This window comes from Roseimaritima multifibrata (assembly GCF_007741495.1).
Classification (GTDB): Bacteria; Planctomycetota; Planctomycetia; order Pirellulales; family Pirellulaceae; genus Roseimaritima; species Roseimaritima multifibrata.
Genome location: NZ_CP036262.1, coordinates 5,363,443 through 5,421,113 on the forward strand (window position 1 = coordinate 5,363,443; position 57,671 = coordinate 5,421,113).

42 protein-coding genes and 2 rRNA genes (2 of these 44 only partly in view) are annotated in these 57,671 nt (G+C 54.6%); 21 read left to right on the forward strand and 23 right to left on the reverse strand.

Annotation, left to right across the window (positions count from 1 at the left end; all coding sequences use genetic code 11):
* Positions 1-346: the end of a 3-hydroxyacyl-CoA dehydrogenase family protein gene (locus FF011L_RS19450; protein WP_145353458.1), read on the forward strand. Its footprint begins 902 nt before the window's first position; 346 of the gene's 1,248 nt are visible here — the last part of the coding sequence; the start codon falls outside the window, past its left edge; its stop codon occupies positions 344-346.
* Here FF011L_RS19450 and FF011L_RS19455 read toward each other — a convergent pair.
* Positions 343-612: a hypothetical protein gene (locus FF011L_RS19455; protein WP_145353460.1), complete on the reverse strand. Its 270-nt coding sequence runs from the start codon at positions 610-612 to the stop codon at positions 343-345. The two genes, FF011L_RS19450 and FF011L_RS19455, sit on opposite strands and share 4 nt — an antisense overlap.
* A 154-nt stretch (positions 613-766) precedes the next feature.
* On the opposite strand from FF011L_RS19455, the gene FF011L_RS19460 reads away from it, so the two are divergent.
* Both FF011L_RS19460 and FF011L_RS19465 read left to right on the forward strand, forming a co-directional pair.
* Positions 767-2,295 (forward strand): 16S ribosomal RNA (locus tag FF011L_RS19460).
* A 2,321-nt stretch (positions 2,296-4,616) separates the two neighbouring features.
* Positions 4,617-6,145 (forward strand): 16S ribosomal RNA (locus FF011L_RS19465).
* A gap of 1,313 nt (positions 6,146-7,458) precedes the next feature.
* Here FF011L_RS19465 and FF011L_RS19470 read toward each other — a convergent pair.
* The 3 genes from FF011L_RS19470 to FF011L_RS19480 form a co-directional block, all read right to left on the reverse strand.
* Positions 7,459-8,676 carry a glycosyltransferase gene (locus tag FF011L_RS19470; protein ID WP_145353462.1) on the reverse strand — a complete coding sequence of 406 codons (1,218 nt, stop codon included), beginning with the start codon at positions 8,674-8,676 and terminating at the stop codon, positions 7,459-7,461.
* Positions 8,677-8,799: 123 nt separating this feature from the next.
* Positions 8,800-9,843 (reverse strand): NAD-dependent epimerase/dehydratase family protein, encoded by a 1,044-nt coding sequence (locus FF011L_RS19475; RefSeq protein WP_145353464.1) that lies wholly within the window; start codon positions 9,841-9,843, stop codon positions 8,800-8,802.
* Between the two features lie 35 nt (positions 9,844-9,878).
* The gene (locus tag FF011L_RS19480; protein WP_218932749.1) at positions 9,879-12,428 is read right to left on the reverse strand and encodes a S8 family peptidase; all 2,550 of its coding nucleotides are present in this window, start codon (positions 12,426-12,428) and stop codon (positions 9,879-9,881) included.
* A 267-nt stretch (positions 12,429-12,695) separates the two neighbouring features.
* Between FF011L_RS19480 and FF011L_RS19485 the strand changes: the two genes are divergently transcribed.
* Positions 12,696-13,217, forward strand: a complete 522-nt coding sequence (locus FF011L_RS19485) for a hypothetical protein (protein ID WP_145353468.1) — start codon at positions 12,696-12,698, stop codon at positions 13,215-13,217.
* Positions 13,218-13,731: 514 nt separating this feature from the next.
* Here the strand turns inward: FF011L_RS19485 and FF011L_RS19490 are convergent.
* Together FF011L_RS19490 and FF011L_RS19495 are read right to left on the reverse strand one after the other, a co-directional pair.
* Entirely contained in the window at positions 13,732-15,438 is a 1,707-nt protein-coding gene (locus tag FF011L_RS19490) for a serine/threonine-protein kinase (protein WP_145353470.1), read from the reverse strand.
* Between the two features lie 59 nt (positions 15,439-15,497).
* Complete coding sequence (locus FF011L_RS19495; protein ID WP_145353472.1) at positions 15,498-17,477, reverse strand: sigma-54 interaction domain-containing protein; 1,980 nt, start codon at positions 17,475-17,477, stop codon at positions 15,498-15,500.
* Between the two features lie 285 nt (positions 17,478-17,762).
* On the opposite strand from FF011L_RS19495, the gene FF011L_RS19500 reads away from it, so the two are divergent.
* The 5 genes from FF011L_RS19500 (at position 17,763) to FF011L_RS19520 (ending at position 22,479) form a co-directional block, all read left to right on the forward strand.
* Complete coding sequence (locus FF011L_RS19500) at positions 17,763-18,593, forward strand: enoyl-ACP reductase FabI (RefSeq protein WP_145353474.1); 831 nt, start codon at positions 17,763-17,765, stop codon at positions 18,591-18,593.
* 33 nt (positions 18,594-18,626) lie between these two features.
* Positions 18,627-19,595, forward strand: a complete 969-nt coding sequence (locus FF011L_RS19505; RefSeq protein ID WP_145353476.1) for an SDR family oxidoreductase — start codon at positions 18,627-18,629, stop codon at positions 19,593-19,595.
* 523 nt (positions 19,596-20,118) lie between these two features.
* Positions 20,119-21,123, forward strand: coding sequence for a ketoacyl-ACP synthase III (locus FF011L_RS19510; protein WP_145355632.1), 1,005 nt, complete (start codon positions 20,119-20,121; stop codon positions 21,121-21,123).
* 30 nt (positions 21,124-21,153) lie between these two features.
* Positions 21,154-21,726, forward strand: a complete 573-nt coding sequence (locus tag FF011L_RS19515) for a YqgE/AlgH family protein (protein ID WP_145353478.1) — start codon at positions 21,154-21,156, stop codon at positions 21,724-21,726.
* A gap of 12 nt (positions 21,727-21,738) precedes the next feature.
* Positions 21,739-22,479 (forward strand): metallophosphoesterase family protein, encoded by a 741-nt coding sequence (locus tag FF011L_RS19520; RefSeq protein ID WP_145353480.1) that lies wholly within the window; start codon positions 21,739-21,741, stop codon positions 22,477-22,479.
* On the opposite strand, the gene FF011L_RS19525 is transcribed toward FF011L_RS19520, so the two are convergent.
* Positions 22,412-23,389 (reverse strand): hypothetical protein, encoded by a 978-nt coding sequence (locus tag FF011L_RS19525; RefSeq protein ID WP_145353482.1) that lies wholly within the window; start codon positions 23,387-23,389, stop codon positions 22,412-22,414. The two genes, FF011L_RS19520 and FF011L_RS19525, sit on opposite strands and share 68 nt — an antisense overlap.
* A gap of 54 nt (positions 23,390-23,443) precedes the next feature.
* Between FF011L_RS19525 and FF011L_RS26500 the strand changes: the two genes are divergently transcribed.
* On the forward strand, positions 23,444-23,587 hold the full coding sequence (locus FF011L_RS26500) for a hypothetical protein (protein WP_218932750.1): 144 nt from the start codon (positions 23,444-23,446) through the stop codon (positions 23,585-23,587).
* A gap of 124 nt (positions 23,588-23,711) precedes the next feature.
* A complete protein-coding gene (locus FF011L_RS19530; RefSeq protein ID WP_145353484.1) occupies positions 23,712-24,200 on the forward strand; it encodes a hypothetical protein in 489 nt (162 codons plus the stop codon).
* 103 nt (positions 24,201-24,303) lie between these two features.
* On the opposite strand, the gene FF011L_RS19535 is transcribed toward FF011L_RS19530, so the two are convergent.
* A complete protein-coding gene (locus FF011L_RS19535) occupies positions 24,304-24,561 on the reverse strand; it encodes a hypothetical protein (RefSeq protein WP_145353486.1) in 258 nt (85 codons plus the stop codon).
* 34 nt (positions 24,562-24,595) lie between these two features.
* On the opposite strand from FF011L_RS19535, the gene FF011L_RS19540 reads away from it, so the two are divergent.
* Positions 24,596-26,494 carry a 6-phosphogluconolactonase gene (locus FF011L_RS19540; RefSeq protein ID WP_246109523.1) on the forward strand — a complete coding sequence of 633 codons (1,899 nt, stop codon included), beginning with the start codon at positions 24,596-24,598 and terminating at the stop codon, positions 26,492-26,494.
* Between the two features lie 101 nt (positions 26,495-26,595).
* On the opposite strand, the gene FF011L_RS19545 is transcribed toward FF011L_RS19540, so the two are convergent.
* Positions 26,596-26,952, reverse strand: coding sequence for a carbon storage regulator (locus FF011L_RS19545; protein ID WP_145353488.1), 357 nt, complete (start codon positions 26,950-26,952; stop codon positions 26,596-26,598).
* A 245-nt stretch (positions 26,953-27,197) separates the two neighbouring features.
* On the opposite strand from FF011L_RS19545, the gene FF011L_RS19550 reads away from it, so the two are divergent.
* A complete protein-coding gene (locus FF011L_RS19550; protein WP_145353490.1) occupies positions 27,198-28,034 on the forward strand; it encodes a hypothetical protein in 837 nt (278 codons plus the stop codon).
* 222 nt (positions 28,035-28,256) lie between these two features.
* Positions 28,257-28,697, forward strand: coding sequence for a hypothetical protein (locus tag FF011L_RS19555; protein WP_145353491.1), 441 nt, complete (start codon positions 28,257-28,259; stop codon positions 28,695-28,697).
* A 34-nt stretch (positions 28,698-28,731) separates the two neighbouring features.
* On the opposite strand, the gene FF011L_RS19560 is transcribed toward FF011L_RS19555, so the two are convergent.
* The 7 genes from FF011L_RS19560 to FF011L_RS19590 all read right to left on the reverse strand — a co-directional run bounded on the left by FF011L_RS19560 (position 28,732) and on the right by FF011L_RS19590 (position 34,041).
* Complete coding sequence (locus tag FF011L_RS19560; protein WP_145353494.1) at positions 28,732-29,637, reverse strand: alpha/beta hydrolase; 906 nt, start codon at positions 29,635-29,637, stop codon at positions 28,732-28,734.
* A 126-nt stretch (positions 29,638-29,763) separates the two neighbouring features.
* Positions 29,764-30,306 (reverse strand): DUF4198 domain-containing protein, encoded by a 543-nt coding sequence (locus FF011L_RS19565; protein WP_145353496.1) that lies wholly within the window; start codon positions 30,304-30,306, stop codon positions 29,764-29,766.
* 45 nt (positions 30,307-30,351) lie between these two features.
* On the reverse strand, positions 30,352-31,299 hold the full coding sequence (locus tag FF011L_RS19570) for a DUF1559 domain-containing protein (RefSeq protein WP_145353498.1): 948 nt from the start codon (positions 31,297-31,299) through the stop codon (positions 30,352-30,354).
* 560 nt (positions 31,300-31,859) lie between these two features.
* Positions 31,860-32,078 (reverse strand): hypothetical protein, encoded by a 219-nt coding sequence (locus FF011L_RS19575; RefSeq protein WP_145353500.1) that lies wholly within the window; start codon positions 32,076-32,078, stop codon positions 31,860-31,862.
* A 37-nt stretch (positions 32,079-32,115) separates the two neighbouring features.
* Positions 32,116-32,475, reverse strand: coding sequence for an HU family DNA-binding protein (locus FF011L_RS19580; protein WP_145353502.1), 360 nt, complete (start codon positions 32,473-32,475; stop codon positions 32,116-32,118).
* Positions 32,476-32,649: 174 nt separating this feature from the next.
* Positions 32,650-33,225 (reverse strand): CinA family protein, encoded by a 576-nt coding sequence (locus tag FF011L_RS19585; protein ID WP_145353504.1) that lies wholly within the window; start codon positions 33,223-33,225, stop codon positions 32,650-32,652.
* Between the two features lie 33 nt (positions 33,226-33,258).
* A complete protein-coding gene (locus FF011L_RS19590; RefSeq protein ID WP_145353506.1) occupies positions 33,259-34,041 on the reverse strand; it encodes a hypothetical protein in 783 nt (260 codons plus the stop codon).
* Positions 34,042-34,309: 268 nt separating this feature from the next.
* Here FF011L_RS19590 and rph point away from each other — a divergent pair, with 268 nt between their 5' ends.
* A complete protein-coding gene (rph, locus tag FF011L_RS19595) occupies positions 34,310-35,011 on the forward strand; it encodes a ribonuclease PH (RefSeq protein WP_145353508.1) in 702 nt (233 codons plus the stop codon).
* A gap of 70 nt (positions 35,012-35,081) precedes the next feature.
* Here rph and FF011L_RS19600 read toward each other — a convergent pair whose 3' ends face one another.
* Both FF011L_RS19600 and FF011L_RS19605 read right to left on the reverse strand, forming a co-directional pair.
* Positions 35,082-36,065, reverse strand: coding sequence for an NHL repeat-containing protein (locus FF011L_RS19600; RefSeq protein ID WP_145353510.1), 984 nt, complete (start codon positions 36,063-36,065; stop codon positions 35,082-35,084).
* A gap of 510 nt (positions 36,066-36,575) precedes the next feature.
* Positions 36,576-39,551 (reverse strand): dockerin type I domain-containing protein, encoded by a 2,976-nt coding sequence (locus FF011L_RS19605; RefSeq protein ID WP_145353512.1) that lies wholly within the window; start codon positions 39,549-39,551, stop codon positions 36,576-36,578.
* Positions 39,552-39,891: 340 nt separating this feature from the next.
* Between FF011L_RS19605 and FF011L_RS19610 the strand changes: the two genes are divergently transcribed.
* Positions 39,892-41,808 carry a hypothetical protein gene (locus FF011L_RS19610; protein WP_145353513.1) on the forward strand — a complete coding sequence of 639 codons (1,917 nt, stop codon included), beginning with the start codon at positions 39,892-39,894 and terminating at the stop codon, positions 41,806-41,808.
* Between the two features lie 138 nt (positions 41,809-41,946).
* Here the strand turns inward: FF011L_RS19610 and FF011L_RS19615 are convergent, their stop codons facing one another.
* Complete coding sequence (locus FF011L_RS19615) at positions 41,947-42,837, reverse strand: phosphoribosylaminoimidazolesuccinocarboxamide synthase (RefSeq protein WP_145353515.1); 891 nt, start codon at positions 42,835-42,837, stop codon at positions 41,947-41,949.
* A gap of 340 nt (positions 42,838-43,177) precedes the next feature.
* On the opposite strand from FF011L_RS19615, the gene FF011L_RS19620 reads away from it, so the two are divergent.
* Together FF011L_RS19620 and FF011L_RS19625 are read left to right on the forward strand one after the other, a co-directional pair.
* On the forward strand, positions 43,178-45,340 hold the full coding sequence (locus FF011L_RS19620) for a TolC family protein (protein ID WP_145353517.1): 2,163 nt from the start codon (positions 43,178-43,180) through the stop codon (positions 45,338-45,340).
* 134 nt (positions 45,341-45,474) lie between these two features.
* Positions 45,475-46,650 (forward strand): M20 family metallopeptidase, encoded by a 1,176-nt coding sequence (locus FF011L_RS19625; protein ID WP_145353519.1) that lies wholly within the window; start codon positions 45,475-45,477, stop codon positions 46,648-46,650.
* A gap of 148 nt (positions 46,651-46,798) precedes the next feature.
* Here FF011L_RS19625 and FF011L_RS19630 read toward each other — a convergent pair whose 3' ends face one another.
* The 3 genes from FF011L_RS19630 to FF011L_RS19635 form a co-directional block, all read right to left on the reverse strand.
* Positions 46,799-47,656, reverse strand: a complete 858-nt coding sequence (locus tag FF011L_RS19630; protein ID WP_246109931.1) for an IS3 family transposase — start codon at positions 47,654-47,656, stop codon at positions 46,799-46,801.
* A gap of 5 nt (positions 47,657-47,661) precedes the next feature.
* Positions 47,662-47,946: a transposase gene (locus tag FF011L_RS26920; protein ID WP_246109524.1), complete on the reverse strand. Its 285-nt coding sequence runs from the start codon at positions 47,944-47,946 to the stop codon at positions 47,662-47,664.
* 1,123 nt (positions 47,947-49,069) lie between these two features.
* Positions 49,070-51,922: a UDP-N-acetylglucosamine--peptide N-acetylglucosaminyltransferase SPINDLY family protein gene (locus tag FF011L_RS19635; protein ID WP_145353521.1), complete on the reverse strand. Its 2,853-nt coding sequence runs from the start codon at positions 51,920-51,922 to the stop codon at positions 49,070-49,072.
* Between the two features lie 172 nt (positions 51,923-52,094).
* On the opposite strand from FF011L_RS19635, the gene FF011L_RS19640 reads away from it, so the two are divergent.
* Positions 52,095-53,372: an outer membrane protein assembly factor BamB family protein gene (locus tag FF011L_RS19640; protein ID WP_218932751.1), complete on the forward strand. Its 1,278-nt coding sequence runs from the start codon at positions 52,095-52,097 to the stop codon at positions 53,370-53,372.
* A 646-nt stretch (positions 53,373-54,018) separates the two neighbouring features.
* The gene (locus FF011L_RS19645) at positions 54,019-54,447 is read left to right on the forward strand and encodes a Fur family transcriptional regulator (RefSeq protein ID WP_145353523.1); all 429 of its coding nucleotides are present in this window, start codon (positions 54,019-54,021) and stop codon (positions 54,445-54,447) included.
* 267 nt (positions 54,448-54,714) lie between these two features.
* Here the strand turns inward: FF011L_RS19645 and FF011L_RS19650 are convergent, their stop codons facing one another.
* Positions 54,715-56,094: a DUF1598 domain-containing protein gene (locus tag FF011L_RS19650; RefSeq protein WP_218932752.1), complete on the reverse strand. Its 1,380-nt coding sequence runs from the start codon at positions 56,092-56,094 to the stop codon at positions 54,715-54,717.
* Positions 56,095-56,309: 215 nt separating this feature from the next.
* On the opposite strand from FF011L_RS19650, the gene FF011L_RS19655 reads away from it, so the two are divergent.
* Positions 56,310-57,671, forward strand: the 5' portion of a protein-coding gene (locus tag FF011L_RS19655; protein WP_145353527.1) for a sigma 54-interacting transcriptional regulator. The gene runs 738 nt beyond the window's last position; only the first 1,362 of its 2,100 coding nucleotides appear in the window; it begins with the start codon at positions 56,310-56,312; the stop codon falls past the right edge of the window.

The following is a 57,671-nucleotide window of genomic DNA, read 5'->3' on the forward strand; positions in this document are numbered from 1 at the left end:
GGGCGAAGGGGAGCGGAGCAAGGAACTGGCGCCGGCGGCGGCAGAGCTCATCCAGCGTTATTCGCGTCACCCCAGAGCTTGGACGCATCCCGAAATCAGGGCTCAGCTATTCCTCCCGATGCTGATCGAGGCCGATCTGATCCTGGCCGACCAGGTGGTTACAACGACTGACGAAATTGAAACGGCTATGCGGGGTGGACTGGGCTTCGAGGATCCCAGCGGGTTCTTTTCGGCGTTTCGAGCGTGGGGGAAAGCGGATCTAGCCGAAGACTTATATCAGAGACGTGAGCGACGGAGTTTTTCTTCGAGCGACGGGGTCCTAAAACGGGTCTTTGGAGGAGTCTAAAAGAAAGTTTCGCCATCAAACCCTGCAAATTGCAGTGTTTGCGAGACTTTCAAAGAAATTGCTCCCGAAACCGAATCGGAGCCCTTGTCACGATCGCGAAGCGCCACTACATTTCCGCCATCTCGCAAGGGAAACCGCTTCAAGCGGCTAACAAACTGGCGAGATAAAAAACTTTTAGAAACGACTTTAAGACCGCTTGACGATCTTAAAATCAACTCTAAACTACCCGCCCACTCGCAAACGAGTGGGCAAATGATATTTGACAATTTGGTGGTAACTCTCTGTTGAGTTCAGATTGCGAGATCGCTATTAATTTAATGGCGATTGGGTGGCGGCCTACCGACTGCCACCCACAGTTTTGAATCTTTCGGTTCGCTAAAATCGTTTTGCTTCTTTCGGGAAGTGAAGCGTCAAGCATACAAATTGAAGGGTTTGATCCTGGCTCAGAATGAACGTTGGCGGCGTGGATTAGGCATGCAAGTCGTGCGAGAAGCCTCCTTCGGGAGGTGGAGAGCGGCGGAAGGGAGAGTAATGCGTGGTTACGTGCCCTGAGGACCGGGATAGTGCGGCGAAAGCTTCAGTAATACCGGATAATATCCCAGGATCAAATGGTGTGATTCCGCCTTAGGATCGGACCACGTGCTATTAGCTTGTTGGCGGGGTAACGGCCCACCAAGGCTACGATGGCTACCGGGTGTGAGAGCATGACCCGGCTCACTGGGACTGAGACACTGCCCAGACATCTACGGATGGCTGCAGTCGAGAATCTTCGGCAATGGGCGAAAGCCTGACCGAGCGACGCCGCGTGCGGGATGAAGGCCTTCGGGTTGTAAACCGCTGTCAGTTGGGAGGAAATTCTATAGGGTTCTCTCTATAGATTGACCGATCTTCAGAGGAAGGACGGGCTAAGTTCGTGCCAGCAGCCGCGGTAAGACGAACCGTCCAAACGTTATTCGGTATCACTGGGCTTAAAGCGTGCGTAGGCGGCTTGGTAGGTGAGATGTGAAAGCCCACGGCTCAACCGTGGAATTGCGTTTCAAACCACCAGGCTTGAGGATGGCAGGGGTGATGGGAACTGATGGTGGAGCGGTGAAATGCGTTGATATCATCAGGAACACCGGTGGCGAAGGCGCATCACTGGGCCATTTCTGACGCTGAGGCACGAAAGCTAGGGTAGCGAACGGGATTAGATACCCCGGTAGTCCTAGCTGTAAACGATGAGCACTGGGTTGGGGGGACTCTCACATCCTCCCGGCCGTAGCGAAAGCGTTAAGTGCTCCGCCTGGGGAGTATGGTCGCAAGGCTGAAACTCAAAGGAATTGACGGGGGCTCACACAAGCGGTGGAGGATGTGGCTTAATTCGAGGCTACGCGAAGAACCTTATCCTAGATTTGACATGCTTGAGAACACTTTGGAAACTTAGTGGTGCCCTTCGGGGAGCTCTTGCACAGGTGCTGCATGGCTGTCGTCAGCTCGTGTCGTGAGATGTCGGGTTAAGTCCCTTAACGAGCGAAACCCTTATCTTTAGTTGCCAGCGGGTAATGCCGGGGACTCTAAAGAGACTGCCGGTGTCAAACCGGAGGAAGGTGGGGATGACGTCAAGTCCTCATGGCCTTTATGTCTAGGGCTGCACACGTCCTACAATGGCGCGGACAAAGGGAAGCAAAATCGCGAGATCGAGCTAATCCCAAAAACCGTGCCTCAGTTCGGATTGCAGGCTGCAACTCGCCTGCATGAAGCCGGAATCGCTAGTAATCGTAGGTCAGCATACTACGGTGAATGTGTTCCTGAGCCTTGTACACACCGCCCGTCAAGCCACGAAAGTTGGGAGGGCCCGAAGTCACTGAGCTAACCCGCAAGGGAGGCAAGTGCCGAAGGTCAGCTCGACAATTGGGACTAAGTCGTAACAAGGTAGCCGTAGGGGAACCTGCGGCTGGATCACCTCCTTTCTAAGGATTACCAGCTTCACTTCGGGTGACTGAAGTAAGCTTATCCGTGAGAGCGATCTCGAATCCCTCAACAGAGATGTCTAGCTTCGGCTGGACGCTACCAAAAAAGTCAATACAAAAGACCCTTTCAAGCCTTCGCCAGCTTGGAAGGGTTTTTTTGTGCGCGCTACGAAACAACAACCGCGAAAAATACAAAACCAGTCGTAATACAACTCGCCCAGCAACCGCAAAACGATATCGCCACTAAACCCAACCGCATTTTTAACAACCGCGAAAAAATCGAATTACGCGAAAGGGATTCGCGGACGAAGAAATCTTGCTGGGGAAGACAACGGCCATCGAGCCAGAAAGGCCCACTCACTACACAGTCGACAGAGCACCACTTTCGGTCCTCTATACAGGCATGGGCTCTTTCGCGGTTAAAGATCCCACTCCTAAACCCAACCGCATTTTTTACAACCGCGAAAAACGCGAATTACGCGAAAGAGATGCGCGGTCGAAGAAACCTTGTCTGGGAAGACCAGCGGGCAGAGAGTCAGATGAGACTAAGCATCATCCGACCGAGATAGATCCAGCTAGAATGCTCCCCAAAACCCGATCCCTTATATCTGGGCATAGGCTCTTTCGCGTATTTCGTACCTTTCGCGGTTAAAGATCCCACTCCTAAACCCAACCGCATTTTTTACAACCGCGAAAAACGCGAATTACGCGAAAGAGATGCGCGGTCGAAGAAATCTTGCTTGGAAAACCAGCGGACAGAGAGTCAGATGAGACTAAGCATCATCCGACCGAGATAGATCCAGCTAGAATGCTCCCCAAAACCCGATTCCTTATGTCTGGGCATAGGCTCTTTCGCGTTTTTCGTGTCTTTCGCGGTTGTAAATCCCGCTTCTGAACCCAACCGCATTTTTTAACAACCGCGAAAAACGCGAATTACGCGAAAAAGATGCGCGGACAAATAAATCTTGCTTGGAAAACCAACTGGCAGAGAGCCAGATGGGACTAAGCATCATCCGACTGAGAGAGATCCACCTGCCCCAAACCCCATTCCTTTATATGGGCATAGGCTCTTTCGCGTATTTCGTATCTTTCGCGGTTAAACATCCCGCTCCTAAAGACGAGCGCATCTTTTTAACAACCGCGAAAAACGCGAATTACGCGAAAGAGATGCGCTGTCGAAGAAATCTTGCTGGGGAACCCAGCGGGCAGAGAGCCGGATGGGACTAAGCACCATCCGATCGAGAGAGATCCAGCTCCCCAACCCCCATTCCTTTATATGGGCATGGGCTCTTTCGCGTATTTCGTGTCTTTCGCGGTTGTAAATCTCGCTTCTGAACCCAACCGCATTTTTTAACAACCGCGAAAGACGCGAATTACGCGAAAGGGATGCGCGGACGAAGAAATCTTGATTTGGAAACCAACTGGCAGAGAGTCAGGTGGGACTAAACATCATCCTCTCGAGAGAGATCCACCTGGAATGCTCCCCAAAACCCGATTCCTCTATATGGGCATAGGCTCGTTCGCGTTTTTCGTGTCTTTCGCGGTTGTAAATTCGGATCCTGAAGACGAGCTCGCTTCGCCCCTCTCCCCTGGCCGATGTTTCAACCGCCTCTATATGCCGCTCACCGAGACGAACGTCTTTGGCTGGCACTCTTCGCCTTCTTGATCTTCGCGGTCCCTTTTCAACAGCTGCTCTGTGAGCATGATGAACTCTGCGGCATCCCCGTTTGATCGACGTCTTTGCCACCTCAGCCCCCGACATCCTGCTCGAAGCGATCCCTGATCAAGGACTCAGACACGATTGGCCGTTGGCCTGGAACGGCCGACTCCCCAAAGAGTTGCTGCGGGTGCCGTATAATGGAGCAGGGGATCGCGGCGAACTCGGCCGCCAACGTGAGTGAACGGCTGGAAGGTGGCTGAAAACGGGCCATTCCTCGACCAATTGTCCATCAACCAGGACATCTTGGATGCTTTCTAGAATCCTTTTCCATTCTTTTGCGGCTCACAAACACTCAAAAACGCTAGTAAAAACGCGTTTCCGAGGCTCCATGTTAGGAAGAGAAGAAAGTTTATCGTAGTTTGGACGCAAAACGGGTTGACGATATTCGTCTCAGCCCTAAACTAACCTCTCACACGCCAACGAGCGGGTGAAAATGATTTTTGACAATTTGGTGGTAACTCTCTGTTGAGTTCAGATTGCGAGATCGCTATTAATTTAATGGCGACTGGGTGGCGGCCTACCGACTGCCACCCACAGTTTTGAATCTTTCGGTTCGCTAAAATCGTTTTGCTTCTTTCGGGAAGTGAAGCGTCAAGCATACAAATTGAAGGGTTTGATCCTGGCTCAGAATGAACGTTGGCGGCGTGGATTAGGCATGCAAGTCGTGCGAGAAGCCTCCTTCGGGAGGTGGAGAGCGGCGGAAGGGAGAGTAATGCGTGGTTACGTGCCCTGAGGACCGGGATAGTGCGGCGAAAGCTTCAGTAATACCGGATAATATCCCAGGATCAAATGGTGTGATTCCGCCTTAGGATCGGACCACGTGCTATTAGCTTGTTGGCGGGGTAACGGCCCACCAAGGCTACGATGGCTACCGGGTGTGAGAGCATGACCCGGCTCACTGGGACTGAGACACTGCCCAGACATCTACGGATGGCTGCAGTCGAGAATCTTCGGCAATGGGCGAAAGCCTGACCGAGCGACGCCGCGTGCGGGATGAAGGCCTTCGGGTTGTAAACCGCTGTCAGTTGGGAGGAAATTCTATAGGGTTCTCTCTATAGATTGACCGATCTTCAGAGGAAGGACGGGCTAAGTTCGTGCCAGCAGCCGCGGTAAGACGAACCGTCCAAACGTTATTCGGTATCACTGGGCTTAAAGCGTGCGTAGGCGGCTTGGTAGGTGAGATGTGAAAGCCCACGGCTCAACCGTGGAATTGCGTTTCAAACCACCAGGCTTGAGGATGGCAGGGGTGATGGGAACTGATGGTGGAGCGGTGAAATGCGTTGATATCATCAGGAACACCGGTGGCGAAGGCGCATCACTGGGCCATTTCTGACGCTGAGGCACGAAAGCTAGGGTAGCGAACGGGATTAGATACCCCGGTAGTCCTAGCTGTAAACGATGAGCACTGGGTTGGGGGGACTCTCACATCCTCCCGGCCGTAGCGAAAGCGTTAAGTGCTCCGCCTGGGGAGTATGGTCGCAAGGCTGAAACTCAAAGGAATTGACGGGGGCTCACACAAGCGGTGGAGGATGTGGCTTAATTCGAGGCTACGCGAAGAACCTTATCCTAGATTTGACATGCTTGAGAACACTTTGGAAACTTAGTGGTGCCCTTCGGGGAGCTCTTGCACAGGTGCTGCATGGCTGTCGTCAGCTCGTGTCGTGAGATGTCGGGTTAAGTCCCTTAACGAGCGAAACCCTTATCTTTAGTTGCCAGCGGGTAATGCCGGGGACTCTAAAGAGACTGCCGGTGTCAAACCGGAGGAAGGTGGGGATGACGTCAAGTCCTCATGGCCTTTATGTCTAGGGCTGCACACGTCCTACAATGGCGCGGACAAAGGGAAGCAAAATCGCGAGATCGAGCTAATCCCAAAAACCGTGCCTCAGTTCGGATTGCAGGCTGCAACTCGCCTGCATGAAGCCGGAATCGCTAGTAATCGTAGGTCAGCATACTACGGTGAATGTGTTCCTGAGCCTTGTACACACCGCCCGTCAAGCCACGAAAGTTGGGAGGGCCCGAAGTCACTGAGCTAACCCGCAAGGGAGGCAAGTGCCGAAGGTCAGCTCGACAATTGGGACTAAGTCGTAACAAGGTAGCCGTAGGGGAACCTGCGGCTGGATCACCTCCTTTCTAAGGATTACCAGCTTCACTTCGGGTGACTGAAGTAAGCTTATCCGTGAGAGCGATCTCGAATCCCTCAACAGAGATGTCTAGCTTCGGCTGGACGCTACCAAAAAAGTCAATACAAAAGACCCTTTCAAGCCTTCGCCAGCTTGGAAGGGTTTTTTTGTGCGCGCTACGAAACAACAACCGCGAAAAACACAAAACCAGTCGTAATACAACTCGCCCAGCAACCGTAAAACGATATCGCCACTAAACCCAACCGCATTTTTAACAACCGCGAAAGAAACGAATTACGCGAAAGGGATTCGCGGACGAAGAAATCTTGCTGGGGAAGCCAACGGCCGTCGAGCGAGAAAGGCCCACTCACTACACGATCGACAGAGCACCACTTCCAGTCCTCTATACAGGCATGGGCTCTTTCGCGGTTAAAGATCCCACTCCTGAACCCAACCGCATTTTTTAACAACCGCGAAAAACGCGAATTACGCGAAAGAGATGCGCGGTCGAAGAAATCTTGCCTGGAAAGCCAACTGCCATCGATCCGGAAAGGCCCACCCACTACACGATCGACAGAGCTTCACTTCCGGTCATCTACACAGGCATGGGCTCTTTCGCGTATTTCGTGTCTTTCGCGGTTAAAGATCCCACTCCTGAACCCAACCGCATTTTTTAACAACCGCGAAAAACGCGAATTACGCGAAAGAGATGCGCGGTCGAAGAAATCTTGCTAGGGAATCCAGCGGGCAGAGAGCCGGATGGGACTAAGCATCATCCGATCGAGAGAGATCCAGCTCCCCAAACCCCATTCCTTTATATGGGCATAGGCTCTTTCGCGTTTTTCGTGTCTTTCGCGGTTGTAAATCCCGCTCCTGAACCCGACCGCATTTTTTTACAACCGCGAAAAACGCGAATTACGCGAAAGGGATGCGCGGTCGAAGAAATCTTTTCTGTGAAACCAGCGGGCAGAGAGCCTGATTGGACTAAGCACCATCCGATCGAGAGAGATCCACCTCCCCCAAACCCCATTCCTTTATATGGGCATGGGCTCTTTCGCGTTTTTCGTGTCTTTCGCGGTTGTAAATCTCGCTTATGAAGACGAGCACATCTTTTTTGCAACCGTGAAAGGGGATGCGCGGCCATGGAAAACCTGATTGCGAACCCTTCGGTGATAGATCTGGACGAGCTTACTCGTCGTCCGATCGACTGAATCCCTCCTCCCAAACCTGCCTTCTAAAACAGGAGGGGCCGCTTCTATTTTCTTCGCGGATGGGAATTCGGCTGCTTGAGCGGAGTGCGTCGAGTCTTAGAAGAGACTCCGCCTACTGCTTCGCTGTCTCTTCTAAGACTCGACGGTAGACAGCTGCGGTTCCCTCAGCCATGGCGGCATCGGAAAAGTGCTCGGCGTGTCGCTTGTATGCGGCGGCTGAAAGCTGGAGCCAAGTGTGTTCCCCTTCGACGAGCGAATGAATTTGCTCAGCAAGACTAATTGGGCAACCAGCGATCGCCAACAATCCTTCTTGCCCGTGTCGAATAGCTTCCGGAGTTCCCTCGACGTCGGTTGCGATCACAGGCAAACCTGCGGCCATCGCTTCTAAAACGACCATGGGCAAACCTTCGCCGTACAGACTTGGTAGGACCATCGCGTCTAGATTGGAAAGCGCCTGCGGCACATCGGCTGCAAAACCAACAAATTCGACTCGGTCTTCCACCTGCAGCTCAGTCACCTTTGCATGGATCATTCGTTCGTACGATTCGGTTTCGAAAGGTCCGATAAATCGCAGATGGACATCATCATCGGTATTCTTTAGATGCGAGATCGCCTCTAAGGCGACTTCCAATCCCTTTCTCTGCCGCATCAGCGCGACCATCCCCAGCTGCCATTTCCCCCCGACACGTGGAGTCGTTTTTCGAGGCGGACAAACTGCAGGAACTCCGTTATGGACCACGGTAACTTTTCCAGCGTCCCATCCGGCCGAAATCATGTGTCGTCGCAGACTGTTAGAAACGGTAATCAGATGACTAACGTTTTTCAGTGAAAGATTTTCGATCCACGCGTTCATTCGATTCGCCCATTGGCGCGACGAATCTTCAGCTGCAGGGCTATGGACGTGATAGATCCACGGGATCCCCGAAAGTCTTGAGGCAATGGACGTGGCAAGGGCAGTGCGAGGAGTATGCGCATGCATTAACGAGTAGTTTCGTTCCGTCGCCAATTTCGCGATCTGACGTGCCGCCAAAAGATCGAATCGACTTTTCATAGGAACTCGAAAACCGTTCCCGCAGGCACCTTCCTGGTGGTCCAGGTAATCCGCGAACCGTCCCGGTTTCACCGAAACAAAGTCGGCCTTAACACCGAAATTCGGCAAGCATCGGCCCAAGTGTGCTTGTACCCGTTCCGCCCCTGAAAAATGTTCGCCATTGACCACATGCAAAACGGAAAGTGTTTCTAGTACTGACGCTGCTGGATCAAAGGCCGAACTAGTCGGCATCAGGATAATATTTTCTACCGAGACAGTAGATGCATATGAAGTGGGCATGGCAAACCTCGCCAAAGAGAGCGAATCAGTTCAAGAAATCACCGTTTCCTCAAACCTAGCTCGCAGTTCTCCATCATGCTTTTCGCAATTTGTCTTTTTGCCGAACGACTGCCGGCCAACCGGCTATTTCTGCTCTTCCGCTTCGATCATTTGTGCCAAGATGGAATCAAGCGAAACCTGAATATCCCATTCGGGGAAATCTCTTCTTAATTTGCTGAGGTCCGAGATATAGCAGATGTGATCGCCTTTGCGATTTTCTTCTCCAAGAGTCCAATCGATCTTATATCCACCGATGTCCTCAATCTTTTGGATGCATTCCAACACGCTGGCGGCGTTTCCACGTCCCCCACCGATGTTATAAACTTCACCGGGGCGAGGATTGTTCGCAAACGCTTCGAAGGCTTTGACAACATCGCTGCATTCGATTTGGTCACGGACCTGTTTTCCCTTGTAGCCAAAAATGGTGTACGGTTTTCCTTGAACCGCGACATGGACCAAATAGCTTAAAAACCCGTGCAATTCGACTCCGCTGTGACTGGCTCCGGTCAAACAGCCGCCTCGAAAGATGCCGGTCTTCAGCCCAAAATACCTACCATATTCCTGAGCGATCACATCCGCCGCGGTTTTCGAAGCTCCAAACAGCGAATGCATGGTTTGGTCGATTCGACAGTCTTCCGCGATCCCATTCCAATCGGCCGCATCGGCGTACTCCCAACGCGAATCGAGTTCTTTTAAAGGAAGTTCGTTGGGGGCGTCCCCGTAGACCTTGTTGGTGCTCATGTGACAGAAGACCGCCTCGGGCGCATGTTGCCGGGTCGCTTCTAGCAGGTTCATGGTTCCCGTCGCGTTGACTTCAAAATCCAGAAAAGGGATCTCGGCCGCTTTATCGTGCGACGGCTGGGCAGCACAGTGAATCACAATATCTGGAACGTATTTCGCGAATAGGTTTAGCAGCGTTTCCCGGTCACGAATATCAATATTTTCGCTTCTAAAATTTTTGGTTTCCGATTCCAAACACTCTAGGTTCCAGCGAGTGCTTCCTTGGGGGCCAAAAAAGGTTGACCGCATGTCGTTATCGACGCCCAGCACCTGACAATCCAAAGCATCCCAATGGCGGACGGCTGCGGACCCAATTAAGCCACTCGAACCCGTTACTAAAACACGCATTTAAAAAAATCGCAAACGAAGACAATCGAATTAATTTAAGACCCGAACCGTGCAAACCAGTCGAGCAATACATTTGACTCAGAAATTTCCGAGTCCTCACTTTCCGTGATCTCTAAAACTTTTGCTGCACTCATCCCGCCACGCCGATCGGTTTGTTCGGCAACTTCTCCTAACAGGGCAGCACGTCGTTCGATTTCGGGAACAAGTACCTGCGGATCCATCGGATCAGCAAGCTCTGGCCCCTCTACCGGAGAGGGAATCGACAACCGGGCGATTGAGATCGCATCGCTGTTTAGAAAAGTTCCAACCTGATCAAATCCACGAGCTGTTCTTAGCAGAATGTTGCCCTCTTCATCCAAGTCGCTCAAACGTACCAAACCGCTCGCTTGCTGCCAGCTAACTTGATCGCTTGCGGCATACAAATTCGCAATGTCATTCCCCCCCGAATTGGAATTGGCTTCGATCGTTTCAAAGAATCGAGCACTGGCAAAATAGCCGCGTCCACTAATTCCAGCGGAAATCGCGGAGGCACTCATACGATCATCCCCTGCGCTGTCGTACAGCTGAGCCACATCCTTTCCGCCCGCCGTGGCAAATGCGTATACCCGTTCGAAGCCGTACGCCAGATTGAAGTGTTGTTCACTTCTTAAACTACTGAACTGGGGGCGTACGACCAGCGTGTCATCACCGGCTGAATCGTACAGGAAGGCGGTGTCTTCGCCCCCCGCTTGAGCATGCACGTAGATTCGTGGAACTTGCTGAATATCAAACGCATATCCCGCCCCGGTCAAACTAGCGGACTGAGGTGAAGCCGTTAACTGATCATCCCCCGGAGTGCCGTACACCGATGCCTGATCGGCACCTCCGCCACCATCAAAGGCAACCGTTTCAAAACCTGCAAACGTCGCTTCGACCATTTCACTGGTTAGCTGATTCGTATCGGTCTGAACATTCTGAGCCGGATAAAGTGCGATCCGTTCACTTCCTGTCGATCCTTGAATTGTCAGTTCGTCTCCGCCTCCTCCAGCTTCCATATGAAGTGCAAGAGGCGAATTCGTTGGATTGATCTGATACTTTGCCCCGTTGATTTCAATGCGGACCGCATCGCTTAGGTCCAAGCGGACGGTATCCCCGTCGCCGGTCCCGAAGACTTCAACCTTGCCCGAATTCAATTGAAGCAAATTATTAAAAATGACCGTCTGATCCGAACTCGCTTCCAACCGCACGAACAATCGTTGCTTGGCGTCGACCAAATAGTCCGTCTGCCCATCGACTTGACTGGCGGCAAGCTGGCTGTCGGAACCACCGGCAAGTGGCTGGAGCAAATCTCCGTTTGCATTTCGGACAACAAAATCGGATCCGGCTCCGCCCGACAAGGTGAAGATTCCTTCGTGTGTCATTTCGACTTCATACCATTCATCGACCTGCAGCGCGAAGGCTTGCGAATCGACAGCCCCGAGAAACTGTTCGGCGTCCGGGAGAAAGTTATCGGTTACCGAGTTGCCCAAATCAGGCGGTCCCGCGATATCGATTGAATCGAGCAGCGATCCTACGGCGGCTTGGAGGTCGACGGTATGGTAAACCAGACCGGTGCTTGGGTCGGTATTTGTTAGCGAAGTGTCCCGCAGATGTTGCAGGATCTGGGCCGAGGTAACCGTTTGTTCGGGATTCGCCATTTCCATTGCCTGGCGAACCAGCACACTCGCGCCGGCTACCTGAGGCGAAGCCATGCTAGTGCCTGTCGAGGCAGAAAAATCATCGACATTGCCATCCCATCCGAAGACATGGTCGGGGACCGAGCTGGTGACCTGGTTGCCGGGAGCGGTCAGCAGATCATTCTCGCGCTGCGAATAGTTACTGAGCGCACCATCGGCATCGATGGCTCCGACGGCGGTGACCCAAGAACTGGTCGCCGGGTAGGCAACTCGATCGGGGAAGTCAGGATCGTACTGATTGCCAGCCGCAGCAACGACCATCACACCACTATCGTGCAATAATCGAAATTCATCCTCCAGTTGCCCCATCACCTGCTCGGTCGTATTGTCATTCAGGATCGCGCCGAGTGACAAATTAACGGTGGTGATCGGGTTTTCGAAATCATTTTGATGGCTATAGACCCACTGCAGCGCCCCTTCAATCGCATCCAGGCTACCTTTTCCCTGATCGTTAAAAACCCTTAAAGCGACAAGATCGGCCCCCGGGGCAATGCCGGTGAATCCATCCGATTCTCCGGACAGCAAGCCAGCGACGTGCGAGCCATGGAATCCGGCCGGCCCATCATCGTACGGATTATCGTCCTGTTCGGCGAAGTCCCAGCCCCCTACCACTCGGTACCCAGGCCCGAATCCACCGCCAAGGGCAACATGATCCCAAGCGATCCCGCTATCGATCACGGCAACCGTTTGTCCAGCCCCATCGATCCCATACATTTCCCGCACTTCGGCCGCTTGGTCGAGCAACCAGTCTCCGTCGGTGGGATCATCCGCAAGCACATCGGCTGCCGAGAGGAGCAGATCAGCCGCTAGGCTAGCGGATAGAGCCAGCCGCGGCTCACAGGGAAAAACCTGGGATCCTGGCTTGCGCATGGAATCACGGAAGTGGTTCCTACCAAACACTTTAGGTACTGGCTGATCAGATGGTTCCGGACCGGAATGCGTCATGAATAAGGTTCAGAGAGGAGATGGTCGGTAAACGTCGCCTACGGAACCATAGGTCAGGCAAATCCCCTGTGAATTACCTAACCGCTACCCCAACAAATCGACTCGATTTTTCCTCCACCGCAGGACGATATAACTCAACGAATCGTCAGGATTGGAATTTCCCAACCCCACAAACTGTCGTTGACCTCCGCTATGTCATTCTCAGAAACCTGGGCTACGTTCAAACTGCTGCATCTGTCTAAGCCAGCAAGTGATCGTATCCTTTACAAAACAGTCCGAGGTCGCACGATCGCTTCGGTACTAGAAATCAATATTGCCAGCCTTGAGCGAACCGAACGTCTAATCGGTTGGTTGCGAACTCAGGGCAATGAAGGCGCGATTCGCTACGCCGCGATCGATATGTTTGAGATGGGTGAAGGGGCCCAGCAGGTGGGCTTAAAAACCTTTCACCAGAAACTTGCTTCCCTGGGTGTCAAACCGCTCCCGATCCCCGGAACACCCCAGCAAGGGCTCCCGCGGATTGCCAACACTCTTGGCGGAGTCGATTTAATTATTTTCAGCGGAGAGGCAAGCGAACTGCAATCGCCAACCCTGCAGCCGTTGTTGACTCGAGCGACCCACCAGAATTCGATCATCTTGGCACACCAAGATGGCGTCATGAGCTTGGTAGCTCCGCCGCAACAACTAGTGGCTCCATTGCAAAAAGCAGCGTAGAGGCACCCGGCAAGTGCGTCTCTCCGAGGCGAACCGTTGTGTTAAGCGGATAGTTTTCTCCGTCTCGGAGAGACGGAGCTACGGCGGTCACGTAGGTACGCCTCTCCGAGGCGGACAGCTTTAGAAAGCGACAGCTTTCTCCGTCTCGGAGAGACGGAGCTACGGCAGTCACGTAGGTCCGCCTCTCCGAGGCGGACAGCTTTTGAAAACGACAGCTTTCTCCGTCTCGGAGAGACGGAGCTACGGTAGTCACGTAGGTACGCCTCTCCGAGGCGGACAGCTTTTGAAAGCGACAGCTTTCTCCGTCTCGGAGAGACGGAGCTACGGCAGTCACGTAGGTCCGCCTCTCCGAGGCGGACAGCTTTAGAAAAGCGACAGCTTTCTCCGTCTCGGAGAGACGGAGCTACGGTAGTCACGTAGGTCCGCCTCTCCGAGGCGGACAGCTTTAGAAAAGCGGACAGCTTTCTCCGTCTCGGAGAGACGGAGCTACGGGATTTTGAAGAGACGTCGCTACTTACTCTTCTCCTCTGATATTTTCTCCGCCGGCGAAGTAGTCGACCAATCCTCGGATCCGCCGGATCATTGCTAGTAAGCAGATGGCTAACACGATCAGGCCGGAGGCATAGATGACTCCAAATTCGAGTCGTTCTTTAAAGGGGTCGTCGACGCTGGCCCACAACCCGATGAACCCGAGGATGCTGATCCCGGTAACAAAGACGACAAAACGGGAGCGATAGAACAGCCCACTGGCGGCGATCATCATCGGATATCCGATCAACAGTAAACCGCGTGGTGGCGTGGCCATAAAGATCAACGTTGTATAAATAACCACGTCGATACTCAGCCAAGCAAAATAGACCAGTTCGCGAAATCGTTTGTAAACAGACAACTTCTGAATGGGAAACGAACAAACACCCCACAAAGTCAACAATCCTAGGATCCATCGCGAGGCATAGAGGCTGGTCCCGCGTATCAAGATCGACACAATCACAACACACAACACAAAGAAGATGCCGACCAGATGACTGACCAGAACCGGCTCTCGACGCCACCACACCTCTGCGCGTTCCCACAGGCTTGAATGCGAGCGTTCGATCGGTTCCCCCAGAATGAAACGCTGCAGATCTTGTTGCAAGGCGATGGCCGATTCATAGCGTTCTTCGGGTTTCTTCTGCATCGCACGATTGATAATTCGATCGAGTGCACGCGGGACCTGTTTGTTGACGGTCCTTGCCGAAGGGGCTTCACGGTTCAGCACTTGCAGCAAAATGTCGACGGGTGTGGGCCCGATAAAAGGGGCCTCACCCGATACCAATTCGTACAGCACGCCGCCGAGCGCGTAGACATCACACGCGGGGGTCACGTCGGTGCCGCGAGCTTGCTCTGGAGCCATATACGCGGGCGTCCCGAGGATCTGTCCGGCACAGGTCAGCGAAGCATTGGCTCCTGTTTTCGCCAAACCAAAATCAATTAGATGAGGTTCGCCCATTGCATCGAGCAACAGATTGGACGGCTTTAAATCTCGATGGATGATCCCACGTTGGTGTGCGGCACCAACCGCATCGGCAACTCGAGACACGATCCGTGCGGCCTCTTTTGCCAACATCCGTTCCCTTCGAACAATCGTGCTGAGGTTTTCTCCATCGACGAAGGCCATCGTAAAAAAGACCAATCCACGGACTTCACCAACTTCGAAGATGGAAACAATATTGGGGTGTTCGATCCCAGCGGTCGCTTCCGCTTCCGCTCGAAATCGCGCCAGTTCTTCCGGATTGGAAAGTTCCCCCGAGCGTAGAACTTTTAGTGCAACGATCCGGCGCAAGGTGTTGTGCTGGGCTTTGTAGACGATCCCCATTCCTCCGCGATCGATTTCACAAAGCAAGGAATAGTCCCCAAATTCCACAGGAAAAGAGGCTGCCGTCAACTGCCCGTACGACCAACGTGATTCACTGGAGGCCCGGCTTTCATCCTGTGAATCGAGTGTAAGCAGTGGATCAATTGTCGCCATGGGATCGATCGAATGCGATCCGCTGGCTCCCTCCTCAGGCTTACTCGATTGCACTCCGGCACGCAAAAATTGATCGTTATCCACAAATTGGCAAAGCGATTCAGCGTACTGCGGATGCTCGCGGAGCAAACGTTCACGATCAATTTTTTCTCCGCGCTCGACAGCTTCAAGAAGCGTGGCAAGTAGCCCTTGAAAATCGCTGCTTGACTCCATCTTTAAATCTCGATGATTTGAGCACGACCCTATAAAAGGGAAGAAAAGACTGCGAGGGGCTACTGTATCCCCAACTGCTTCATTTTGCGATACAGATTGCTTCGATGCAAACCAAGGCTTTCGGCAGCAACGGTCATATTGCCTTGAGCCGTATCAATCGCTTGCTCGATCAGCCCAATCTGGTACCGCCTGGTCGCCTCCGTCAGGCCCAGTTCCGCGATGCTTTCGAGCGATTCGGCAGGCAAATGCGAACCGTTGGAAGCGATTCGTCCAGGATCGGCCGCGAAGGAGAGGTCCTCGGCTTCCAGCGTGTCACCGGAACAGAGGTAGCTAACGCGTTCCATCACATTTCGCAGCTCACGAATATTCCCCGACCAACGGTGCTGGCGAAGGGATCGCACAGCCGATTCAGATAATTTCAAAGGCTGACGTCCAATATGGCTGGCAAAATCTTTCAGAAAGTAATCAGCCAACCGCAAAAGGTCGTCACCGCGTTCACGCAGCGGCGGCAAATCCATCACAACAACGTTCAGGCGAAAATACAAATCCTCACGAAATTTTTTCTCTCGAACCATTTCGGCGAGAGGCTGATTGGTTGCGGCAAGGACTCGAACATCAACAGGAATCGGCGTCGATCCGCCGACTCGGACGATCACTTTCTCTTCAAGGACTCGCAGCAATTTTGCTTGGCCTCCCAAGCTCATGTCCCCGATTTCGTCAAGAAACAAAGTCCCCCCCGATGCCAATTCAAATTTCCCCGGCCGCGTTTGATGGGCGTCGGTGAAGGCTCCTTTTTCATGGCCAAACAGTTCGCTTTCCAGCAAACTTTCTACCAATGCCGCACAATTGACCGCAACAAAGGGTTCCGACCGGCGGCCGGATTGAAAGTGAACACTGCGTGCTAAGACCTCTTTTCCTGTTCCATTTTCACCTAAGATCAGCAAAGCCAAATCGGTCTTGGCAACGCGTTTGATCGTTGCCCTCAGGGCGACCATGGGAGGGGATTCGCCGATCACCTGTACTTCACCCGCGACATTTTCAACCAACCGATCACGTGACTGGATCGCGGTACAGCGGAGATGGTTGTTGTGGATCACGGCAGCCGCGTGGGTTGCCAAGCGAGTCAGCGAATCAACGTCCTCATCGTCAAATGCGCCGCTTCGCTTATTGATGACTTCAAAGACACCAATCGATTTTCCATCCTGAGCGACCAAAGGTACCGCGACCAAGGATCGCGTCACAAACTGCAAGCGAAGATCGACCGCTCGGTTGATTTCGGCTTCCTCATCCGAGGATGCCTGCCAGCGTCTTGGTCGCCCCGAGTGCAACACCGCTCCGACAATGCCGACATTGTCTTCCACTTCCAGCGGGCTGCCATCCACGCCGAGGGCAGGTTTTCCGATCAGTTTCTTCCGTGGGCGATCCCACAGAAAAATACTGGCCCGTTCCGCCTCCAGCAGTTCGGTCGCCGCTCCGGCGATCGCTTCCAAGAGGGAATCGGGATCCTCAAACTGTTGCCACTGTGCCGAAACATCCAGCATTTGCTGCAATCGTTCGACCCGGCGTCTCGCTTCACCGAAGCGTTCGGCGAATAGCCCACACGAATTCCACAGGCGAACCATCGCGGTGACCAACCGATCATCCGGATCGGTTCCGGGGGTTGGTTGTTCCAGCAGCAGCGTTTGCGGAACCAATAAGGCTTGATGGGGGCCAGCATCCGCGATTCCCGCCGTCGTGAGAATCGGGATCACGGACCAGCCCTGCTGATCGATCCGTTTTCCTTGATCCATCGATTCAGCGATTAAATCGACACAGAGGTCCCGCGGCGGCCCGACCCAGGCAACCGGGATCCAGTCGTGCCCGATTTGCCGGACCACCCCGGCCGATTTCGCCTGTAGTTCTTTGCGAAGTTCCGCCAGCAGAACTTCCAGCAGCTGTTCGGGAAGGGTTTTGGGATCGGTCAGCAATTCCAGCAGCGGTTTCAACAAACGCCAAGCGACCTGCGGATCAAGGGCATCGATATCCCGTTCCCAGTGCATACTGCATATTCCAATATTGTTTAGGTCGTCTTCCCTCGACCGAATGGCCTTGTTTAGGCGATTGCGGCTTGCAGAGGACGGTCGGCGGGGCCGCCGATTGGCTAAAAAAGTGTTCGGCTACCAGATTGGCCCGCCATTCTATAAACTTCGCATTCCGATGGCAGACATTTCGATGGCTGGCACCCAGTATTCCGCTGGCTGTTCATCCAGGGCATCAGGGACTTGTAGGACCGCATCGCCTAGACACGTCATCTTCTCGTTTCTCAAGCGACCTAGAGCATACCGATGGATTTTCAAGGGAAAAAAGGCCTGATTCTTGGAGTGGCAAACGACCATTCCATCGCATGGGCAATCGCGAAAACGATCATGGACGGCGGCGGCGAATGTGGATTCACCCACCTGCCAGACCGCCCCGACGACGAGCGACAGCGGAACCGTCGCCGGGTCTCGCAACTAACCGACAAATACGAACAGGCCAAATTCCTGGTCCCAATGGATGCTCAGGATGACGAGCAGATCCGTGGAGTCATGGAGCATACCAAAAAAGAGTTCGGCGAAATCGATTTTCTCCTCCACTCGATTGCGTTTGCAGACCGCGACGACCTGGGACGTGAAACGGTTTATACCAGTCGATCCGGTTTTAAGCTGGCGATGGATGTTAGCGTTTACACCTTGATTGCCGCGACGGCCGCAGCCAAAGACGCAGGAATCCTGAAACCTGGCGGCGCGATCGCAACGATGACCTATTTTGGGGGCGAAAAATGCGTTCCTGGCTACAACGTCATGGGAATCTGCAAAGCCGCTCTGGAAGCGACCGTCCGCTACCTCGCCTATGACATGGGTCCTGGAGGCGTTCGCGTCAATGCGTTGTCGGCTGGTCCGATGCGAACTTTGGCTGGACGCGCCGCGGGCGTCGATGAGATGCTAGAGTTGTACGAGCTTATGGCTCCGATGGCTCGTAATGTCACGCACGAAGAGGTCGGACGTACCGGCGCTTTCTTGCTAAACGAAGCCAGCGACGGTATTACAGGCGAAATCCTGCATGTCGATGGTGGATACCACGCCATGGGAAGCCCTGGCCGGTTGCTGGATAAAGTGCGAGCCCAAAAACCTTAAAGCACTCCTCACATCCATCAAGGCTGTTCTGTCATGTCGATTGGTACCGAACTTAAAAATTCCACTTGTTTGATTACCGGAGGTGCAGGCTTTATCGGCTCGCACCTGACGACACGACTGGTTGAACTTGGAGCAAACGTCCGGGTACTGGATAACTTCAGTACCGGATTCCATGCCAACCTTGAACCGCTCAAGGGGCGTTTCAGCCTGATCGAAGGGGATGCTTCAAAAGAAGCCGATGTGCGTCCTGCGGTGGATGGTTGCGATTACGTCTTTCACTTGGCGGCAATGGCCAGCGTCCCCCGCAGCATCGCGGAACCGGTACTTTGCAATGACTGGGTCGCTTCTTCGACCGTGCAGTTGCTGACCGCTTCGGCTGCCAGCGGTGTACGAAGATTTGTGCTTGCATCGACAAGTGCCGCATACGGCGATTCCAGCTTCGTTTCGAAACGAGAAACCGATCCGCTGATCCCGCTTTCTCCCTACGCGGCCGCCAAGATCGCTGCGGAACAGTATTGCCATGCGTTTTCACGATCCTGTGGAATCGAAACGGCTGCACTGCGTTATTTCAATGTGTTTGGGCCTCGACAGGACCCGCAAAGCGAATACAGCGCGGTGATTCCGCGATTCGTTTCGATGATCCTTTCGGGTGAACGGCCGATCGTGTACGGCGACGGCGGACAATCTCGAGACTTCGTGTACGTGGACAACGTCGTCGATGCAAACCTCTTAGCCGCGACCGTCCCCGAAGCCTCTGGAGGGGTGTTTAACGTTGCCTGCGGATCCAGCACCACGCTCCTGGAATTGCTCGGCTGGTTGCGTGAAATGCTTGGAAAAGAGATCACTCCTATCCATGAACCACCTCGTGCTGGCGACGTTCGCGATTCATTGGCCGACATTACCCAAGCTCGCCAAGTCCTCGGCTATGAACCTCGCGTCTCGGTCGCCGAAGGACTACGTCGCAGCGTCGAATACTACCGTTCGATCGCAACGACGGTCTAATCACTGGGGCGATTGCTGATTCGGTTCGTAGCAGAAATGCGTTAAAACAAGAACCGCTAGGCCCAGATCGCGGTTCTTGCTGCGGTTTCGCAGGACCGCAGCCTAGCGGCTTGTTGATCTAGTGATTGTCGCCTTTCGCTCGGGACGTGAAAGACGACAAACGTTCTCCGCATTCGATTAAATCAACAGGCCGCCAGCGTCGACACGGCTGCGGCCTCGCAGGAATAGTGAAGAAGAACAGCCTGCTGAGCGGACATAACCAGCTCCGCACCGAGGCTTCTTTTGGCGGATGAATCCCACGCCCGATCGGGTCCGCGGCGAACAAGCCGAAAACGGTCTACGAAAAACAAACACATTTCAAGCCGAAGCCGTAACGTGTTTGACGTTATTGCTTTAAGAAGATTGCTTTGCGGCGAATCCTTGCTTCAAGACGGCGGCGGAGGGTCGGCAAACCGGCAGTGATCTGGTAGGCTGTTCGCTCGTTGAATCGTTTCCCTATATGCCCGTAAAGCCAGTATCGCCCGTGCCTCACGCCAGCCTCGGTCCGATCGCCGTTCACTTCCCTGAACGGCTGGAAACCAATGCCGACCTACAACTAGAATTTCCCGAGTGGAATCTCCCACAGATTGCCACCAAGACGGGTATCGAGCAACGCTATATCGCAGCAGAAGGCGAAACCGCCTCCGACCTTGCTACGGCGGCGACGGAGAAACTATTTCGGGAACACAATATCGATCCAGCTTCGATCGATTTCTTGCTCTACTGCACCCAAACCCCCGACTATCCGCTCCCGACAACAGCCTGTTTGCTGCAGGACCGCCTCGGTTTACGGACCAGCTGTGGAGCATTGGATTTCAATCTTGGCTGCAGTGGCTTTGTCTATGGCCTAGCGATGGCCGAGGGTCTGATTCAAAGCCGAGCCGCCAAGCGGATTTTACTGGTCACTTCGGAAACCTATTCAAAATACATCGATCCCAGCGACCGCAGTTTGCGTACGATTTTCGGCGATGCTGCAGCGGTTACGCTAGTCGAATCAAGCGAAGAGCAGACGCTTTGGGGATTCCAGTTCGGAACCGATGGGAGCGGAGCCGACACGCTGATGGTGGCGGACGGAGGGGCTCGCCTGCCCGCAGACGCACTCTCCCCGCGGCACCGAAAACGCTGGCCCAGCCGCCTCTATATGGATGGCCCTAGCCTGATTAATTTCACCGTGGAATCGATCCCTCGCTTGGTCGAAGATATCTTGGCGGAAAACAATGTCGATCGCTCATCTATCAACCTGTTCTTGATGCATCAAGCGACCCGCAAGATGCTGGAACAACTGCAGTTGCGAATGGATGTTGACGAAACGAAAATGCCAATTGAGCTTGCCGATTGCGGAAATACGGTATCCTCCACGATCCCCATTCTGATTGAAAGAATGCGAAGAACCAAACGATTACATACCGACACCACGAACATGCTGATCGGATTTGGAGTCGGTTGGTCGTGGGCCGGATGCTTGTGGAAAGACACCTACTCAGAATAATACCCGCCCGTTTGACGCCGAGAGAATCCCATGAGTCCTTCTGAAGGCGGTTTTCTGATTGCCTCGCCCTACCTATCCGACCCCCATTTTTTCCGGACCGTCGTCTACATCCTTCGCCACGATTCCGAAGGGACTTTTGGAGTCGTTATCAATCGCCCCGGCGACCTAGACCTCGATGGCGCGTTCGCCGAGTCCCTGGGCCATTCGCCTCGTCGAACCGACTCCGTTTATTGGGGTGGGCCTGTGGAAGGGCCGCTTCTGGCAATCCACAACCTTTCGGGACTAGGCGAACCTTGCTCGGCCGATTCGGGGCCTCCCGAGGATGCTTCGGTTTGGTTTACATCCGACGAGGACCAACTTCGTTTACTTGCCGACCGCCAAGACCAACAAGTTCGATTCATTGCCGGTTGCAGTGGCTGGAGTGCAGGGCAACTGGAAGCAGAACTTCGCGTCGGAGGCTGGTTGGTTGCCAACGCCGATCAGGCCGACCTGTTTGGTGATTCGGGGCCACTATGGGAAACGCTGATTCGCAAACAGGGTCGTGAAGTCCTGGGGGATTTAGTCCCCAGCAGCCAAGCGGACTTTGATCCCTCCCTAAACTAGACAGGAGCCCGCATGCGAACGATCGCAATCGGCGACATCCATGGCTGCGCCCTGGCTCTCCGAACCCTCATGGATGCGATTGCTCCGACTCCAGAAGATACGCTGGTTTTCCTAGGCGACTACGTCGACCGTGGTCCTGAAAGCCGAGACGTCATCGATCAAATCATTGCGTTGCAGGAGCAATGCAAAGTGATCGCGCTCCGCGGTAACCACGAAATTATGTTCATGGGCGCCATCGCTGGCGAAATGGAGCCGGAAATGTGGCTGCGTTGCGGCGGGTTGGCAACGATCGGCAGTTACCAGGACGCCATCGAAAACATCCCCCCCGAACACCTACAATTCCTCACGGAATTGCTCCCCTTTCATGAAACAGAAACCACTATTTTTGTTCATGCGAACTACCTTCACGACATCGATATGACGGAACAGCCCGAGCAGTACCTTTACTGGGAACATCTCGGCACTTCCGCTCCAACGCCCCACCAATCGGGAAAACGCGTGATCGTTGGCCACTCGGCTCAGCCCTCCGGACGTGTCCTCGATGCTGGGCATTTGATCTGCATCGATACCTACTGCTTCGGAGGCCGTTGGCTGACAGCGATGGATGTTGATCAGCAAACGATTTGGCAAGCCAACCAGGAAGGGAAACTACGCGGTGAACCGGAGCCCAGCCGCCTGCAGCGGTTTAAAGCTTGGTGGGGGGAACGATTTGGGGAGCGGCGTTTGCGGTCGCCGTCGTCGGCTCCCGAATAAAGCGGCGGGGCAGGGGACGTCGAACCCCTAACAGCAGATCGTCGTCGGCGGAGTTCCCCTCTTCATCCGAAACCCCTTCGATCTCTTCCAGCAAATCATCGGCTGCCTCGCTGCTCTCTTCGCTTTCCTGCGTAGCGGGAAGCAGCGCATCCAAATCCTCCCCGTCGCTTTCCGCCGAATCGAGCAGCGCATCCGATGCAGCATCCGATGCCCCCAGCGGCTTTCCGAGGGGAACTTGCGGGGCGCCAAGCCGTGCCTTACTTCCTGGACCTTGCTCGGCAGCACGGGGCGCATCTTTCTTGGCTGGTGGCGTTGGCAAGGGCTCGCCCATCGCATCCGACGGCGATTCCGGCTCCGCTTCCAAAAGTGCTTCAAGCTGATTGTGAATCGACCGTTCGCGACCTTCGATGGCATCGTGAACAGGAGGCTTCCTTTTCACTTCTCCCTTTGCGGGCGCCGGTGCGGAACGTTCCAGCGGATCGGGTTTCTTTAAATCGTCAGCGGGCGCCGAACGATTTCCATTCGGACCAGGAGCCGTACGGTCCCAAGCCTGAGGCGAGCGAGAACGATTTTGCACAGCAGGTGCTAAGTATTGGTCTGACGCATACTGTCCGGGCGAATACCGCGGAGAAGAACCTTGTGGAGCTTGGTAGGGGTAGGGATACGGATTGACGTTCTGTCGAGCCGCATAGGATCGCGGCGGTAAATCAGCCGTCACCCCCCGAGTATCACTTGCGCAGGCGTGGTACCCATTGCCCCAGCCGAGCCCCAGAGACCGTCCCAGCCTATGCCAGGGCTCCGACGCCGAGGGCCGTTCCAGCGCCGCAGGAGATTGAGCCGCAGCATGTGGATGTATCGCAAGCGAAGAAGCTCCTCCGACCAACACCAAAACGCCTAGCAACCGTTGCATGTGACTCATCCTTGCGTACGTCCCCAGCCGCACCCATCGGCGGCGGTCCACAGAATGGCATCGACATCCGGAGCGATCGGTTGTGAACCGATTCGGTGGACTGCCGCTCAGTCCGCTATCTCGCATCGGATCGATCAGACCGGTTTTGCGAACTACACAGGAATTACCGGCAAGCGGACGACCCTTCCCCCCAAATAGCGGTACGACACCGTCCTCAGCTTTCAAAACCAACCTAGGTTTAAGTAATCAAGAGCAGCACGACCTCAACCTTAGTCCTTACTGCTCGTTCCTATTTCGAATGCATATTCAGGCAGGTTTAAAGATGGCTAAACGCAGTAAAGTTCTCGTGGATGCTTCCGTACAATGGGCTCTAGGACGTCGCATCATCATGCACTGGGCGATGTTTATCGGAGCCCTTGTTCTGGTTAACACTTTTTTACAGGTGGTCTCTTCACTTGCAGACACCTCGATTGGAACCGCAACGCTCAACGCATTGATTTCGCAAACCCCAATGCTGCTCCTGTTGTTGATCCTGATGCCAATCTTCGTTTACGACACCCTCAAACTAAGCAACCGGTTTGCCGGTCCGATCACGCGACTACGCGGAAGTATCGCTCAGCTGTCGGCGGGGGAAACGACACGTCCGCTGAAATTCCGCGATGGAGATTTCTGGCAAGAAATGGCTGACGAATTCAACGTCCTCCGAGAACGCTTGGAATCGCTGGAAGCAGAAAATCGGCGTCAATCCTCACGTTCCCACGATTCGGAGAATAGCGAATTGCAAAGCAATGAGCTGCAGGCTGCGAACTGAGAATCAGCCTCGGGAACAAGCGATTGAACATCATTTTGGCCGAAGCGTGCGCGCGTTCTCGTCGTGGAGCGGCAGCGACTTCGGCAACGTGCGCACGGTCTTCTTAGCGGCGTGGCGGAAGCCGATCCGCCCAAAAGACCGCACGTAAAATGCCAAAGCTGATGACATTAGGGTCATCCTGTTCCTCCGAGAAACAGGTGCCATGGGGCGGATAAACTTCCGTTTTCCAGCACCGAACGGCCGAGGCATTCCCGCTACGGTCGCTTTGCTTAGCTACCAGGAAATCGGTTATCATCAAGGGAATATTGCCAACCCTCAGCCCGCCTCGTACGATGCGGGCTGTTTTCTGTTTGCAAATCATTGTTTGGTACTCCCCTGGATAGGTACACGGTACGTTGGACAGCTCCCCTACGAATCTCGATCGACCGATTGCAACGCCGATCCGCGGCACCCACATCGACACGTTCATGTTTGAACGCAGCGATCAACTGGCCGCTCAAGTCGCCCAGATCATCGCTGGCGAAATCCGCCAACGGGCGGCCCTTGGTCAGCAAACGGTCATCGGTGTGGCAACGGGATCGACGCCGGCCGGTACTTATCGCGAATTGATTCGGCTGCACCGCGAAGAAGGTTTGGACCTCAGCGGCGTCGTTCTTTTTTTGCTGGGCGAGTATGTTGGCTTGCCTGCGGACAGCCCTCAAAGCCATGCCCGCTGGATCACCGAGCACCTAACGAACCACGTCAACATAGCTCCGGAAAACATCTACGTTCCCGATGTATCGGGCAGCGGTGGAGAACTGGAAGCAGCCTGCCGTCGTCACGAAGAGGCACTCGTCGCCGTTGGTGGCCTTGATTTTGCCATCTGTGGTATCGGCCGAAACGGGCACCTTGCCTTCAACGAACCGTTTAGTGTCCGCAACAGCCGAACGCGGTTGTGCACGCTCGACCCAGTCACACGCCGCGCGGCCGCGAGCGACTTCTTTGGTCTGGAGTATGTTCCGACCCACGCGGTCACCATGGGCATGGCAACCTTGATGGAAGCGCGGACCATATTGTTACTAGCCATCGGTGAACACAAAGCGAATATCGTTCAAGAAGCGTTTGAAGGGCCAGCGACCGACCGTGTCCCAGCAAGCTATTTACAGGGACACCCCGGGGCTTCGCTCTACTTGGATCTACCGGCCGCCGGATCCTTTACGGGAACCATCGCTCCATGGAGACTTGGCAACATCCACTGGACCGATGATCTGACCAAGCGAGCCGTTTTGTGGCTGTGTGAACAAACGGGAAAAGCGCTGCTCAAACTGAACGACGAAGATTTCCGGCAACATGACCTGCATCAGCTGCTGCGACATCATGGGCCCGCTCAGAAATTGGCTCATCGTGTTTTCCTGTGGATGATGGATACCATCGAATACAACCCGGCAGGTGGTCCCGAGAGAAAATGCCTCTGCTTCAGCCCCCATCCCGATGACGATGTTATCAGCATGGGTGGAACGCTTATCCGCTTGAATGAAGATGGTCACGAAACTCATATCGCGTACATGACCAGTGGCAATATTGCGGTTTTCGATCACGACGCCATGCAGATCGCCGACTTGGTGGCCGAGTACCATCGCCTGTTCGACATCGATTCGGCGGTTTCAGAACAGATCAAAAACCAGGTGGAAACGGCACTGCAGAACAAACAGCCAGGTCAGCCCGATGCACCAGAGATCCAAAAGATCAAAGGACTGATCCGTTGGTCCGAAGCACGTGCCGGAGGCAAGTATGTCGGCTGCCTAGAAGAGAACCTGCATTTCTTGGACCTTCCGTTCTACCGAACCGGGACGATCAACAAACGGCCGGTGGGAGACGAAGACATTCAAATCATCGCGGATCTTCTCCGTCGTGTTCAACCCGACGTTGCTTTTGTCGCAGGAGACCTAGCCGATCCCCACGGCACGCATCGCGTCTGTGCTCAGGCCATTTTGCGAGCGATCGATATGATGAAAGAAGCGGGGGAGAAAGTCCCTGAAGTCCTGCTCTATCGCGGTGCTTGGCAAGAGTATGCGTTACATGAAATTGAGATCGCCGTACCGCTTAGCCCCAATCACATGGACATTAAGCGGAAAGCTATCTTTATGCACGAAAGTCAAAAGGACGAAGCGCTCTTCCCGGGAAGTGACCCTCGAGAATTCTGGCAACGTGCTGAAGACCGAAATCGACAAACCGCTGACAGCTACAATCAATTGGGATTACCTGAATATTTCTCAATGGAAGCTTTCACACGTTGGGATGGTAACCCGGTTTAGTGTCCAAGCCGTTTGCTTGATGCCCGCAGGCTTCACACGGTAACCATGCCCTCGGATCAAACGCCCAACCATGCCGCGAATCCCTGCGGCGGGCGTTTTCGCTACAACGTCTGTTGCAGATTAGCCGTCGGTTTCTTGGCGGCAGCGACCAACTTTGCCAGCGGACGTGCTGTCGAAGTTTTGGATCGCTGATACGAAACCGCATCCCGCGGAGCTTCGTTGACGGCCGTCGAACGTTTTCCGGTCTTGGTAGGCTCTGCAATCTTTTTGAACAATCGGTCCTGATTCGAAGGAAGATCCTTCTCTTCAAGGGGCTCCAGTTCCCCGCGGACCACTCGGACCTCACGAGGAGCCTCGATCCCCAACCGAATTGTGTTTCCTTGGATCCGCAACACGGTCACCGTGATGTTGTCGCCCAGCTGAATTTTTTCGTTCAATTTGCGGCTTAGAACCAACATGGCAATCTCCTTCTGCCGAATAGTTTGTGGCCTTGCTATTTCCGTTTTTCGCTTGGCCGTCAGATAATAAGAGTGTAAAGCACGTGCCGTGCCAAAAAGCTCTAGCCATCGCAGAAGAGATGCCGTAAGCTGATACCAGCAAGGAACTTGCGCCCTTTTAGTTGTTGCCGCCGCAGTTTTTGCAATCCCTTGGCGTTGTACCTTTTTACAAAGCTTTGCAATCCGTTCTCTTTTCCGAGGTAGTGATGCTAGATCGGTCGGAATACGTCGAACAAGCTTACCTCTTTCAACTCCTGCGAGAACGGATCATCGAACAGATCCCACTGCAGGAATTGCTGGAGCAGGTACAGATGGAATTGCTGGTGACGACGCGTCTACCGATGGCGGTCAATTACCTGCTGACCGAATTGAAACACAGTGGTTTGCTAAGCCCCGCGGTGGAACGACTGCAGCATTACTTCACCCCTTTCCAAGCCTTTCTGATTTCAGAAGCGGAAGACGAAACGGGGCGTTTTGACATGCGAGTCGCACTGCATGTGATGCAAGCGGACGCAAAATTTCGCAGTGATGCGATCACCCCGGCAGGGCTGTTTCTTTTTCAATTCGAAGCCCTCTGCCGAAACGGGCTGAATTACGACCGAGGGCTAAAAGCGGTCGCCGCCGACCCTCAATTTGATCCCGCATGGCAATCTTGGATCGGCGAAGTTCGCAACCAAGTCGGGTTTATCGATCTGGCCGATATGATCTTCCTCCGCAGCGAAGAATACCTTCGATTGGCAACCCAGGCAGGCCAAGACGTCCGCGATAAACCGGTCGCCCTGTTCGGTGAAAAGGAAGGAAGGATTGCCCAAGCCAATCGCCGAAAAGATCCGACCTACCTCCTAAGTGCTCTGCAACGTCACCTTAATTATCCTCCGGTCCCCCGAGCCATTCCCGTCGATACCGCCAAAGAATTGCTGCCGCAAATGATGCGTCGAATGGAACGTTTGGAAGCGAGGCTAAAACTGCTAGAGGAAGAAGCACGAGGCGGAATCGACCTCAGTAAATTCTACGTCCCGCCAACCGATTTCGCCGGTTCCTGAGTTCACAGGCGGCTTGGCCTGCTGATGATAAATGGGGCAAGAAAATGGGGGCAGGAAAATGGGGACGAGGGTAACAAGTTCCAGCTCTCAGCTTAAAAACGGGGCTTGATCTTCAGGGGCAGAATCGGTTACAGGCGAACCTCGACGCCCCCTGCGCGGAAGAACGCCATGCGCGGGTGTCAGACGACCGCTTCCGTTCATCCATAATCGTGTTCAGATAATATGATCCAGCCCATTCGCATCGGCCTGTTATTGCCTCTTCTGCTCGCCAGCGGGATGGTTTTAGGAACCTGCAGCTCGGCAAGTGCCCAGATCTCACCTGGCTCCCTGAACGGAAATTCGGGCAGTGTTTACAACGCCTTTTCCCAGGGCGAGGGAGTCGCGACGCTACAGGCTCAATTAACCAACACTCTGCGAGCGACGACGATCCAACAACAGGGTTTTATCCACCGAGTCACCGAATACGTGAACGTCGATCGCCTGCCGATTGGTTTGGTTCTGGCCGTTCAGCGATACGCGATTCGCAAGAATCCTGTGTATCCATTCCCGTACTTCGAACGTGCCATGCGTTTCGAAGCGAAGAAGCGTGGAGTCTACCTTCCCCCGGTGGCGTTGGTCGCAACGACACCAGGCGAAGCTCACAGCCTCTCTCGCGGCTACTAGGCGGTCGATCACCGGCCCTGAAGACCAGGAGGGGCTAGTTGGTTTGGTCAAACCAACCCAACGAATCGAGAAACGCGATCGATTTGTCCGTCGTGTCGCGATAGTTTTCGCCCCCGCCCGGCTGTTTCTTGTAATTGAAGAAACCGTGTTTCTGCCCTTTGTATAAATGCAATTCCGAGCGTAGCCCGGCATCCTGCATCGCCTTCTGAAATCGTTCGGCCGTAGCGACCGGGATCAAACTATCATTGGTCCCCAAAAAGACGATTGCGGGAGGATCGTCCGCCGTGATGTTCTCCGACGGCGAAAAACGTTGAACTTGATCGCCAACGCGTCCGTTTCCCCACTGGCCGGGGCGATTGTCATAAACGGGATTGAAGAGCACCAAAGCGTTTGGTTTTCGCGACACCCCGTCGCGAACCTCATCGTCCAGCATGCCAAGATAGGCAGCTAGGTGCCCCCCCGCCGAACCACCACCTGCAGCGATCCGATTCGGATCGATGCCAAGCTCGTCCGCATGCCCACGGATATAGCGAAAGGCATCCGAGACATCTTCGGTGCAGGTAATGGGGGGCGTATTCTTCGGGGTTCCCTTCAGCAACCGATACTCAACGCGAAAGCAAGCCACTCCACGGGCAGCCAGTTCTTTGCTGTGTTCTAGAAACTGCCCAGGTTTACCGCCGACCCAGCCACCACCGTGAAAGAAAACGACCGCCGCTCGAGGCGAATCGCCAACGGCTTCGGCAGGCCGTGTGTAGTCGATGCGAAGCTTTCGATCACCCACTTGTTTATAGACCATCGAACCTTCAACAGGTTCCGCCAATGCAGGGGAAGCGTCGTCAGCAGCGGTCGCGCCATCCCCCTCTGCACATACCGCGGAACCGCAACACGCGGACAGCCACACGCCAAAGAAGAGGAAAACAACCGATGCAATATTACTCATGTCGCGATGTACCATGGAGAACTCAATGTTGAATGACCAGCCACGCTCCAAAACAATTCCAAACGGCTGACTTTTTAAATGTGGCGCAAACCACGAAACAGAAATCTATCCCAAAAGATTGAGCACTCACTTCGATTCGAGTGAAAAATCTGCTGAGTCCGTCCCCCCCGCATCCACAACAATTGTCAATTCAGTATCGACATTGTACTTCGCTGGAAGCGATTCTTTTCGAGTAGGCCGGACCATATCACTTAAATACTCAGAGATCTGTTCAGCTGATATTTCAGGATTCAAATTCCCGCCCGCGATCTCCTCCTTTTCGAGTATCTGCCGAGCCTTAGAAATCTGTTCTTCCGTTGGCGACGCTACCTTGGTTGTAACAACACGCACGCGGTGCGTCCCTACAACAGCCCCGTCTTCGTTAGCGATAGGACAATTCAAGCTAAAACGGCCCATTGAATCCGTGCGTCCGTACGAAGGCTTGCCACTGGCGACTCCTTTAGCATCTCCGACCGGCTCAAAGATCAGTTTTGCATCCGATAGCGGCTGACCATCGAGCGTCACGACACCCGTCACCGGAACGTAGGTTTCACCGTTACCACAACCGAGCAAAAGTGCAACCACTCCCCCAAAAGCAAGGCATTTCCAAACACAAAGAAATCTAATCATCAAATGGTTCCAAAACAGAAACAAAAACGCAAAGACAAAACGACTCTATTGCCCTGGAACCTCACCACCGGCAATGGTTGCCATATTCCCAAGTACCACAAGGTCGATGGTCTCGGAAATGAAGGTAACGCTTCCATCGGCTTTGGCAAACTGCACACCACTAGGGTGAAAACTGCCAATAAACCGTTTGCAGGCGTTCGTCGACACACCTAAATCATTCGCTGTCTGTTCGCAAATCGCGTAATCCGTGATTCCAAAAGAGGGAACGGGATAGCCAACCGTTATCGAAGAGAGCGCATAAGAGGTGTAGCTATGAGCCCAAAAAGTTCCTCGAGTGGGAGTGGTCCTGGTATGGGCTTCGCCCACCAACAAGGTATGACTTGTACCGTCCACAATATCAGCAAATCGAGTCGGGCTAACACCATTACCGATCGCTGTTAGCACCCCTTTGTCCTGACTTCGAGTTACCGAGAAATGAGCCGCATCATCATAATATGCTGCCCCGTCGGATCGTCCTGACACACCACGATAGGAACTCGTTGCAAATTTGCGGCCGCAACAAGCACCCGTGGATGGCGTAAGCAACTGCCCAGCCCCTATATCGCTAGGGCAATTGTACGCTGGGAGACTGGTAGTTCGGACCGCTTCGTTAACCGATGAAAGACTGTCATGCACGTGACTATATTTGTCGTAGAGGCTTCCTTGTTCAATGAAGGGCAAAATGCCTGTCGCCCAGCCCATGAATCCACGAGCCGAAACAAACCCTGAGTGATTGAACTGGTTCGAACCAATCGGAAACGTTTTATTCACATCATTGTAATTGTGCATGGCCAAAGCCATCTGCTTGAGGTTGTTACCACATTGCATACGACGAGCCGCCTCACGCGCTGCTTGAACAGCAGGTAACAACAAGCCAACGAGCACACCGATAATTGCTATCACGACCAACAGTTCAACCAACGTGAACCCACCGCGCAATCGAACGCGATTCATACCACTCTCCTAACTTAGATAACGTAGAAAGCCAAGCTCAGGAAACTCCGTCCTGACCTAGCATCTTACCATGAAAGAAAAATAATACGACACTAAGGTCTGACAACAAGGGGATAGCCCCCTTTGAATCCACGTCGGCCCATGTAAGCACTCGACTCGATTGCCGATAAGCTTTTGCTGGAAAAGATTCTTCAGCGCGAGGGGAACGGATGGACCTAGAGATGCCCCAAGCAGGCGTTAAGCAATCGCCAAGAGGCTATGGGTAGGGAGGGTTCAAACCGAATCGTCCCTCTATACGTTGTCGGTGGCGCGACGGAACAGCATCCATGTCGCTGATTTAACTCAGCCTGAACACCAACGACCGCCTTCAAACCGAAAGAACCGAACGGCGCATTCTCATGGCGGAAAGACAAATCGTCACACCAATTACGCAACAAAGACACAGGGTCCTATGCAGGATCTGTGCCTTGTTTGCAATCGCGATATTGTTGGCGCATTTTCCCCGTCAAAACCAGCGTTGCAGAACAGACGGCTGGTTTCATCCGCGGGCGATACATTCACTACATCGTGCCGCCGTGGGTACGGATCGGTGACATATGGCTTGGCTGATCCAAGTGCCAGAATCGCTCCCACTCTTCGACCAGCATTCGCAAGTCTTCCGAAGTGTAAAGCAACTGCTGGACCCGTCGCTCTGGACGAGGCGAGTAGATCGGCAGGAAACAGCCGGTGGTCGACGTCAAGCAGACGGCCAGTAAGCAAATTTGTAACAATCGACGCATCGTTCGTTCCTCCGTGAACGGTCGGCAGTCTCTTCGACTAAGTTGATTCGGGGGGATTGGGGAACGGGGTCGATTTCGTGATTTCGCTTTCTTTAGCGGCCAAGAGGTCCGCTGCTTCGGCTAAATCACGAACTCGTTGTTCCATTTCCTTGCCGGGTTTGAAGGTGACCACGTACTTTTCAGCGACTTCGACTTGATGGCCTGTCCGCGGGTTTCTGGCTTTGCGAGCCGCCCGCTTCTTAACCTCGAAGACTCCAAAATTACGCAGTTCAATCCTTCGCTCTCGGACCAATGTGTCGACGATTCCGTCAAAGGTCTTTTGGACAATCACCTTCGTTTGTTGTTGGGTCAGCCCAACCTCTTCGGAAATCGTACGGACGATATCTTTTTTTGTCACAGCCTACTCTCCGAGACGACGCTCGTTGCGTTGTAAACCCTTCCCGCTTCACAACTTAGTTGCTTCGAAGTCTAGGTCGCCACAACACGATCGTCAAGGTCGCCCGCGGTTCGTTCCCCGCGGTAACCCCCTTTGGAGAGTGGACCGATACAAACGATATCGTCGCTACAGTCGTCAAACTTGACCAAATTCATCGGAACCTGGAAAACAATTCCTTTTTCCTTCAATGGCAAGGAGAACTTCGCGTGCCACTTGTAAAACCTGCCGAGCGGCCGCCTGCTGGCGGGCAATTCGATCCATGGGAGCCAAGACGTGCCGGCTTACCTGATTCCTAGCCCTTGGCGGTTGCTCCGGACCTTCCTCGACGGAGGAACCAACCAAACGCTCCGACAACGCCACCCCTATATAAAGGCAGCCATCAAGTGCCTCAGGAGCTCCAGGGCCCAGGTGCCCGGTGATCGATACCGCTAGATCGGCTTCAGCGGTCTTTGCCAAGACTCCGCTAGCCATCTGCAGGGCAACCTCTGCACAGACCGCTGTTTCCAAAGCCATTTGCTTTTCAGAAACCCCCAGCCAAGCCGCTTTGGTCGCTTCGCGGTAGGTGACTGCCGACCCGCACAAATAGTTAGAAATTCCGGGTATCGCAGCCAGAGTCGCCGACACAAGCCCGGCGGTGCAGCTTTCAGCAAATACGATTTTCGCATTCCGCTGAGCGAGAATCGTCGCTAAAGCTTGAGCGGCTTCGTTCATCGTGAAGAGTCCTCATGGGTGGCTTCCGAACGACTATCGAGCCGTTGTCGGAGCACGCCAAGGGAGGTTTGCGTTCGACGCGGTCGCCGGAGCGGGATTGGTCGTCGGATAGTTCTGTACCGATCCTGGTGAAGCTTGGACCGGCACCGATTGTGGCAATGTCGACCGAGCCATCGTTGGCTGGATGTTCGCAGACGGGGAGACCCCCGAACCGACAACGTTCCAACTATCGGTCGCAGCATTCCCGGGAGGAGCTGGCAACGTCTGGTTCGCCTGAGCGTTTGCGTAAGCGCCAACGGTGTTCGGCTGCCAAGGCTGTGCATTCGCAAGGGCTGGATTAACAGGAACCAGAGGAGCCCCCGGGGTCACCGCAGGCTGAGCCGCATAGGCTTGCTGGCCGGCGGGAGTCAGATCGTTGACTGGCATTCCTCGCAACTGCGGCCCGAAGGAACTGGTCGCTACGGCGTTCGAATCCATCTGTGCATAGCCCGCCTGTTGGACGGCAAGCGGCGGACTTGCAACCTGCGGCGGCAACGCCGCATTCGCCATGGCATAATTATTTACATTCCCAAGGGGGTTTGCATTTCCCTGCATCGATGGAACAAATCCGTTCGTCGTATGGGTTTGCAGACCGGGCAGGGTCGGACTGTTTTGCAAATTTGATTGTGCGATCAAATCGCTGGTCGGCATCCCGGCAAAGGACTGCGGCGATTGCGGCGGTGCGTTTTGCACATAGGGATTCTGCCCCCCAACGCTACCGGTTTGCGGCGGAGGGACACGTGTCGAACCTACCAACGGATTGGTCGGGAGCGCCACCTGGGAACCTCCTTGCTTACAGCCGAGGGAGACCACCAAACAACCTAGCACAGCCCAATGAAGGGAATGCCAGAGGCGATGGGGGATTGCGGTTCGGATCTTAACTGGATTCATTGGAGGGCCTTACGAACTAGCGCCTTGATGCTTTCAGAAAGTTTCTTAGCATTTCACAGGCTGGGGTCGAAAGAGCAACTTTCGGTGACCTTTAATAAATCTCTAATTTTCTTCCCAGAAAATTGAACTGTCTTTTACTTAGAAACGTGAAACCATGCGTGCTGCGAATTGTTTGCGACCTGTCGAAATCAATCGTCAGAGCTGGGGCCAAGCCCCCGGCCGAGTCCTCTACCAAAGCGGCGAAACGGTGGTCCTCTGCACCGCATCGGTGCAGAGCCGCGTTCCCGATTGGATGGTCGGAAAAGGAAAAGGCTGGGTCACCGCCGAATACAACATGCTGCCGCACAGCACCGGATCGCGGAAGAATCGTGACCGCAGTGGCAAAGTCGATGGGCGGACCACCGAAATCCAACGTCTGATCGGTCGCTCCCTGCGAGCCATTGTCGATCTGGAAGCCTTGGGCGAGCACATGATCACGGTCGACTGCGATGTCCTGCAAGCCGACGGCGGGACTCGAACCGCCGCGATTACCGGCGGCTATATCGCCTTGGTCGATGCGATTCGGTCCGTTCTTCCCGAAGCCCAAATCGGGACGCCGCCGGTTATCGATTCCGTTGCCGCGGTCAGCGTTGGCGTCGTCGACAACGAAATCGTCTTAGACCTGGACTATCCACTCGATTTTGCCGCCCAGGTCGACATGAACGTCGTGATGACCGGCAGTGGACGTTTTGTGGAAATCCAAGGAACGGGCGAAGAAGCGACTTTCGACGACGACCAACTTGCCGCCATGCTGAAATTGGCTCGCAGTGGGATCGCCGAACTAACCGAACGCCAGCGAACGGCACTGGCGAACTGATTCGAGAGGCACGTCGATACGTTCATGGCGATGCCGCCGCCCCCAACCGCCTAGACTCCGCTTTGTTTCGCTACTCGGATTCGGATGTCGTCAGCTGGTATACCCCGGCGGACACGCCCCGTTCTTCGTGGTTAAAAACGGCAATAAAGAGCGCGTCGTCATGCGGCGTCAGGTAGTAGGGGACGATGCGGGGAGGGAGTCGATGACTGAGATCCTCCCAGGTTCCGTTTTTTAAGTCCTGCCACGTTTTAAAACGAATGAACTTGTTCTCGTCGCAATCGTTCCCTGCAGCGTAAGAAGGGCAGAAATACGATGTGGCGTACCAGTATCCATCAAAGAAATCCACATCGTTCAATACCAGGCCGGTCGACTTCCAACTTCCAGCCGGTGCATCTTTCTTCTTTTCGAAACTGTTGTGGACTTTGTACTCTTGCTTGCCAAAATCGACGACTTCAACCACAGCACCAGCACTTGACCCAATGACGTACAGCCTGCCGTCGACAATCGTCAGGGCGCGAGAATATCTAAAATTCGAAGGCAGATCCAGCACGCCCGCACTCTTGCCATCCTCCTTAAATCGAAACACCTGCCTACCATCTGGGTTGATCGAATAAAGCCAGCCGGTCGATTCATCAAACACGATGTCGTGCGGACGCACGAGCTTTACATCTGCCAGCGAACTCATGCTGTCTTGCACCTCGGCGACGGCAGGATCGCGAAAAGTGATTAGCCGGTGGTTTCCCGTGTCCGTCGCATAAAAAAGCTGATTGTGCGGATTGAAAACGACGGCATGGGCGTCTTTCAATCCATGGATGGCCGACTTGCGAAACGGCGACTTGGAATCGGTGCGATAAAACAGCGCATCGTTTGCGGTCACAATCTCGGTTTTGCCACTAAAGACAATATGCGTGCAAGCCGGGAACGAACCACTCGTCGGCGCATATTTCGCAATCTGAATGCCCTTCGGCATTTTTTTTTCTTCAGCAACGATCAGGCCTGCACTAAACAGCCAAACCATATTCAAAACGGCAAAAATCATTCGGTTCGTGTTCATGCGATATTGGAATCCTAGAGAGGGTGCGTTGGAAAGCTGGTATTAGACTAGTCGAAAGGTGGCCCCAGACACGGAGACACGGAGACACGGAGACACGGAGACACGGAGACACGGAGACACGGAGACACGGAGACAAGTTTATCCAACGCTGAAGCGGCTACGGATGCCCATTCGATATTTACGGATTAAGAAATCGGATGTTGGCTTTGAGGCTTGAACACCAGAATGGGCTGCGCGGAGTTGCGCCGCATGCCATCGACTTTCTTAGCGGAACGGCGCGAGCCGTCCGGCAATCGCATAGAAAACAGAATGTTTTTGCCGATCCGCTAAGAAATCCGCCCGCAGATGCCAAAGTAGATGGTCTTATTTGGGGCTCGCGGACCGCTGGAGAATCGCTGCCGTGATCCGGATCGGATGATCGATCGAACGATTCCGCATGCGCTCAATGCACTAGGTCCAGACAATACTGGCACCGCTCACTAGCGAGCGGCGCCGGCAAATGAATCGCAATTAGATGGTCGATTCTTCCAAGAAAAGCGTTTCGTCGTCGTCGCGTTTTTCGTCTTCATCGTCCAAGCCGAGGAAATAACTTTGGACGGCTTGATCATGGGTAGCAGCCCGGTCAAGCGGCACAGATCGCTGGCTTACAGGCAACTCCGCGCTCGCTTCGCCCTGCGGAGTACTGTTCATGGCGATGTCACCATCCTCTGGAGATTCTCCTTCGCCTTCCCCTTCTGAACTGCCATTAACCGTACCGGAATCACCTTGGTTGCGATTCAAGTGATTGATCACAAGAAGGGCGTCAAGCGGCGTTACAAAATCGTCCGCGTTGACATCGAAGTACAACTCGGCCCCATTGGTGATCGCTTCATCCAAGGGCCCTGGACCGTTGCGATTGAGATAGTTGATGATTTCCAGAGCATCGACCGGCTGCACACTACCATCCGCATTGACGTCCGCTGGAAGCACAGGGTTGTGGTAAGGATTTGGGTTCGATTCGACCGTCAGACTGACGTCGATCGGCATATGGTAAGCCGGCACGGAATCGTCATAGACATCGATAACCAAGTTGATTTCCTGCGGCGCTAATACGGAAATCCCATCGCGCAACTTTAGTTGTTCCCCTACGACTTCAAAACGATCGTCATTGACCGTTGCATAAGCGGTCGAAGGCTGGTCAGGGTCATCGATTTGAATGGTACCGACAACAGCCCCTGCGACGCGTTCTCGCAAGGCATATGCAAGAAACGAAACCTCTGTGGGCGCTTCATTGACATCGATGACATTCAGTTCGATCGTTTCGGACGTCTCGTATTCGCCGTCGCTGACGGTGACCTCGATCCCTTCAAGGTGATCGGTTTCATAATCCAAAAATTCGCCATCTTTCAGTCGCAGTATGTCATCGACGACCTCAAAACGTTCATCTTCAACGGTGTACGTGTAATCGCCACCGAAGTCTTCATCCAAAGCGAACAACAGCCCTAAGGAGCGGTTTCCGATGGTTTCGTTTTCAGGAATCGCGTCATAAGCTGAAAAAGAGATCCCATAGACCGGCTCGTTGACATCCGTCACTTGAAAAAGGACCGGTGAGAACACGGGATACTCATCGTCTGCACCTTGAGCGGCAATCGTGACCGTAAAGATCGGATTGTTCTCAAAGTCCAACTCGGCCCCTGCGGCCAATACAAGTTCCCCATTCTGGATTTCGAAGTCTTCGTTTCCGACGACCCAAATATCAACCGCTTCACCAACATCAGGGTTTTCTAAAACGATGATCGCAAGTGGAACGCCGACTCCCACATTTTCGGGTACGGGAGGAGCGGTCGCCTCGAAGATGCCGATCCCATCATTCACGGGATCAATGCCCAAAAAGACATTTTCCGGTTCCGATGCCGAGCGTCCGTCATGGGCGATCACCTGGAAGCCATCGGTACCGTTGACATTAGGGTAGGGCTGGTAGGTCAATCCACCCGATGGTGAAACCGAAGCGTTTCCAAGAACGGGATTCGACACCTTCAGAAGGATAAATTGATCGCCATCATCGGCGTCGCTGACTCCACTTAGCAAGGCGGGAGCGTTCCGCTGCAGGACGGTATCTTCATTTAAAAGAAAACTAGGGGAATTGCTAAAAGCAGGCGCTTCATTTTCAGGTTTCACGAACAGCCCAAACAACAGATCGACCGAGGCTTCACTGGTGGCCAATTCTACCGAATGGCCTGTTGGCATCACAAATTCAACTTGCAGGACCGCGTAAGCGCCTCCCATCAGCATGCGATTTCCACCGTCAACCAGCACCAAGCCTCCACTTGGCGACGGACTGACCGGAGCCGACGTGACGACCCGCGACTGCGCGATGTCATAGACCACCAATTCGCTCAACAAGTCGCTTTCGCGGTTAAGCCCAAAGATCAAGGCCCGCTCGCCATCCAGCGTGACCGCGGATTCGATCCCGGTCACTTCGCCCAAGAGGGCAAAATTATTTGCCGCGTCCAAGACCAGGCGATCGCCAACGTCGTTTTGAACGACAACGATCCCGCTAGCGTCGTCGAATGCATCGACAGAAACGCCCGATTCAATCAGTCCCGACACGCCGTCAATTACCGTCCCGGTGGCATTGCTTAACAGAGACAGTTCCAACCCCGATTCGGTCTGATTTGCAAACAGGGAAGCGGTCGCATCGGGATTCGTGCTTACCGAGGCTCCTGGGTTGACGAAGACTGCCGCGAAATCGACCGTCCACACTCCGTCGTCATACTCAAGGCTTCGCAGCAGGCTGAACCCGTCGTCAGCGTCCGCAACTAAAAATCCGTGCCCCGTTGCATCGAGGGCAACCGAACTCCAGCCTTGCTCGGATCCCTGCAACCCCAAATCGACCGCCGTGGTTGATGACGAATCAAAATCGACCAGCCAAGCTTGCTCCGCTTGGTCGACCGTCGAATCACCTAAAACCAACACTTTGCCGTCGGGCAACGGCTGAATTATTTTGGGGACGCCCGCCAGGGCGATCTGTTGGTGTGTTCCGGTTTCCACATCGATCTGGACAATCGTTTGCGATTCCAAACCGTAGGCGAACGAGCCATCAAAACTGGTCGTTTGAAGCTCGACATCAGCGATTTGAATCACTTCATTGCTGACGGTCGGCTGAACTGGGGTGGTCTGTTGCTGGGAAAGCGAGCCGTTATACAGCCGGACCACATAATCGCCGACTGCCAGTCCATCGAAGGAAAATTGGCCGTTGGCATCGGTCCGCTCGAGTGGTTCCCCCATCCCCGGAGAACCGTCTTGATTCAAATCAAGGTAGACCAAACGGTCTTCCAGCCCCGCTTCTCCTTCGCTCATCCCCCGCGATTGGTCCGCATCTTCGAACACCATCCCAGTGATAGCAGCAAGCACTCGCCGATCACACAGTTGCTCCAGTCGTAATTGTCGCCGGACAACTCCGCGTGAGCGAGCGTTTCGACCTTGGACACGATCACTTCGGGACATGCTGAAAACCCAATGTTTGTGGATTCACACCCACCAAAGGAAGAATAAAAAGGATGTAATGGGATGCATCCCCCTCGTTAGAAGCAAATGCGTCAGGAAAGTTCCCAGCCAATGTCACACTTTGATTGCCTTCCTCCATTGTTCCTAAAAACTTGAAGGTGACAACATTTAAACGCGAAAAAAACAACTCTGAACTTTAAATTCGCTTAGAATATGCAAAATGGACGGCCACCTCCGTTTCCGATTCAAGTCGCGGGCGGGCCGTTCACGTTTCTATTCTTGACTTGCTCCGTTTGGGGATGCTGTCGCGATGGGCTGTTTCAAATCTAAAAAAATACCAATGCGTTTCGTTACCCTTTGCTTATTTGCTAGCGCAATCTTGGTCCAGAGCGGCTGTGGCGGCGATTCAGCTCCCGCTCCCTCCACCGATACGGCACCAGCGGCCGCCCCGGGCCCCGAATCCTCCGACGGCGGCATGGATCCTACCATGGAAGGCCCAAGCGGCGAGAGTGCAGCGATGCTTCCTCCCGAAGGGCCCCCCGGCGAGGGCGCGTCGGCCGAAGCCTTGGCGGCCCCCTCCTCCGGTGAAGAAGAGATGTACGCGGCGGGAGAACCGGGCATGGAGATGGACATGGGAATGGAACCGGGGCTGGGTATGGAACCCGGCATGGAAATGCGAATGGGAATGCCAGGCGAAAGTGACACCTACATCGATGAATTGACCTTTGCCACCGTCGGAGGTCAGAAGAATTCTCCGGCGGAAGGCATGCTGGCGGGCTTAAGCGGCCTTCTTTCCGGAGCAGGCGGCCTGGTGAAGGGCAGCAGCCGCCCCCTCAGCCTAAGAGACATGGCAAATCAAGCTTTTATGGGCGGCGATGAAGCACTCGCATTGCGATTGCTGCATGCCCACCTTGCCGCGGAATTCGATACCGCCGGGGCCGCCTACGATGACGTTCGCTTCAGCAAAGCCCTCCGCGAACCGACTTGGCTGGTCCGCTGGGGGACGTCGATTCACGTTCGAGGGGACAGCCTGACCGACACCCATCCGATCGTGGAAAACATGCCGTCCCCCATCACCATCCCGAATCGCGGAGCAGGGCAGGGGGGCATGCGCAACAATCGTGCCGGCGGCGAAGCGGCAATGGAATCCCTTGGTGCGGCGGGAGAGATGCTGGAGCCCGCAAGCCGAAGAGGGGCTGCGGCGCAATTTAGCCCGTCCAACCAGATCGATCAAAATTTGAAGAAAAAGCTGGGATTGGTCGCAGAATTCACAGGCAAAAACTTCGACTCCAGATTTGCCGATGGCTCCTTCGGCTATGGATTTGTCACCGCCATGGCGTCCGCTCAAGCCGACGCCCCACAGCCACCCGCTGGCAACCGTAGACCCGGCGGGATGGAAGGCATGATGCATGGGGAAATGGAAGGAATGATGGAAGAGGAAATGGCTGGGATGTCTGCCGGTGCACTCGGGATGCCTGCCATGGATCCTGCATCGACCGTCCGCGGAATGCCAAGCCCTGATTCCCTGCGAAACCGAATGACGGACCCGAATCGCCTATCGGCCGGCATGAACGAACCGGGCATGGAAGGTGAAATGAGCATGCAAGCGATGGAGGGAATGCTGCCGCCCGGAGCCGCTCCACCACGTGCCGCCGGAGGCCAACACCCTGGGCAGCCCGCCCAAACCACCTACAACCCGGCTTACCCTCGCTGGCGTCCCGGTATTGTTTCGCTTGGCGAAATGTCTCAACTGGACGCGTTGGAACTAGCCAAAAAAGAAGGAATCCAATTCCTGCTCCACTTCGATGTCAGCGTGCAGGACAAGAAGAACCGAACCATGGTCCGCGTATTAAACGTGACAACAGGGGATACGGTGGTCGTTTCCAAAAAAATGGATAACGTCGAAGTCTATCGGCTTGTCCAAGCTGAACGGACGACCGAGCGTGAATTTGTCGAAGAAATCATCTCGGAAATGTTCACCGTTATCGACGAGAAATGCAAAGTCGAACCGATGATCAAACTGACTCCAGAGATCGCAAAGCAGCGGATCGCAGCATTACTTCAGGAAGCCCCCGGATTCGATTTTTCAGGAATGGCCGAAGTCCGGCTCTTCCAGTTTCTCGGGCTTTTGCAAGAAAACGAAGTTGCCGGCGCCCTCCATCTATTCGGAGGGGATGACGCCCTAACCATGATGTACGCAATGCCCGAACGAAGGCGGGAAATCGTCCTGCGTGAACTAGGCATCAGCGGAAATTAGGTCCACGCCCTGGCGAGCGTAGCTACGTGACCGCCGTAGCTACCGTCGCCAGACGGTGGTTCCCACTCGGAAACCATCGCGTACTGATTTCACGTCCCGAGCGAAAAGCGACACACTTCCCCCGGGCGGTACCAGCATTTACTCGGAAACCGTTACCAGCCGATCGTAGGCTTCTTGGTACTTTGCTTGCGTCCTGGAAATAATTTCCGCAGGCAACGCTGGCGGCGGGCTGTTGCGATCCCAATCGGTCTCGCTAAGCCATTGGCGGACAAACTGTTTGTCGAAGGAAGGCTGCGAGTTCCCCGGTTTGTAGGCGTCGGCCGCCCAGAACCGCGAGCTATCAGGCGTCAGCACTTCATCGATCAAGATTAATTCGCCATCCACTTGGCCGAATTCAAATTTGGTGTCGGCGATCAAAATCCCACGTTTCGCAGCGTATTCCGCCGCGGTGCGGTAGATATCCAGCGTTGCGGTACGGAGCTGGTCGGCCAACGATTCGCCGATCGAAGCGGCCATGGTCGCATAAGAGACGTTCTCGTCATGCCCCTCTTCGGCCTTGGTTGCCGGGGTAAATAGGGTTTCGGGCAGTTGGTCACATTGCTGCAGTCCAGCGGGCAACGTGCAATCGCAGACGGCTCCGGTTTCCAAATATTCCCGCCAGCCACTTCCTTCCAAATAGCCTCGTGCGACACATTCGAAGGGGATCACGCTCGCTTTGCGGACGACCATCGAGCGTCCCTGCAGCGGTTCCAAATCGATTCCCGGCAATTTTTCTTCAGGCAATTCGCATGAAATCAGGTGGTTAGGGAACTTGAGCAGGTCGAACCAAAACTGGCTCATCGCGGTCAACAGGCGTCCTTTCCCCGGAATACCAACCGGCAAGATCCAGTCGAATGCACTGATTCGGTCGGTGCTGACAATCAACATCGAATCGCCCAAGTCATAGCAATCGCGTACTTTGCCGCTTCGTTTAGGCAACGGCAAATCCGTCTTCATTAATGCCCCAGCATTATCGATCTCAAAACTCATTGCACAAAACTCCGATAGCAAAACATGAATACCTAGCGGACACGTTTTACCCGAAAAGGAATCCGTTTATTAGCGGCGATGCGATCGATCGGGGTAGAGAATGGCCCAAAAAACCAGCAAACGGGCTCTTACGGTGCCGTCCTAAAAAGTTAATCCGATTTTTCTTCCTAATCGTCAAAGTTTGCCACAGTCCTGGCCGATATTTACTTTCGGGCGGGGAAACCCGATTTCCGATGAAATCGACGTTTCCCCGATGGGGGGCTTCCACTGATGGCTCCATGACTTGGGCTTGGCAACTTCGCTAAGTCAGGGAAATGGGCAATGGTAAGGAAGCCTAAGAATGAATCGTCGGCTATTTCGCTACGCCGCTGTTTTTCAGCTTGGTCTGGCTATTTTCATGTCAGTCGGTTGCACACCTACGCAACCGTTCTTTTTGAATGAATCGCCAAACCTTCAATACTATCTGGATGCCGCTTCGGCGATTGAGTATCCGGACGTGGAAGTGGACAGCCTTGCTGAGACCACCGAAGCGCTGAAGCCATTGGCAATCGACAACCACGACTTTGAGTATTGGGATTTGTCGCTGGAGGACTGCGTTTCGATCGCTCTCCAGAACAGCAAATTCTTTATCACCGTTGGTGGCAACGCTGAACTGCGTCAGAACGTGGCTTCGCAAATGTTGAGCGGCCGAGCGGAACAGTTCGGTTCGGTCTACGACGTCGCCATCCAACAGAGCACGACTCAGTCGGTTCCCCTGACGGTGGATAGCCAGGGAAACCGCACCTTGCCTCGTGGAGCGGCTCGAGCCAGCCAAGTTGGTGGTGTCGAAGACGCGTTGTCCGAATTTGATGCTCAGGTCAGCGGGTTCTTTAACCTGAACACAACCGACCGAGTACGCAACGTCGGTCCCAACAATGTGTTCAACCCGCAGCAATACCAAGCTTTCGATACGACGCAACAAGCGGCGATCAGCAAGCGTACGGCGACTGGTGGAGTCGTCACCCTGCGAGAACAAGTCATCTATTCGTACAACAACATTCAACCCAATGCTGCCGGACGACAGGTCCCCAGCGACTACACAACAGTGATTGAAGCTCAGATCCAACATCCTTTGTCGCGAAACCGAGGGACGTTGATCAACCGCCTACCTGTTGTCCTTGCCAGCTTAAACGAAGACACCACCCTTACCGACTTCCAGATTTCGGTCCGCAACCTGGTCCGCGATGTTGAAAACCACTACTGGAACCTATACGTCGCCTACCGCAATGTCGAAACCGCGATGATTGGCCGCAACAGTGCTCAAGCGACGGCCTACAATGCGAAATCGATTCTGAAGAATGGTAAAGGAACGATTCAAGACGTCGCTCAAGCCGAGGGTCAGTACTTCCAGTTCCGCATGCAACTAGAAGCGGCTCTGACAGGATCCAACGTTCCTGGCCTGGATCGTTACGGAGTCTACGGGTCGGAACGCCTGCTGCGTGAAACCATGGGACTTGCCGCTACCGATGGCCGCTTGATCCGTCCAATCGACGAACCCTCGATCGCTCGAGTGGAATTCGACTGGGACGATGCTCGCTGCGAAATGTTGTACCTCAGCCCCGAACTACGAAACACCAAAACCGAAATCAAGAAAGCGGAGCTCGAACTGATCGGAGCGAAGAACCGTTTACTACCTGAAGTCAACGTTTCCTTCCTCTACCGATTTGTCGGCGTCGGCGACACACTGGGGCCACCCAGCGGAAGCGACATCGCGGCTCCACTGCCAGGTTCCTCCTCGCTTGGAGCCCTGACCAGCGGGGACTACCAAGAGGTCGCAGCCCGCCTGGATGTGACTCCAGCGGCGATCGGAAAACGTCGAGCTCGTGCGGACATTCGCAATAAAGAACTACAGATCGCTCGCCGCAAAGCTTTCTTGCAGGAACAAGAACGCCTGCACGTCAGCCAACTAAGCGACGCGTTCACCAAGCAAAAGAATCACTACAAAGCAATCGAAGATGCCGCTCAACAGTTGGCCGCTTACGACCGCGAAGTAGAAGGCCGGATGTCCGCTTACAAATCGGGCAACAATCCGATCAACGAAGTGCTGCAAAGCCAAACACGTCGAGCTCAAGCTCAGGTCACTTACTACCAAGCCTTGGCAGAGTACAACAAATCGTTGAACTACATTCACTACCTGAAAGGGACGTTGCTGCTGAATTCGAGCATCGAACTAGAAGAAGGTCCTTGGCCTAAGAAAGCCTACTGGGATGCGATCGAACGGGCTCGGGAACGAACGGCTGGCAAAAAGATGAAGTACGGTGTCACCCGACCGAATGTGGTTCGCCGCGGTCCTATCCAGGAACCGATCCAGCACGCACCTCAAGCGTCCTACCCGCAAGGTGCGACAATCATCGAGACATCCGAACCGATGATCATCGAAGAAGCCGTTGGTTCCGGATACGAAGAAATCACCTCCAACGAGATCGAATTTCTTCCTCCGATCCAGTCGATCCTCAGCGAGTAATCGCTCGCGAAATCGACACCGCAAATCCCCAATGAAGACGCGAACGCGATGGGAGGGCGATAGCTTATACTATCGAACCTCCCATCGTTTTTTTGCTTCCTTGCACTTCCATCTCTGCCGAACAGAAATCCACCATGTCTGCGACAGCCGACGCACTACTTGAATCTCTCATTCGTTTCCCTTCGGTCAGCGATCGCTCCAACCGAGACGTCAGCCAATGGATAGCCGACCGGTTAAGCGAACGGGGATTCAGCATCGAATGGCTAGCATACAAAGACAATAACGAAGTCGAAAAAGTCAACGTGATCGGCCGCCGCGGTCCCGACGCCGACGGGGGTTTGGCGTACTTCGGACACAGCGACGTCGTCCCCGCAATCCGTTGGCAAGGGCCGACGGAAAACAGGCCCGAGCTCGCAAGTCACCAGCATCCCGACGAAGCGGCTTTCCTTCCCACCCGAACAGACCAGCGAATCTACGGCCGCGGCGCCTGCGACATGAAAGGCTCCCTAGCCTGCATGTTGGCGGCTGCGGATCAAATCCCTGTTTCCGAACAACGTGCACCTTTAACATACGTCTGCACCGCCGACGAAGAGATCGGTTTTGCAGGGGCACGTCAGGTAGCCGCCGCGTCGCAAACCTTTCAGAAACTCCGCGACGAACAACCGCTGGGAATCATTGGCGAACCGACTCTATTAAAAGTCGTCCACGCTCACAAAGGGATTGCTGGCTATCGCTTCATCAGTCACGGACATGCGGCTCATAGCAGTTCCCGCGATGGCCTGAACGCCAATCTTGCGATGGTCCCACTGCTGGCGGAAATACACCGCTTGCACGAACTGAGCGAGACCGATCCGCAGTTCCGCAACATGAACTTTGATCCACCGACACTCTCTTGGAATTTCGGAGTCAGCGACGGAGCGACCGCGGTCAACATCACGCCTGCAGAAAGCCAGGCCTGGGTCTTCTTTCGCCCCATGCCCGGCGTCGATGGAGAACCACTGGTGCGGTCTCTTCTTGCCAAAGCCGAATCGCTGGGGATCGAAATCCGAACGGCATCTGGCAGCCCTCCGGTCTGGGTCGAACCAAACGACAAAGCGATTCAAAAGATGTGCAAGCTGACGGGATGCAGCGAACCCAAAACCGTTTGTTACGGCACCGACGGCGGGCAATTCACCGATCTCAAACAGCTATTGGTAATGGGCCCCGGAGCGATCGCTCAAGCCCACACGGTCGATGAGTGGATCGATCTAAGCCAGCTGGAACGAGGGACCGAAATCTACGCCGATTGCATCCGTCAGTGGTGCTGCTAAAGGCCCGCAGATTCTGCCGTGTTCATTTTATCGGCAGCGGCATCGAGTCTCGCAATGTCGCCGTACGCGCAGCGAAAGAATGTTGAAGTCATAGCACGTAGTAGTGAGGTGGTGCCGGTTTTGGGGGCCACCGGGAAGCTTGCGCCGCTCATGCGGCGGCTTCGTACTGTGTCGGCGTGAGGTAGCCGAGAGATGAATGTCGGCGATCGGTGTTGTAGTACTGGATGTACTCAGTCAACTCGCGTTTTGCGATCGCCATACTCAGGTATTCGGCCATACCCATTTCAGTCTTGAGAGTTCCGAAGCATGATTCCATAAATGCATTGTCGTAGCAGTCGCCCGCACGACTCATGCTCTGTCGCATTGATGCACGAGAGAGAATTCCACGATACCGCTTTCCTGCATATTGGCCACCACGGTCAGTGTGGTGAATCAATCCTGCCGAAGGCTGCACAGCTCGAATCGATCGCTGAAGAGCTGTCACAGCGAGTTGTTCAGTCATGTCATCGCGGAAATCCCATCCAACAATCCGGCGTGAATAGCGATCCATCAGCGTGGCAAGATATCCAAAACCAATACCATCGACGGGAATGTACGTAATGTCGCCTACCCAAAGTTGACCAAAGGTGGTCGGTTCTAGCAGATCCAGCAAAAGGTTAGGACTGTACCCAAGCCGATGTCGACTTTCGGTGGTTCGCGGCTTAAACGATTTCGGCTGAATCGCGCGAAGTCCTGCATCTTCCATGAGTTTTGACACTCTGCGACGGCCGCAATGAATGTCCATTGTCTTCAGTTCCTCAACGATTCGACGGCTGCCATAGCGGCGTTTATGCTTTCGGAAGACCGCAGTGACGATCGGCAGTAACGCGGCATCAGACTCATCGCGCTCCGAGCCTCCGGAACGCTGCCAGGCTTGAAAGGAAGACCGATTGAGCGATAGGAAATCACAGACCTCTCGCTCGGATGCTATCTGCAGCTGGACAATCGACGCGGCAGCGGGATAGATTTCGGCTACTCGTTGCGGCCGAAAATGATTAACGCTTTTTTTAAGACGTCGCGCTCCCGCTCGACGCGACGCAACTGATTCTCCAGCTCTTTGACCCGATCATCCATCGCGTCGGCCACCGGGCCTGCGGCTGTCAACTGCTGCTGTTTCCACCGACGGACGATGGTTGGGCAGGTAATGCCCAGACGTTCTGCCACCGACTTTGCGGAGTGCCCATCGAGGAGCATTTGAACTGCCTCTCGCTTAAAGTCTTCATCGTAAACCCGTCGCGTTTTTGCTTTCTTGGCCATCCATGATCCCCAGGAGCTTGTGGTTGATAGTCATACCAAATTTTTAGCTTCCTGGTGGCCCCCAAAACCGGCACCACCTCATAGAGTCTCTCCGAGACTCGTGCTCGCGAATCTTACCGCCTCGGAGAGGCGGAGCTACGAGAGAGGCAATCGTTTGCCGGAACGGCATCGCTATCGCTCTTTGGTCCGGCCTACGTCATAGGCAGCGGCATCGAGTCTCTTAATGTCGCCGTACGCGCAGCGAAAGAATGTCGAAGTCATAGCACGTAGTAGAGTCTCTCCGAGACTCGTGCTCGCGAATCTTACCGCCTCGGAGAGGCGGAGCTTCGAGAGGCAAGCGTTTGCCGGAACGGCATCGCTATCGCTCTTTGGTCCGGCCTACGTCATAGCACAACCGCCATCGAGTCTCTTAATGTCGCCGTACGCGCAGCGAAAGAATGTTGAAGTCATAGCACGTAGTAGAGTCTCTCCGAGACTCGTGCTCGCGGATCTTACCGCCTCGGAGAGGTGGAGCTTCGAGAGAGGCAATCGTTTGCCGGAACGGCATCGCTATCGCTCTTTGGTCCGGCCTACGTCTCATTTTATCGGCAGCGGCATCGAGTCTCGAAATGTCGCCGTACGCGCAGCGAAAGAATGTTGAAGTCATAGCACGTAGTAGAGTCTCTCCGAGACTCGTGCTCGCGAATCTTACCGCCTCGGAGAGGCGGAGCTACGAGAGGCTATCGTTTGCCGGAACGGCATCGCTATCGCTCTTTGGTCCGGCCTACGTCATAGCACAACCGCCATCGAGTCTCATAATGTCGACGTTCACGCAGCGAAAGAATGTCGAAGTCATAGCACGTAGTAGAGTCTCTCCGAGACTCGTGCTCGCGGATCTTACCGCCTCGGAGAGGCGGAGCTACGAGAGAAGCGGAGCTTCGAGAGAGGCAATCGTTCGCCGGAACGGCATCGCTATCGCTCTTTGGTCCGGCCTACGTCATAGCACAACCGTCATAGCACAACCGTCATAGCACAACCGCCATAGCACGACCGTCATAGCTCAACCGTCCCCTGGTCGGTTTATCCGACAGGAACGAGAGATTTGAAATTAGCAGCGGTCAATCACAGCGTGTTGCCCGCCCGCTTACTCTTCTTCAAAGCGGGCGATCTGTTCGTGCAGATGCCACATATTGGGTTCATCCAACAGACACGCTCGCTCGATTGCTAACGCCTCTTCTTTGCGTCCCATTCGGAACAGGATTTCGGCCAAGGTGTCGCGGTAGGTGACACTGTCCGGCTCTAAGTAACAGGCTCGGCGTGACAACTCCAAAGCTTGTGGTAAACGATAGTCCGCGAGGGCCGCAACCCAGGCGAGGTTGTTGGCTCGCTGAGAATCGCCGGGAAACGCATCGAGATGTTTACGACCTTGTTCCAGGATTTGATCGAGTGCCGCGTTTGCTTCCGATTCCATCCCTTCTTCTCGCAAGACCGCCAAGACATCCTCGGCCAAAGTAATGTTTAGCGGATACATTTTAAGCGCCTGCTGTAAATGTTTCTTGACCGCAGCGGTATCTTGATCCTTGGCAGCGGCGATCGCCCACAACGATTGATACCGTGCGGGAATGATCAAATAGGCTCGCGAATAATAGACGGCCGACTCCAAAGTTCCGGCAGTCGCCAAATCGCTCCAACGAGCAGCCAACGCGGGTTCTTCCTCTTGAATCAATTTCGCATACGCAGGAGCGACCTGAGCAAATTCAAGTCCTTCGCTGGCTCCAAATGCGGTGTAACGCGTCAGGTGTTCCAGGGTTTCTTTCGCTAATTCGGTCTCGCCATGTTCGGCTAACTGTTCGGCGATATCGGTTCGCACGGCAAACGAGGTTCCGGCCAACATCCATCGCAGCATCCGACGTTGCTGTTCGGCCTGTGCCAGATTGCCCATTCGCTCCGTCGCAATGATCTCGCCCATCAGAGCCTTCAGCGCCAAGATTAATTCACTCTCCGCGGTGTTCACACGATGCTCCGCACCGGCGCGACTATGGCGATGCCATATTCGGCGATACCGAGCGAGCGCGTCCTTCGCACTACCGGTCTTCAATTCGATTTCTGCCAACCGCATTTCCGCTTCGGAATCTTCGTTGTGAGCCAGCGTCTGGTAAATCTGCTGGGCCTGTTCCTTGTATCCCAACTGCATGAAGAAATCACCCAATGCCGCATTCATTCGAGTGCCTCCTCTAATGATGCGTCCGTTGATCTCTCGATTCCCGGCCAGCAGGTCGAACAACTGTTCGGGAAGAGAATTTTGGCTGGAAGCGTTTGGTTCGATGCCTTGAAAAAGCTGATGAATGATCAGCAGTCGTTCGCTGGCAGGACGACTTGGTTCCAGTTTGGAATAGGCTTCCCAAACCAGTGCAATCGCCCTGGCCTTAGCACCGTCTCGATTCGACATACGGTGAATCAAGTCATACAAAATCAACGAATCAATCGCCGCACCGCTTTGGCCTCCCGACAACTGAATCGCCAGTTCTTGGTGGGAAAAATTCCAAAGTGCGATCACCGCCTGGTATCTCGCTTGCTTCTTGTCCGCTTGCGGGGGATCCAATTCAGCGATCCGGCGAAACATCTGTTCGGCACGTACGGTTTCCCCGCACTGAAACTGAAGCGTCGCCACCGCCACCAAACGAGTCAACGCCGACGGGTTCACGTCTGAGTTCGCGATGGACTTAGGAACGGGCCCCGCATCGTTTTTTCCATCGTCTGCCGCCGTCCCCCAAAGTTCTCGATGAGCCTCTTCAAACAGTCGTTCGATTCCTCTTTCAGGATCATCGGGGTCGATTCCCAACAGAGAAAATGCGTCTCGATAACGCGCAAGGAACCCGAGCACCTCAGCCGCTTCCACCGGATTGGCCTGCTGCAAAATCTGAAGCCCCGCTTCCACGTAACCGTGAATCAGCAAAGCTCGCCAGCGAAGGTCGGTCGCCAAGATATCCGTCGACGGATTCCCATCGGCCAACAACTTCTCCATCGCAGTCGTGGCAAGATCGGGCAGAGGGGCCCGATGGGCAGCGACCAAAACGTCGACCCAGTTCCGATCCGCGACCAAGCTTCCCGGGGTCGCGTTGCTGGCTGCCTCTTTCGATTCTTCGATCAATCCGGACCAGTTCCCCTGCAACAAATCGCAAGCCCGCACCATGTCCATTTGTTTTGCTTCACGTGCGACATCCAACGCGGCTCCAACATCCCCCAATGTCGCCAACACCAAAACCTTGGCCCGAATCTGCTCATTCGGAGTCCAACGATCGGCCGAGGCTGGTAGCCAACCGCGTTGCTGCAAATCGAATCCCAACTGAGTCAACAATTCGGCTCGAGCGACCGCCAGGGCAGGGGTTTCGGTTGCGACATCCAGAAGGTTGCAAAACGCGTCGACTTGATTCGATTCGACCGCCGTACGCAGATAGAAAGGGAAACGTCGTTCGATCGATTCACTAACCTCCTTGCGGACGCTTGGACCATCGACCGCCCCGGCGGCTTGTTCGATGGCGATCGTGACGGCCGAAAACAGACCGGCATCCAACAGCCCTTCCAATCGCTCCGCACCTTCAAGCCCGGCCAATCGCCGCAAGACTTCGGGCGGCGTGTCGGGCAACAAACCTTTTTGCCAGCGATCCAAAATCCAACGAGCTCGTGCGGCGACCTCGGGATCCGCGTCTCGAGCGGCACGTTCCACTTCCTCGCGTGCGGTCGCTCGTTCACTCCATAGTTCACGAGTCGCCATCTGACGCTGCGCATAATCGTCAGCCCCCAAACTCTCCCGCCGCAGTTCCAACATCTGCTCGGAAAATTCTCCGGTCGGCTCACCCTTCGGTGACACGTTAAGGGATTCTTGTCCCAACAGAGTCTCCGCAGCGAACGCTACAGAAAAGCCAACAAGAAAAGTGGCTAAAAGAATTTGAATGGATTGGAAGCGATTTTTCAGATCGAATAAAAGGCTGCGCATGGCGTCCGTCTTTATCCCTGCAGCGTCTCGGCCTCGCCGCGGGTGCGATGCGACACGAGAACGTTGGAAAGAGCTAAAATGGGGCTGTCTGTCCGAAACATAATCCTTAGTGTACTACAGTCTCCCATCGACAGCAGCTTTTACCGATTCAAACATCCAAAAGGAATGGAACATGCTTCGCTATTTTACCGTACTCACACTGCTCGGCTTTTGCGGGATGGCTACGGCTGACGAATCTTGGACTCAGTGGCGTGGAGAGTCCCAAAACGGAATCGTCGCAGGTTCCGATTTCCCGATTTCCTGGTCAAACGAAAAAGGGATTTCGTGGCAATCCAAACTCCCCGGCAAAGGGGGCAGCACTCCCGTCCATAAAGCGGGCAAGATTTTCGTCACCGCTGGAGTCGATGAAATCAATCACCTGATGGCCATTGACGCCGCCGACGGCTCGATCGCCTGGGATGTCGAAGTTGGCAAAGAACGCGTTAGCGAACATGGCAAAAACCACCGCAAAGGAAGCGGCAGCAATCCCTCGGCAGTGATCGACGGAGAAAAAGTCTTCGCCTACTACCGCAGTGGTGATCTGATCGCGACTTCGCTAGACGGAAAAGTTCTGTGGCAAACCAACCTTCAAGACCGCTATGGCGAAGATACGCTTTGGTGGAATCTAGGTACTTCACCGATCCCGACCGACAAATCTTTGGTCATCGCCGTCATGCAGTCCGATTTCAGCTACCTGGTCGGACTGGACAAAGAAAGCGGAAAAGAAATCTGGAAAATCGACCGTAACCTGGACGCGCCTAAAGAATCGGCTCAAAGCTACACGACGCCGGTATCGATGACGGTCGACGGAAAAGCAATCCTCGCGGTTCTCGGAGCCGACCACCTGACTTTGCATGATGCAGAAACCGGCAAAGAACTAGCGCAACTGGGTGGCTTCAATCCTGGTGGCGAACAATTTTATCGCTCGATTGCGTCCCCCGTTGCCGAGGGAAACATCGTGGTCTGCCCGTATGCTCGTGGCGGTACCCTGACCGGAGTGGACGCTAAAAAACTGCTGGCCGGGGAAGGCAAGGACGCGATCGCATGGTTCCGTGATGACCTGGGAACCGACGTCCCCAGCCCTGCCGCACGCGATGGCAAAATCTACCTACTGCGTGACAAAGATGGACTGGCATGCCTCGACGCGGCATCGGGCAAAACCGAGTGGACGACCGAATTGCCTCGCTCGCGATTGTCCTTCACCGCATCGCCGCTCGTTTCCGACACCCATCTATATGCGACTCGGGAAGATGGCACGACCTTCGTGATTAGCTTGGAAAACCACGAAGTGGTGGCGACCAACGAAGCCGGTTCCGGAGAACCTTTCACCGTCGCCAGCCTTGTCCCTCTGAACGGCGACCTGCTGCAGCGGACTCCTGACCAAATCGTGCGAATCAAAGGCGAGAAATAAACTTGCTCGCCGTGCAGGGGGCATTTCCGGGCTGTCGATTGACTCGGAAGCGGAGATAGATTGCTACTTTCGCGCGGGACGTGAAGTTTATTCGCAACGTATTGCCGGTCTTTCCACGCTCTGGCGAGCGTGGCTACGAGGCATCCGTGGCTGTGAAACATCCGTGGCTACCGTCGCCAGACGGTGGCTCCCGCTCGGAAACCATCACAAACGGATTTCACATGCCCAGTGAAATGCGACGCTCGGGAAATCGACAGCCCGTTTTCCCCCAGCGTTGACTGTAGACAACGCAGTGTCGGTTCCGAGGCGGCGGTGGACCGATCGCCGAGGACCGTTTCAGCGAGCCACTCCGCTGTGCTGGTTCCATCGTTGCAGTGCCGACCCCCTGCCAGGAATCGATCCAGACCAAGCCACACAGCACCACAGCCACACATGCAATTAAGCTGTATATACACCAACGAAGCTATTGCTTGATGATTGCGTGAACCGACTGGCTAGTCGGTCTAGCGGCAGATAAGATGGGATTCTGGCCGGGCGGGGAGCGATCGTTCCCCGGCTCAGCGAGCCCTCAACGCGACGCACTGAAGAGGCCAGTCTTGAAGACGCCGCCCTCGTAAGCCATCCGAATGCTGGCAGGAAAGATTCGATGAACTCGATACCGAATTCACGTGCAGAAACCCAGAAGTCGATTCGGGATGCGGGATTGCGAGCGACCCCGGCAAGGCTGGCGACCTTAGAATTTTTGCGTCAAGCCACTTCGCCGCTGACACACGCTGCGGTCGCCGAGCACCTAGCGCCACTAGGAGTCGACAAAGCGACCGCGTTTCGCAACCTAAACGACATGACCGAAGCGGGGCTCTTAAGACGCACCGAACTTGGGGACCATGTCTGGCGATTTGAAGCGATCGGCGACGACGGTCACGCGGATGCCCACCCCCACTTCTTATGCGTCGACTGTGGAACCGTCTCCTGTCTAGAAGACGTCAAACTAACCACAGGCAGCCAACGAAACACCGCACAGTTCGGCGAGATCACCGAAATTTTACTAAGAGGCCACTGCAACGACTGCCGCTAAGCAGCGCGGGAGTTATCAGTTGGGAGTGAAGGAGTTGGGAGTGAAGGAGTTGGGAGTGAAGGAGTTGGGAGTTGGGAGTTGTGTGATTGCGATTCTGTTTAGTGAAGGACTGCGATCACGAAGCTAATTCAATGACCTCATTTCCGGAACCTCCCCAGAAAACTCCTTCACTCCTTCACTCCTTCACTCCTTCACTCCTTCACTCCTTCACTCCTTGTCTCCTTGTCTCCCAACTCCTTCACTCCCCAACTCACCCAGCACTGCGAACTAATTCCACCACCAGCTCTCACTCGCCTTCCGGCTTGATTTCTGGTGAACTTGCTCTAGGTTCGCGGCGATTTTCTGGCTTTCGACGATTTCGAATGCGTTGACACTGACTCCGCCGGAGGTGCTGACGACCCAGCCTTTGGTTCCACGTACAAAGCTGGATTGTGGCTCGATCGCTTTGGGAACTTGGAAAGTAGCTCGTTCGACGACCGGTTCGGTTCCGTTTAAACCGTCCAGTGAGCAACCGCTGATTTCTGCCAAGCGTTCTTGCGTGATCAGCGTTGCGACGACGCTCAGGTCCATGAGGTTTCGCAGGTCACCGAAGACAGCTTTTCGACTGGCAAGTTCACCGAATTTTTCGGTCATACGATCAGCCCACTTCTGAGCCGTCTTGTCCACTCGACCGGTCTGTTCGACTTGTCCATCTTCCTTCAGACGATCGATTTCGGTCATCGTTTTGACCCCTTGTCCTGAAATTCGCCAAGCCAAACGATCTTCGGTTCTTTCCAGGGCATCGTAGTCGGTGGTCATCCACCAACGCGGGTTGCTGGAAGCCGATTGATTTTGATTTCTTGCCATCTGCATGTAGCTGGGGAAATTTGGGATCGGAGATTCGACCAAGTCCATCGCCAGACGTTTCATTTCGAAGTCGGCAGCCACCAAGACGCGGGCATATCGGCTGTCGCCTGGGATCCCTGTCAGCTTGACCGTTTGAGGCCCGAAAGCGGCTCGCATGGCTGGTTCAAACTGGCGTGGGTCGGGTTGCGGCCGTGAGCGAATTCGACGCATCAAAGCGTTCAAACGCTGGCGTCCTTCCGCGGTCGGTTCGATCGAGCAGCTAATTCCAGCGGTTCTTGCCAATTCGACCGATTCCATCGCGGTCATCAAATCTTCCAGATGCAACGTTGGCTGGCCGCTTTGGGCGCCCACGACGGTCGCATCATCTCGAACGATCCAAGGCTCGGCAGGTCCTGCGATAACAATGTCTTGCTGATCGGGATAGACGAACACATATTCAACGCGTAGCAAGCCGGCCAAATATCGGATGTCATCCGGCAGACGCTCCCCTTTCTGTTTGGATTCCCGGATGGCTGCTTGCAGTTTCGCCAGCGAGACCATTCGCAGATCACAGGCTTCGACAAGAGCCCCTTCCGGCTTTCGCACTTCGGCGCGAAGCTGATTTAGAAAATCAGCCTGCTCTCCGGGTGCTGCGGCACGCACCAAACCGGACGCGTCAATCGAGACCCCCCCGACAGCACTTTGTCGATTATTGCCTCCACCGTAAAGCAATGTTGAAAAACCCAGCGTCGCCACGGCGACCAGGACATTTCGAGCAGAGAACAAATGGCGGAAACCAGACCGGTTGGTTTGCGGTTTCATGAAGGACTCCAAGAATCGATCGCGGAGAACGACCACGGCTGAGGTTGAGAAGCAGGATCCGTAAAACATCCCGGACAGCGAGATGATTTCACCAGCGGAGCATCGGGGTCCGCAGTATTCGCTAGAATAGTTCGGCATCGAGAACGTTTCAACAGAATCGTCCCCTTGCTGGGGCGCAATCCAGTCGATTTTCTCTCACACCGTCTGCTCCAGCGTTGTCAGCCACCGAAAAAACATCTCCACCACGTCCTTCAGCATACCTTGTAATCCGCCAAGGCGGACGCTGGACCGATGTCCTCCGTCTGCGTCCTGGCCGTCGAGTGCTGATTGGACGGGCAAGCACCAGCCAAATCGTGATTCACAGCGATCGCTGCAGCCGGCAACATTCCGAAATTTTTCCTGTTCAAGAAGGCGAATTCTGGGTCGTTCGTGACCTTAGCAGCCGAAACGGGACTTTGGTCAATAGCCAAGCGATTAGCGAAGACCACGTGCTCAGCGAAGGCGAGACGATCGAAGTCGCCGGCTGCCAAATGACCTTTGTGCACCGAATTTCCGACGCATTTGATACCGGAACCGGTCCCGCTCGGGCCCCCACCGCCAGCGGCGATGAGCAACAGACCAGCGGCGGCGAGGAAGCGACGATCACTCATCGCCGCGACAGCAGCGCCTACCTGGAACCGCTGGAGAAAACGGGGGACCGGCAATCCGCTGGCCCCAGTGGCAAGATCAGCGGCAGCCCAACAAGCCTCCCTCCGGACCCGACGGTCGGTCGCGAACTATTTCGCTTGGCCTTTGACTTGGCTCGCTGCGATTCGCCCGAAACGGCCGCCAGTACCGCCTTGCAAGGGATCGCCAACCATCTGGGCGTCGGCAGTGGCGCCGTCCTGCTGGAAGCTTCGCCTGATCAAGCTTCAGACAAACCAAACGTTTTGGCAATCGATCCCGGCAAATTAACGGTCATCGCGACTCATCAGCAGGGCGAACGCTCCTACCACCGTCTGTCCGACCTTTTGGCAGCAACCGTCCTGCGGGAAAATGAAGCCGTCCTGGCAAGAAACCTCCGCGATGATGCCTCGCTGGCGACCCCCGACAGCCAGGGCCAATTGTCGACGACCAGCACCGTCTGCTCTCCGATTCGAGGCTCCGCAGGCCCGATCGGAGTCCTCCACATTTACTCCGACGGCAAACAACGCGACCTGACTCCGCTGGACTTAGAATTCATTGTGGCCGCCGGCGAAAGCCTTTCGCTCGCTTTACGGAATCTCCGCAGAGAGGCAGACCTAACGGTCACCCTGACTAAAACTCGGCGTCGAGTTGACCAGTTAAAAGAACAGCTGGCCGACACGACAAAAATTATCGGCAAAAGTCCCGCGATCGCCGATGTGAAGGAAAAAATTCGTCGAGCCGCTCCGACGATGGCGACCGTCCTGGTCCGCGGCGAAAGTGGAACAGGAAAAGAATTGGTCGCCGCCGCCATCCACAACGCAAGCGACCGCGCCGACGGACCATTTATCTGCCTAAATTGTGCGGCCCTTTCCTCGACACTGCTGGAAAGTGAGCTGTTTGGCCACGAAAAA

Excerpts from the sequence above, each read along its gene's own strand:
- FF011L_RS19470 (WP_145353462.1), bottom strand. The coding sequence starts at position 8,676 with ATGCCCACTTCATATGCATCTACTGTCTCGGTAGAAAATATTATCCTG.
- FF011L_RS19475 (WP_145353464.1), bottom strand. The coding sequence starts at position 9,843 with ATGCGTGTTTTAGTAACGGGTTCGAGTGGCTTAATTGGGTCCGCAGCC.
- FF011L_RS19480 (WP_218932749.1), bottom strand. The coding sequence starts at position 12,428 with ATGCGCAAGCCAGGATCCCAGGTTTTTCCCTGTGAGCCGCGGCTGGCT.
- FF011L_RS19485 (WP_145353468.1), top strand. The coding sequence starts at position 12,696 with ATGTCATTCTCAGAAACCTGGGCTACGTTCAAACTGCTGCATCTGTCT.
- FF011L_RS19490 (WP_145353470.1), bottom strand. The coding sequence starts at position 15,438 with ATGGAGTCAAGCAGCGATTTTCAAGGGCTACTTGCCACGCTTCTTGAA.
- FF011L_RS19495 (WP_145353472.1), bottom strand. The coding sequence starts at position 17,477 with ATGCACTGGGAACGGGATATCGATGCCCTTGATCCGCAGGTCGCTTGG.
- FF011L_RS19500 (WP_145353474.1), top strand. The coding sequence starts at position 17,763 with ATGGATTTTCAAGGGAAAAAAGGCCTGATTCTTGGAGTGGCAAACGAC.
- FF011L_RS19505 (WP_145353476.1), top strand. The coding sequence starts at position 18,627 with ATGTCGATTGGTACCGAACTTAAAAATTCCACTTGTTTGATTACCGGA.
- FF011L_RS19515 (WP_145353478.1), top strand. The coding sequence starts at position 21,154 with ATGAGTCCTTCTGAAGGCGGTTTTCTGATTGCCTCGCCCTACCTATCC.
- FF011L_RS19520 (WP_145353480.1), top strand. The coding sequence starts at position 21,739 with ATGCGAACGATCGCAATCGGCGACATCCATGGCTGCGCCCTGGCTCTC.
- FF011L_RS19525 (WP_145353482.1), bottom strand. The coding sequence starts at position 23,389 with ATGCAACGGTTGCTAGGCGTTTTGGTGTTGGTCGGAGGAGCTTCTTCG.
- FF011L_RS26500 (WP_218932750.1), top strand. The coding sequence starts at position 23,444 with ATGGCATCGACATCCGGAGCGATCGGTTGTGAACCGATTCGGTGGACT.
- FF011L_RS19530 (WP_145353484.1), top strand. The coding sequence starts at position 23,712 with ATGGCTAAACGCAGTAAAGTTCTCGTGGATGCTTCCGTACAATGGGCT.
- FF011L_RS19535 (WP_145353486.1), bottom strand. The coding sequence starts at position 24,561 with ATGATTTGCAAACAGAAAACAGCCCGCATCGTACGAGGCGGGCTGAGG.
- FF011L_RS19545 (WP_145353488.1), bottom strand. The coding sequence starts at position 26,952 with ATGTTGGTTCTAAGCCGCAAATTGAACGAAAAAATTCAGCTGGGCGAC.
- FF011L_RS19550 (WP_145353490.1), top strand. The coding sequence starts at position 27,198 with ATGCTAGATCGGTCGGAATACGTCGAACAAGCTTACCTCTTTCAACTC.
- FF011L_RS19555 (WP_145353491.1), top strand. The coding sequence starts at position 28,257 with ATGATCCAGCCCATTCGCATCGGCCTGTTATTGCCTCTTCTGCTCGCC.
- FF011L_RS19560 (WP_145353494.1), bottom strand. The coding sequence starts at position 29,637 with ATGAGTAATATTGCATCGGTTGTTTTCCTCTTCTTTGGCGTGTGGCTG.
- FF011L_RS19565 (WP_145353496.1), bottom strand. The coding sequence starts at position 30,306 with ATGATTAGATTTCTTTGTGTTTGGAAATGCCTTGCTTTTGGGGGAGTG.
- FF011L_RS19570 (WP_145353498.1), bottom strand. The coding sequence starts at position 31,299 with ATGAATCGCGTTCGATTGCGCGGTGGGTTCACGTTGGTTGAACTGTTG.
- FF011L_RS19575 (WP_145353500.1), bottom strand. The coding sequence starts at position 32,078 with ATGCGTCGATTGTTACAAATTTGCTTACTGGCCGTCTGCTTGACGTCG.
- FF011L_RS19585 (WP_145353504.1), bottom strand. The coding sequence starts at position 33,225 with ATGAACGAAGCCGCTCAAGCTTTAGCGACGATTCTCGCTCAGCGGAAT.
- rph (WP_145353508.1), top strand. The coding sequence starts at position 34,310 with ATGCGTGCTGCGAATTGTTTGCGACCTGTCGAAATCAATCGTCAGAGC.
- FF011L_RS19600 (WP_145353510.1), bottom strand. The coding sequence starts at position 36,065 with ATGAACACGAACCGAATGATTTTTGCCGTTTTGAATATGGTTTGGCTG.
- FF011L_RS19605 (WP_145353512.1), bottom strand. The coding sequence starts at position 39,551 with ATGTCCCGAAGTGATCGTGTCCAAGGTCGAAACGCTCGCTCACGCGGA.
- FF011L_RS19610 (WP_145353513.1), top strand. The coding sequence starts at position 39,892 with ATGCGTTTCGTTACCCTTTGCTTATTTGCTAGCGCAATCTTGGTCCAG.
- FF011L_RS19615 (WP_145353515.1), bottom strand. The coding sequence starts at position 42,837 with ATGAGTTTTGAGATCGATAATGCTGGGGCATTAATGAAGACGGATTTG.
- FF011L_RS19620 (WP_145353517.1), top strand. The coding sequence starts at position 43,178 with ATGAATCGTCGGCTATTTCGCTACGCCGCTGTTTTTCAGCTTGGTCTG.
- FF011L_RS19625 (WP_145353519.1), top strand. The coding sequence starts at position 45,475 with ATGTCTGCGACAGCCGACGCACTACTTGAATCTCTCATTCGTTTCCCT.
- FF011L_RS26920 (WP_246109524.1), bottom strand. The coding sequence starts at position 47,946 with ATGGCCAAGAAAGCAAAAACGCGACGGGTTTACGATGAAGACTTTAAG.
- FF011L_RS19635 (WP_145353521.1), bottom strand. The coding sequence starts at position 51,922 with ATGCGCAGCCTTTTATTCGATCTGAAAAATCGCTTCCAATCCATTCAA.
- FF011L_RS19640 (WP_218932751.1), top strand. The coding sequence starts at position 52,095 with ATGCTTCGCTATTTTACCGTACTCACACTGCTCGGCTTTTGCGGGATG.
- FF011L_RS19645 (WP_145353523.1), top strand. The coding sequence starts at position 54,019 with ATGAACTCGATACCGAATTCACGTGCAGAAACCCAGAAGTCGATTCGG.
- FF011L_RS19650 (WP_218932752.1), bottom strand. The coding sequence starts at position 56,094 with ATGAAACCGCAAACCAACCGGTCTGGTTTCCGCCATTTGTTCTCTGCT.